Source organism: Sphingomonas sp. CARO-RG-8B-R24-01 (assembly GCF_022662295.1).
Taxonomy (GTDB): Bacteria; Pseudomonadota; Alphaproteobacteria; order Sphingomonadales; family Sphingomonadaceae; genus Sphingomonas.
The window spans coordinates 1-57,269 of the sequence record NZ_JAKNQI010000012.1 but is presented as its reverse complement, the minus strand read 5'-3'; the positions used below and the strand labels follow the sequence as shown (position 1 = coordinate 57,269).

The following is a 57,269-nucleotide window of genomic DNA, read 5'->3' as shown; positions in this document are numbered from 1 at the left end:
AGCCGCTCGATGTACCTTTTCGCGCGCTTCGCCACTGGGCCGACGAACTTAGCTGACGTCTCGTCGCGTGCCTCATCGAGCGTTTCGCGCAGCAGCTTCAGCGTTTCGGCCTCTTCGGTTACGCGTTGCAGCGCCGAACGAGCGGCCTCGGCTTCCTCGCGGGCGCCCGCCTCCCGGTCGGCAAGACCCTTGCCCCCCTCGCTCTCGATCGTCCCTTCAAACCGGGCAATCTCCATCTCAAGCTTTGTCCGCGCTTCCCCCGCCGCCCTGCTCCGCGCATCGACCGTCTCGATCTTCCGCGCGATCGCCGCGGCGTCGTGCGCTGTTGCGTCGCGGGTCGCATCTTCGAGCTTCACGGCCGCCTCAGCAGTCTGCTCGCGGGCACGGGTGAGTTCCTCCGCCAAGCTCGGAAATTCCGGCCGGCTCTCGATCGCTGTGATTTGACCCGTAGCGTTGGCGAGATCGCTCGCGGCACGCGCCTCGGCGGCGGCAAGCGGTGCATCCTCCTCCTCGGCACGCCGGAGAGCGGCGAGCGCGCTATCCTGGGCGCCTTCGGACCGCGCGAGCGCGGTGTCGGCCGCCTCCAGAGCATTCGTGAGGGCTGCGGTGTCGGGAAGTTCGCCCTCACCCGCCGCGGTTTCATCGGCAAGCTCGACGATGAAGAGCTTGAGCGCACTAGCGCCGGCAGCGAGCCCGATATTTTCGTCGGCCGGCGTCGTTGCTTCGATCCGCGCCGCTATCGTGCGCAGTTCGCTCGCAGCGTCCCGCGCGGCGTCGTTACGTGCGCGCGCTGCCGCAAGGTCAGCAAGATCGAGATCTGCCAGCGCAGATTGCTGCTTCTTCAAAGCTGAGGAAAGAGTCTCTTCGGCGCTGGCTGCCCCGGCGGCCGGTATCACGATCAGCTCAGCGCCACCGATACAGAAATGGGTTCTGCCGGTGAGGGTCCGCTCGCCGGGGCCCGCGGGTTCGCCGTCAATCAGGATGCCGGCTGTGTCGCCGGTCAGCGCGATGCGCGTCGCGCCGGCGCTCTGCGCTGCACGCGCCTCGGCAATCGCTCGCTCATTCGTCTCGAGCAATTCGATCGTCTTGGCGGGGATCGATGTCGCCGCGAGGATATTGGCCTCGCTCTGGAGCCGTTCAAGCTCGACCAACTCCACATGCCGCCTGCGCGCCGCTGCGACGCCGGTCTTACGACGTGCAGCGCGCACGCGATCCTCACCAACGCTGAGAGCGGAGCGCGCGTCCTGACGCGCCGTTCGGGCATTTTCGAGCGCTGAACGCGCATCGACAAGCCGCTGCTTGGCCGTAGCCAGTCCCTCACCAACGTCCGTCCGCTTGGCACGCGCCTGCTCCAGCGCGAGGCTGGCCTTGTCCCGAGCTTCCGTGGCCGAGCGGTGGCGCTCGGAGAGGTCTTCGAGCCCCTTCGCCTTCGCGCTGACGGCCTCATGCTCGGCACGACGGGTCGCGAGGATCTGTGCGGCCGCACGCGCGACCTCCAGGGACGCGACCAGATCCTTCCGGGTCTGGACATCCGTGTCGTCGGCGATCTCGCGCTGAACCACCTTCAGCCTGGCGCGCGCGGCTTCGAGTTCGGCGAACGTCTTCTCCAATCCCGCGAGTCTGTCAGCGGCGTCTCGCGCGGCGGTCTCGGCGTTTTCGACACGCTCGCGCACCTCATTTTGTCGCTCACGCTTCTGACCCGTTGGCGACCAGTATCGGGCAAACTGCTCGTCGATCCGGGTGCGGACACGTTTGTAAGCCGGACCGCCCATGATCGAGCCGACCTCGGCTTCCAGGGTCGACCTGACTGTATCGCGGACGATTTGCCCGGGTGCGGTGACCGCGAGAGCGTCCGTTTGCGCTACCCAGAGCAGACCCAGGGCACCATAGGTTCCGGCATCGCCCTTCTGACTTGTATCGCGGACCGAGCCGAGAAGCGCATGGAGCCGGGCTTCGGCTTCCTCACTCTGGGCCTTCCCCTGTGGCCCCGTGACTTCGATCGTGGCGCCCCGCAGGAACCGCTTTGTGACCGTCCACGGCGCCCCGTCGGCCTCGAACGACACCTGGATCTCCGGCCCGACCGCCTCGCCATAGGGCGCGAAGGATTGGGCGAGCTGGTTTTTGGTCCCGTGGCGCACGAAAAAGGCTGCCCGAAGCGCCTCGAGCAAGGTCGATTTCCCGGTTTCGTTGGGTTCGATGATGATGTTGAGGCCATCGGTCAGGCCTTCGATCGCCATCGGTTCGCGAAACTTGCGGAAGCCGTCCACGGCGATCCGGCGGAGCCGCAGGCTCATGCCTTTTCCTCCCGGCTATATTCGACGAACAGGCGCTCAAGCGCGCGTTTGGCGACCGATACTTCTGGGCCACCGGCTTCAATACGGGCGGAGAGTTTCGCGGCGGCAACGCCGAGCATGCCTTCAACCGCGAGCTGAGCGAGATCATCTTCGCTCGGCCGCCCGACGAGGTCGCTGGCGCGAACATCGAGATAGCGGACGCGGTGGCTGACGTCATTCTCAAGCCTGCCGAGCATTGCGACGCGATCGGTGAGGCTGGTGATGCCGGCAAGCGACAGTTCGAGAAGCGTCGCCGGTGGGTCGATCGATGCCAATAGCTGATCGCATTCCGCCTCGAACGCGGCCTGGTCGTTCACAGTCCAGCTGCGCCTGATCCATTGGAAACGACCGGTGCGGATTGGCGTGACGATTGGCCCGCGGCGCTCGTCGATCTCGACCAGCAGGATGTGCCCCGGCTCGTCCCGCTGAAAGCGATCGGTCTCAGGCGTGCCTGAATACCAGGTGCGCGCGTCGACCTTCAGCGTTCCATGCCAGTCGCCGAGCGCGAGATAATCGAGGTTGGATCTGCGGGCACGGTCGGGGGCGATCTGGTTCTTGGTCTCGCCCTGCGTCCCAAAATCACGGATCGACCCGTGAGCCACGCCGAGCCGCAGCCGTGCGCCGGGCGTTGCCATGCCGTCGAACAGGTCGGTCGGATCATCGAGATTGTGCCGGTGTGTGAGCGGCGCAGGCAACAGCCACACGCCTGGCTCGATCTCCTGCGGCTCCGGCTCGGTGAGGACGGTGATGGTGCCGCCCGCGCGCTGACGCACGCGATCCCACAGACCGCCATTCCGCGCGAAATCATGATTGCCGGGCAGCAACCACCAACGACAAGTGTGCCGCTCCATCCGCGATATCGCCTGTACGATCGTACGATCCTCGGGGCCTTCGGTGTCGAAGACGTCGCCGGCGACAAACACATGATTGGCACCGTGATGGGGGGCCGCCTTACCGATCGCATCGATGGCATCGAAGCGTGCCTCGGTCAGCGCTCCGCGAACCTCCGGTTCGAATCGCCCATAAGGCTTGCCAAGTTGCCAGTCGGCCGTGTGGATGAATTTCATTGTACTCTATCGATGGCAGTTTCGTCGGACGGCCTCAGAGGCTCAAGCCGACCGGCCAATCAAAGCCGACCTGCCAAAGCTCCGGCTGCCGCATCCGTGATTGTATAGACTGCCTCTCGCTGCGCACCACGTTTATGGTGATCGACGCGAGAGCTCTGATAGTGACGGCGAGCGAGACCGGCCCGCACCAAATCTGACACCGCGCGGCTGACGTTTGCTCGACCCGACCGCCGCGCTACCGGCGTCCTTTTTCCACGCCGATCCACAGACCTCGGTTGCGGAAGGTCCATAAGATCGGCAAAACTCTCGCTTGAACTGGTATGACCCAATCCACAAAGCAAAACCCGTCACGGCGACACCACTTTATTCCCCAGTTCCTGCTGAGGGAATGGGGTGACGGTGCAGGCGACCTGGTCTGTTATTGGCCTCGGGGCGATGGCAAGGTTCGCAGCAAGCCGCTCAGTCCCAAGAGCGTGGCTTACGAGGACTGGCTCTACGAGACGACTGGCTTCCCAGCCGAACACGCGCAACAAATGGAAGACATCTATTTCAAGCTGATCGACGATCGTGCGTCGAACGCCCACCGTCTTCTGGTAGACGGCCGAACCGGCGAGATGAGTCACGAGATGATGTGCGACTGGGCGCGGTTTATCATGTCGATCTGGTTTCGCACACCGGGCGACGTGAAAGGGCTAAAGACCGTTATCAACGCGCTTTCCGACCCTGCCGTTAGCGAGGCTGCTATCGGCCTGACCGTTCCTGATGACTTTCCCGAAGCAGCCTTGAATCAATTGCAGATGGAGGCGATACGCCGCGCCATCGACGATCCCGAGCGGGGACAGGCTTTCCTTTCTATGGAGTGGGCCACGATCACGTCGACGGAAACCCGTAGCTTCCTGATCTCGGATTGGCCGCTCGATACGGCCAAAGATCTGCCGTTCCTGGGACATCCGAAATCGTACATTACGATCCCAATCAGCCCCCGGCAGCTCTTCATCGCGGCGCCATCGCGGGCGTTTCTCCTCGCTCTTGGCGATCTCCAAGAAGGTGAGCTCGAGCGCAGGCAGAATTATGCCACGGTCGCTCAAGCGCGGAGCTTTGTCGGCGCCTCTAACGATGAGGAGGACGCCTTTATCAAGCAAAACTTCGGATGCGAAAAAAGGCCCTCGATCGCACGATCGATAGCGGAGGCTTGGAATGTCCAAATCTGACCTCCGCGTGCTCTATGCCTTTCGGCGCCGATCCGCTTGGGCAGCCGATTGAAAAAACGCATATTCTGCGGTTTCCTCGAAGCGAACATGAGGCACTATCAGCGAGGTGGACGCGTTGACGATATATGGCCGCATTTCCTTGTGGAACGGCCGTTGATCGATCTTCGCTAGAACCTGAAACCCTCCCAGGCCCATGCTGAACACATTCAGGTTTCCAGACCGGATGCGGAATGGATTGAAGATAAATTTGCGCGCGTCATGATCGGCAGAGGCATACCGTAGCAAAGCGATTTCGATTTCAGGGAAATCTGGAAGGTTGCTCAGCCCGAACAATATGTTGCCGATGATGGACTCGTATTTCCCCAGGGTGATTTCGATCCATTCCTCTCGCACGCTGATCGATGCCCGCCAGAGGATTGCCAACATCGCGCGCGCAAAGGTCGCGCCGTTGAATTCCGATTGCCGGTAAAAACTGCCTGTCGGAGCGGCGCTGCTCGCCGGCAACGACCCGCAGAAATTGATCGCATATTCGTCAAACACACCAAGCTTGCCGTCGCATTCGGAGCACAGAATGTTGAAATCGAATGGCCCTAGAGGTTGGTTCGCGGGTTTTGCGCCGCCCGCGCGAACCGCTTTGTTATGACCGTCCGCTTCGCTCAAGGGCCGCGCAAACCCCTGCGGGATGATGTGCGCTTTGCAGAGCTTGGTAGCGTCGCAATCGGGCGCTCTGCACTGAGCGAGAGGCATCCCTTCATCTCCTCGCCGGACGACCTTCATAGCGGCTCATAATACTGATCGCAGCCCGTCAGCTCTGAAAATTCGGCGGACGGAAAGGTGACGATCCTGCGGATGCACTCCCTGGGCAAGGCAACTCGGACGCGGTCATGCGGCAGACCATCGTAGGAGTGGCCAGCACGCCAAGCAGAGAACTGCCGCGCAATGTGCAACTCGAACCCGAGGCTATCTGGAAACAAAGCGTTGGGGATCGCCGCCTCCATAACGGATGGGATACCAACCGATCGCAGCACCGGTCCGAGCGTCGGGTCGCGGTCGATCGCCGCGTACAGGGATTCCCCACCCCAGAAGCGGAGAAAATCCTCAATCCCCGTGTCGTTATGCGGCCGCGTGAACAGAAACCAGATGCGGCCAGCTCGGGTTGGCGAGTCTGCCTGGTGCCGTCCCTTGAACCCATCGGCGATAGCCGAGGAGAAAGCGCCTTCCGCTTGTGCTGCATCGATCCGCTGGAGCACCGCGTCAACGCTGGGAAGAAACATGCCATTGACGAGGATGGCTTCTGCTTCGCGCGCCGTCAGGCGAGTGTTATGCCAAGCGAGAATATCATGAGGCTCGAGCAGGGCGTAGAGCCTGCGAATGATATCGTCATAGTCATAGGGCGTCGCAAAGCGCTGAACGCCGTGCCAGTCGTCGAGAATCGCGACCGTCTCGTCGAGGAAATTGATGACCTCCGCCGGCCATGTGGCGGGCGCATCGTAATCAAGAATCATGGCGCCTTCTCGATCATCGAGGCGAGGCGGAAAGGCAAACCCGTTTTCACGCTGGGAAGGCTTCGGAAACCCGGTTCGAGGTCGCCCAGAGCGCGGACATGCCGGAGAGTTGGTCGAGGATGAGCGGCTCGCGCAATCGCACGTCGACGCTTCGCAGATGAAGGCGGGCCGCGCTGTTCGAAACGCGATAGGGCAGGGTCAGCACGGTCTCGCCCAACCCGGCGTGGTGCGGATAGAGCAAGACCAACTCACGGCAGTCGTATAATTGGCCGTAGGCCATCATCTGGTAGACATCGGACTGGCTGACACCGTGCTTACGATCCTCGACCGAAGGTGACAGCCGTTTCCACTTGGTGTCGATTATCGCGACAACTTTCCCGCCGTCCTTCGGATGGCGACGGAGAACCAAGTCGGGCTTCGTCTGGAAGCGCCCGCGCCCCCCCTCCTCGATCAAACAGAACAACCGACCGCCCTGCGCCTCCACGCTCAGATCGAGCGGGCGGATCGCCTTTCTCATCAAAGCCGCAACATAGGCTTCGAACAGATCATTCATCGGAAAGAGGAGCGCGATCCCTTGGCCGGCGTCAGAGGCGCGGTGCGTCGCCTGCCAGTCGCGCTTTAGAAACAGCCGCGCGAGCCCGTAGAGCGTTTCCCAGCGGCGATTGGTCCGGTCGATGCGAACCGATCCCCAAGGAAGGGCGGACACGCCGACATCGCTGATATCCGCCAGAACGAAGCGCAACTCGTCGAGTTTCCGGGTTGTCGCCCCTGCCCTAGCATGGCGACGGAGCGCGATCACACATGCCTTCATGACCTGCAAAAGCGGAATATCGTTGGAGAGAGCGTCAAACCGGCAAGCAAGCCTATCCGGCCGCACTGCGTGCGCGGTAAATTGCCTCACCACGTTCAGGCGGCCACGCAGGGCCGGCAGGTCTTGCTCCTGTGCCAGATACATCCGCGGCAACCCGCGCCGCGCCTCTTTCAACAGCTTGTCAGCAAAAATCCGGATCAGGATATCAAGCAGGCTCTCTTGCTGCCGTGCCATACTCGCCGCCACGCCATCGCCGATGTTCAATCCCAAGGCCACATCAAGCATTCGAACCAGACGCTGGCGCACGGAGCTCCGGGTTTCGATGTCCTCCCCTTCCGTTGGGTCGATCTTCGGAAGGATTTCGAGGCTGCATCCCGGCGCGGCGATCACCCCGACCGTCTGTCGTGCGGTCAGGTGGCGGTAGTGATCGCCAAGGATCCCCGTGCCCTCATCACCGCCGAGGGGGTGAGCGCGAGCAGCAGCGATCAGCGCATTGGCCTGCGCGCGCGTGAAGCCGGCCTCGTCTGATCGATCGAGTACTGGGACACGTCCCCATTCGCTGACCGACAAATGGCTCATTCGGGCTCGGATTCTGCCGGCGCCTTGCCGATCAGGCCTGCGAAGGCATCATCCCCGAACCTGTCGCGCACGAACCAGCTATCGCGCTCCTCGCCTTCGATGCCCGGGGGAGGTGCGAGCTTTCGCGCGCCGATGAAGCCATCGCCAAGCACGCCCTGTATCCGGCTCCAATCCTCAAAGAAATATTCCTGAAGAAGCGGAATCACCTTGTCTCGCATCACGCTGGCGACAGCCGCTCGGCTGTCGCATCCCATGAAAAACGCGTGACCGATCCGATGTTCTCGATCGATCAGGTACTCGATACGGTCGTTGATCGTCACAAGCACAGCCTTCAGATCGATGCCATCGACGGTCCCGAGCAACTCCGGTCTTGGCGTGATCTCCTGGAAGACGAAGCGGCGGCGTAACGCTGTATCGAGCAGCGCGATCGAGCGGTCGGCCGTGTTCATCGTACCGATGATGTGAAGGTTGGCGGGGACGCCGAAGTCTCGCTTCTTCGAGTAAGGCAAGGTCAGGGTCAGGGCATTGTCCATACCGAGCCGCTTGTCAGGCTCGATCAAGGTGATCAGCTCGCCGAAAACCTTGGAGATATTGGCTCGGTTGATTTCATCGATGATGAGAACGAACTGGTCAGGCTCGACCTCTCCTTCACCAACCGCTTCCGCGCTCTCATCGCCAATCAGGCGCCCGAGTGCCGGCAGGTTCACCCGCTTCGTCGCGATCGGATAAAGCGTGCGCATCGTGAAGTTGCCGTCGACGATGGTGTCGAGGGCTAAAGGCTCATCGAGCGTGAGCAGCCAACGCACATCCCGCCGATGCGCGTAATGCCCCTCGGCTGAAGGTTCATATCGATAGTCGCCTGTTACCTCGGCGACGGCCCGGAAGGCCGTATTACCGTAGGGGACAATGACGATGTCGCCCACCTTCATTTCACTGCGGAAGGGCCACATCTGGGTCCAATTGCTGGGTGTGGGATCCTCGGGATTCCGTTCAAGCCACTCCGCCTTGATTGCTTCGAAGGTGGAAAATCGCTCGTCACTCCAGTCTATCGAACCTCCCCAACCGAGCGTGATGTAGTTGTTTGAAATCGCAGCATCGTAGACATCGTCCTCGCTGCCGATCGCGCCTTGGCCCATCTTCCAGAACCGGCGATCGTTGAAATCGAAGCCTGTTGCACTGACCGACGGCACGGTGCGCGTGCGCGCCTGATCGGCAAGCGCACAAATTTCACGGAAGACGCCAGGACGTGCCTCAAGCCGAAAACCGACCGTGGCTCCGTCGTTGTCTCCGGTCTCAGGGCGCAGCCCCTCCACAAAGCTCTCATAGTCGTAATTCTGGTGGAAGGTGACGAAGGCGATCCGTTTCTCTGCCTCCAGGTCGCGATATCGGCCCATGAGGGTCTTCCTGCCGTCCCCGGTGTCAGGATAATCCGCACTGCCGTCACAGAGCGCCACGGCCTCACGGGCCGTCTGATAGGTCTTGCCGGTGCCCGGCGGTCCAAAGAGGATAAGGTTGGTTGGCAGTTGCTTTGGCCCTGTCACGTCGCCAGCCTCCGATTTCAGTGAAAAGGTCAGTTTGCGGGTCGTGCTTTGCCGCGGCCCCTCCGCTGTTGGGCGCGGCACATTTGCAAGCTCCAAAAAGAGTCGGCCCTCAAGCGCCTGACAGATGTTCGGCCACGCCATCTGCAGGCCCATCTCGTTGTTCAGCGGTCCAACGGTGATCGTTACCGTCGGCTGCCCCTCGGCGCGCGCAGGGGTGATGTAATTGTCCAAGACGTACCGACGGATCTTGTCCGCCTGGCTCTCGTCTTCCTCGTCCTCGTCCGTCGTCTCGGACGTCGAATAGTTCGGATCACGACCTTCGCGAAAATAGCCATATTGCTTGAGGGCCGCGATCATGTTTCCTAGCTGGACTTGCGGCTCCTCCGCTTTTGGCACCACGGCCCGCATGCCTTCCAGATCTGCTTCCGGGTCGCTCTTAAGCGCGGTCAGCTTGTCGAGAAGCTGCTGCCATTTCCCGGCATCGAACAGTTCGTCGAGCGTGTCTTCGGCGAAGCCGAGACCGTGTATACCGCGTTCCGCCCGGAAGCTTCGACGGACTCGGTTGTCCGTTGCCTTTTTGGTCAGGGACTGTCCCTTCCAAAGGCGTTTGCCCAACCAAGTCCTGAACTCTTGTTCCTGCATCTCTTCCCCCACGCCGGGCCGGCGGCACCGAATTTGATATCTTTCTATGCAGCCCTAATGACCTTCGGGACGACCGTCAGACCAGGGAAGCGGGTTCGCCTTTGCGGCGAGATAACTCGCATCCAGGCGTGGCGTCAGGAGCAGGATGGCCGATATGCGTCGCGCCGCGTCAGGCAAGAACATCATCTCTTGGATGGATAGAGGGCGGCCCAGCACCCCTTGTTCTCGATAGGAGAGCCACTTTTTCAGAACTTGGTATCCTGAGAGCGAATAACTCCACACCAATTCTGGGATGTTTTTGAGAAATACGCGGTCAGATAAATAAATATCGTATGTTGCCAGTCCGAGAAGGGCAAAAAGCTCCTCGCTATCAATCTCCTGCGCCGCGGCCTCCTCCTCGAAAGCCACGCGCTCTTCGACGGAGTAACCACGACGGACAACCTTCCCTCTTCCGGGCATGACAATCTGGTTTCCGTTGGCGGTGATCTGGATGTTGCCCCAGCCGGCCCGTACCGACAGATCGTCGTCAGCAATCATTTCACCATCGGTGCGGGCCGGTTGGGCGACGACCCTTAGACCCGGATGTGCAGCGCCGCCGATCATTGGCGCGACGTTTGATTCGGTGTCGAGCAGTTTCGCCAGTATCTCGCCAGCTCCTGCAGAGACGGCGAGGACGGGAGGGTCTGCCGGTACAGGAACGCGCGGCCACCCCATCCGCAACGCGCTCCTGTTGTCCGTCCTGTTCGCCGGCGAATGCAACATGGCGAGCGCGTGATGAAATATTGTTGTTGGCGCGAGCTCTAGGTCTCGTAGATACTCAGCAACCGAACGCGAGAGGTTGATCCTCGGCTCACCTTTAGGCTCGTCCGGTGCGAGCAGCATCGGGAAGAAGGTAGAGAACCCACTCCCATAATTATCCGCAAGCGTGCTCGTCAGAGCGCCGCGATCGAAGCTCTCCTGAGTTTGCTTCTCACGCGCCTCGATCCAGAGATTTCCGCTGAACGCATTCGGAAAGAAGTCGGGGCTTTTTTCACCCAGCAGCTTTGTCTCCGGTTCCCAATATATCCAGCGCGTGTCGAATGGGCGGTAGCTGTACTTCACGATGTTATCAGCAAGGATGCCCGTTTTCAGAAGTTCAGCTCGCGTCTTGGCCGGTTCATATCGCTTAGTTGCTTGAGAAGCCTCGGGGTAGCGAGACGCGAAATTCTCGAAGCTCAATGCCGTATCGTAATATTCAGCAATACGTTTGCCGAGCGCATTACGGTCAATATCTACAAGAAATTGATCACGTTTCGTCTGAACACCAGACATATATGCCGGCAGCAATTCCGTGATCTGTGGCCAATCTAAATATCCGTTCTGGAGGTTGGTCTTGATGAACGGTAGGCCAAGCGGCAGCGAAGGCGTGACCTTTTCGTAGATGTCCTCAGCCGCCGCGCTCCCGGTCGCTGCGAGTTCGTCTACCTTACCCGTGCCCCAGAGCAACCGTGACTCGATGGTCGATGCGGCGACATGGTCCAGCCGGCGAACCATCGTCGTGATGGTTGTTCCGACCTGAATTCCCTCTCGATTTTGAACCGTCGAGAAGATCGAAGGGTCTGCAAGGCCATCCGGTGTCTTCTTCCCTGTCTTATATTTGTCGCCGTTCAAAACATCGACGCGGATAGCGTCAAACACGTCGAGAAAACGCTCGCGCATTCCGGTGAACGATAAGCCGTCGAGCCATGAGTAATTCGATATGAAGCAGACGACACCCGCGCCTGTCTTGTCGACGATGCGCCGCTCGGCCATCCGAAAGAAGCGAACGTACAGGTCGTTGAGGCCCTGTCCTTCGGGCGGTTGGACAGCCTTAGTCGTCTTATAAGCTGACGATAGCTCGCGCTCTTCCTCAACGGCGACACCCGCAAAGCCGTTATAGGGAGGATTGCCTAGGATCACTAAAATAGGCGCGTCCTGCTTCACTTCGTCAGCGCGTCGCCGTTCTTCTTCGAGTTCGGGGAAGGGCAACGGCTTCGATACCACCGGCTCCCAACCGGTCAGCGCGTTGGTGAGATAGACTCTCGCCCGCTCGTCTTCCGATTGCAGAACCGCGCCCAACGAGCGCAGAACAAGCCCCGCCTGAAGATGCGCGACGATGAAAGGCGCGGGCATGATCTCAAATCCGAAAACGCGTTCCAGCGCAGCTTTCTTGACCAATTGGCCCGTCATGCTGCCATAGCCCGCTGCAGCCAATGACTCGCTGATCCTGCGTAGGACCGACGCGATAAACGTCCCGGTCCCGCAGCACGGGTCAAGAATGTATACGTTCTCGGATGCCAGACCCTCAGGCAGCCCGAGGTCTGTTTTCAACGCAAGGTCCACCCGCGCGACCATATAATCGACGACAGGTGTCGGCGTGTACCATACGCCTAGTTCCTTGCGCAGGACCGGGTCAAAGGCCTCAAGAAACGGCTCGTAGAAATAGGGCACCGCCTCGGTGTCGTCGAACTTGTCGAAGAATGAGTCGACCTGAACTCGATTCAGCGTCCCCGCCGTCCAATCCAGCACCTCCGTCAGGTGCAACGGCTGGAGGTGGAGGGGGCTTGCGATTTGCTGGAAGAGAGTACGTACGAACGGAACATTAAGGTGCCAAACTGCACCATGCCAGTCGAACCGCTCCGTCGGCCTCGGTAGCTGGCGAGCCCAAAGCACCCAGGCGGAAAACACTCCATAGAAGAGTGTTTGCACGAGCGTGGATCGGAAGAAATGGTCGCCCTTCTCAGCTTCGAAAGCGACTCCCAAAGCCCCTTCAAGCGACTCGCGGACGGTGTGAAGCGCGGGTAGATCTCCGGCATCCGTAACCCTTTGAAGCGCGTCTCTTGCGTAGGATGCGAGGAACCAAGCGACGTCTTTTGGTTCATGGAGTGCTACAGATTGTGTGAGAGCGCGGCGGAGGAACTCAAAGAAAGTGCGCCCGTATTGCCGTGCCGATTTCGTTGGTTCCGAGACCAGGTCCCAGAATGCTTTCTCGGACGTAGCAAACCGGAAGGTTTCCAGCCGCACTGGCAATCCGCTCGGCCCTTCGCCGATGACGATGAAATCGCGTAAATTTGTGACGAGGACGCTTCGGTAAGCGCCAAAATATTTGGTGACCTGTTCCGTTTTGGCGGTCACCCAAGCGTCGTCACCGACGCTCTTCATTTCAATCACGCCGCGCTCGGGGGACTGGCCGCGCCGAGGTTCTCCCTTCTGCAGCTGTGACGCTGCGAAAAGACCGAAATCGGGGTGGCCCGCGCCAGTGTTGCCAAGGTCCGACAGGCATATGACCCGCGGGCTCAACTCGGCGCCGATGCCGTTGAGGACTTCAGCAAAAGCGGGATAATAAGACCGCTCTTTGGTTCCCGCTCCTAGGCTTCGAACATCCCTGAGCGATCGAAAATAGCGCTCAATCTTGGCCTCGACCTTATCCACGTGTACCCAATGCCCCCATCCTCTCACGGGGGCGTGATCGCCCCAAGCCTGCGTCTGCGCCCATACGGAGAGTCAATCTGAATATCGCGGCGATGCTGCCGCGTGGCAATGTCAAACCTGACCCGCTCGCCGCGGCCCTAAACGTCGACTTCAATCGCCAGCTCAAGCTGCAAATGCTGACAATATTCCGTCGAGCCGAGATATTTTATTGGATTCACGCGGCGGCCGCAAACATGTGTTGGATCAGAAAAGGATCGCCCGTGCCGCTGCGGTGATGCGATATATAGAAGACGCGCTTAATCTGGGGCACGAAGCTCGATCTGAGCAGCGCGGCGTCGCCGGCAATCGTCAGGTCACGGCCGCGGTACATAATCGCCGTCTGGACAGACTGGATCGCGAGAAAGATCTGGCTGTCATGCGCCTACGGCGCCGTTTCGAATTCAGCTGATCCGATAATACATGCAGGACTAAGGTTCTCGACATTTGTTAATTCGCAGTTGTCAATCTGATCCAATTAACAAGCCGCTAGTCAGCGGTGTGGATCAGGCGCATCATAAGAATTCTTCTAATGGCTGCAAATTAAGACGTCGAGCGCTGCATCATGCCAGCACGGCACGTGCCGCGGCGCGCTCACCGTGTTCGAACGCCTCGGCAAAGCTGTCGAGGTCGACGCTGGTCATGCCGAGCGCGCGTCCCTCGTCTTGCCAAGCCGCGACGGCATGTTCGACCTGAGCTAGCATATCCCTCGCGCGATACGGGCTGATGCGAAAGTACGGCAGCACCGACATCAGGGCATCGATGGTTGCCTCGGGTCCAACCTCTTCCGAGACCCAAGTCTTCAATTCGCGCAGTCGCTCGGGGAACGGGTTGATGTCGAAGGCTGGCGCCAGCCGCCACAGGCCACGATCGACGTGCAGGAAGCCATGGTTCATCAGATGATCGTCGACATTCGTAATCAGGATCGAGAAAGCGATCCTGCGCCATAGCTCCTCGATGTCGGCAGTGGGGGCGCTCCCATTCACACGGAGCGCATCGACGATCTCGGTATAGGCATGCTCCTGCGCATCGCCGGGCTCCGCACCGATCATCGTCGCCGCCGAGACGTACATGAGCCGCCCGCCTCCCGCGGGCCGATCGAACCGCCGGATCAGCGCGATCGCGTCACCATCGCTGTCGATCAGTCGGGCGTCGGCCGCGTCGATGCCGGCGCGGCGGGCAAGACGCATCGCCAGCACCTCCCCCCGCGTCACCGAGCGCTCGTCGGCGACGCTTGGAAACTTGCCGATCGACAGGCGCCCCTCGTCATCGACGACGGTGCATTTGGGGCGAAGTCCGCCTAGCGAGGTGCCGCGACCGCGCAAATAGGCGAGATCGGCTGCGGTTTCGGTGTTGGTCTCGACTGCCCGACTGGCGGCCAGGAGATGACCCAGCTCGATGAGGGGTGGAGTGGTGCGGCGACCATCCTCGGTCGCCCGCTGAGCGGTCCCTTGTTCGTCAACGAGACGCAGCGCGCCAACCCGGCTGACGTCGTCGACCGCCAACAGATAATCGAGGCCATTCAGTGCCCGAGCATCGACCTCATCACCGCGGCGGCGGGCATCTTGCCGCCGCTTGGCATGGTCGCGCTGGATGACGCGCTTGCCCCAGCCGTCCGGTTCGGTGTCGGCGATGGCGGCATGGAAGACAGAACCGGTGCCGATCTTGCGGTGAAACTGCGGGCCGGCGACTAGCGGCAACGCAGGCTCTAGGGCGAAGCGATCGGGGTCTGCCAGCCAGGCGGCATCGTATTCGAAGCCCGCGCTCTCGCGGCTCCCCTGCTGATTGTAGTGCAGCAATCCGACACCGCGGGCTTCGTCGCCGATCTGAATGCCAATCGTCCGCCTCACAGCGAAACCGGCGGTTTGGGCCTGCGGACGCGCTGCGGCATGCGCTCCACGTCGAGCAACAGACCCTGCTCGTCGTTCCTGGCGTCGAGGATGTCTCCGAGGCTTTCGCCGAACCCCAGAACGAAGAACGTCATGGCGTACGTGCCCAGCGCGACCGTCGGATCGCCTTTCTCCAGCTTGAGGTATGTGCTCTTGGCCACACCGATGCGTTCGGCCATCATGACCACTGTGAGGCTGCGCTTCTTGCGCGCCAGCGCGATATCAGCGCCCAGCTTCGTCAAGCTGCGCCTCACGCGCGGCGGAAGAGTATCAGCGACAGTCGATCGCATCTCGAGTCTCATATAAGCGCCCATCAGGCTAATACGGTACGTTATACACGACCTTACGTTGCCAGTCGAGATAGCCGGTTCGAGACGCGTTGCCCGGGTTCGACAGGCGCGGATGCAACTGACTGCTCGGGCGGCATCGACAGAACCGGCAATCTCACACAGAGCGTCGGCCGTGGCGGGTTGTTCTTCAGGTCGCCGGCATCGCGGGGCGTGGCACGTGCAAGTCGCATGGCGCGGCGCTATGTCTTTGGTCTACCGATCGGACCGAGCAACCTTCATGAGGCAGAATGAAAGCCCTAGACGCCCTGAAGGCTGCACCCCCTGAGGTGCGCGCCGCCGCGCTTGCTGTTCTCGATCAGGTGTCGGCGCCATTGACCGAGAGACAACTCGCGAGCGCCTTTCGCGCCCATGGCATCGGGCTACTCGATGCCAAACGCCTGGCACGAGCCTTGCGCAAGCTCGATATCATCGCGGTCGCCCCTCGCGGCCCTTGAAGCTCGCGCATTGTGGGCTTCGGACTGGCACGGACGCGCCCTGTCGGGCTATATTCGAAATCGCGCCCAGAACCACACGCGAGAAGGTAGACGATCATGACCGAAGCGACCTGGGGTGAAAGCGCGAAGACACCCGAGATCAACTGGCGGATGAGCGCCTCGCTCGAAAACGTCCCGCGCGGCGATAGCGACGTGGCCGAAGTCACCAACCTCGAACGGGCAGTTCGCGATTGGCAGAAACTGGACCCCGAGCATCAAGCCGCGGCCGTCTTGACGGTAGAGCATCCCGTCCAGATCGAGGGCGCCTCCAGCACGACCTTTACCGGTGAGGGTATCGCAGCACTGGCGGAGCACCTGCCGGCTTCCAGCACACCAGAGGAGTAAGGCGGCATGGCCAATCCCAGCGTCCGTTTCGAGATGGGGGACTATTACTGGGTTGCCGAACGCGAGAGCGTCGGGTTCACGGGTGCCACCAACTTAGGAGTCGTCGAGTTCCTCATCACCAGCGAGGCTTTGACGCAGCTCCTCGATCCCGATCGCGATACGCTCGATTCCGAAACTGCCCTCGAGGTCTTCATCGAGTTCGAGAGCGACATTCATCGCATAGCACAGCGCGAGTTCGTCAAGCGGCTCGGCGGGGAGCCCCCGATCCTGCTGACTGCGGCCGACGTAGAAAGCTGAAGCCGTGGCGGAAGGAAGCGCCATCCGGATCGATCCATGCCATCCGACGGGCACCATCCCCGAGGTGCCTCAGCTGAGGATGCGGGCGGCACGCTTTCTCACTGATCCAGCACTTCCTCATATCGGCCTGCGCGGCGCAGCTGACGGACAATGCCGTTGAACGCGGCGGTCACACCCTGCGCCCTGCCGATCTCATTCTCCTGGCGCGCCGCATCCCAATAAAGCTCGAGCGGCCAACGCTCCGGGCAATGCGGTAGAAGACACCGAAGCGCCAGGCGAACCTCTACGCCGTCCACGCGCGCGTCTGAGCAGCGGGCGACGCCGCTCCGCAGGATATGGACCGATAGCGCGATGACGACGCGCTGGTGGCGAGCGAGCTTTGCCATCGCTCAACGAAAGTCATGCGATTTGAAGCGAACCGCGTCCTCGGGGTCCATGCCCTCGGCGTGCGGCGGCCAGTAGCAGTTCCGCGGCTCCGGCTTCCAACCCGCGTCACCCCGGTCAGGCGATCCGGCATGCTTGGCCCCGTCGCCGCGGCCGGTACGATGGGGGAACGACCTCTCGCCCACGTGGTGCAGCAGATCACCATGGTCGATGATCCGGTCGCAGATGACGTGGATCACCTCGCCCTCTTTCTGCACCCTGCCCTTCATGCCGATCATCGACGCGGACATGATCGTTCGGCGTTGCCGCTCGAACCGATCCGGCCACAGGATGCCGTTGGCGATCCCGGTCTCGTCCTCGATCGTAATGAACAGCACGCCCTTGGCCGACCCCGGCTTCTGGCGGACCAGAATGATCCCGGCGACCTCGACGTACCGGCCATCCCGGATGTTCGCGAGTTCCGCGCATTTGGTCACTCCACGTCGCGCGAGCTCACCCCGAACGAACGTCAGCGGATGCGCCCGCAGCGACAGCTGAAGCGAGCGATAATCCTCGATTACCTCGCGCCCGTCCGTCAACGGACGGAGCGCGACGGACGGTTCGATCCCTTCGGCGCTGATCGTCTCCGCAGCGCGATCCGCGGCGGCGAACAGCGGCAGTGGCGCCTCGCCGAGGCCCCTCACCTTCCACAGGCCCTGCCGCCGATCCGCGCCGAAGGTGTGAAACGCATCGGCATCCGCCAGCTTTTCGATCGCGGCACGCTGGACGCCGGATCGACGCCACACGTCATCAATGGAATCGAACAACGTCGTGCTGCGTGCGCCTACAATCGCGGCCCCGTCGGCGTTCGACAGGCCGCGCACCTGGCGAAGCCCGAGCCGCACCGCGAGGTAGCGGCCGCCTGTCGGCTCCAACGTGCAGTCCCAGCGGCTCGCGTTGATGCACGGGGGCCGCACCTGGATATCGTGCGCCTGAGCATCGCGCACGATCTGCGCGGGCGCATAAAATCCCATCGGCTGCGCGTTCATCAGCGACGCGCAGAAGACGTCGGGATGATGATGCTTCATCCACGACGAGGCGTAAGAGATCTTGGCGAACGAGGCCGCGTGGCTTTCCGGAAAGCCATAGGAGCCGAAGCCTTCCAGTTGGCGGAAGGTGCGTTCTGCGAAGTCGCGCGGATAACCGCGCGCGACCATGCCCTCGACCAGCTTTTCCGAGAAGTGCGATACGCCGCCGGTGACCTTGAAGGTCGCCATGGCGCGGCGCAGCTGGTCCGCTTCGGCCGGCGTGAAGCCTGCGCCGACGATCGCGACCTTCATCGCCTGTTCCTGGAATAGCGGCACGCCAAGCGTCTTTTCCAGCACCGCGCGGAGCTCCGGCCGGGGATATTCGGGCTTCTCCAGCCCCTCGCGCCGCCGTAGATAGGGATGAACCATGTCGCCCTGGATCGGCCCGGGTCGGACGATCGCGACCTGGATCACGAGATCGTAGAACCGGCGCGGCTTCATCCGCGGCAGCATCGACATCTGCGCGCGGCTCTCGATCTGGAAGGTTCCGAGCGTATCGGCCTTCTGGATCATCGCGTACACCGCGGGATCGTCGTCCTGGAGGTCGGCCAGACCGATGCGGATGCCCTTATCCTGCTCGAGCATGTTGAAGGCACGGTTCATGCAGCCGAGCATGCCGAGGCCGAGCACATCGACCTTCATGAACTTCAGCGCATCGATGTCGTCCTTGTCCCATTCGATGATCTGGCGATCCTCCATCGCGGCAGGCTCGATCGGCACGAGATCGTCGAGCCGATCATGCGTCAGGACAAACCCGCCTGGGTGCTGGCTCATGTGGCGGGGCACGCCGATCAACTTGCGGGCCAGTTCCAGGGTCAAGCGCAGCCGTCGATCGCCGATATCGAGGTTGAGTTCCTCGACCTGCTTCTCACCCACGCCTTCGGCGGACCAGCCCCACACCAGCCCCGCCAGCGAGGACGTCAGGTCTTCGGGCAACCCCAACGCCTTGCCGACATCGCGCACCGCACCGCGCGCGCGGTAGCGCTGGACCACCGCGGTCAACGCGGATCGATCACGCCCGTAGGTTTCATAGATCCACTGGATGATCTCTTCGCGGCGCTCATGCTCGAAGTCGACGTCAATGTCGGGTGGCTCGCGCCGTTCGCCCGACACGAAGCGCTCGAACAGAAGCTCGTGCTTGATCGGATCGATCGAGGTGACGCCGAGCACGAAGCACACGCACGAATTGGCCGCCGAGCCTCGGCCCTGGCACAGGATCCCGCGGCGGCGTGCTTCGCGTACGATCGCGTAGACCGTCAGGAAGTAGGGCGCGTAACCCAGTTCGCCGATCAACCGCATCTCGTGGCCGATCTGGTCGGTATAAGCGGCCGGGACGTTGCCATCGAACATCCGCTCGACCGCTTCGGTGGCCAGCTTCTGCAGCGCGTCCTGCGCGCTCAGGCCGTCGATCAGCCGCTCGTGAGGATATTGATAGGCCAGCTCACCAAGATCGAAGGTGCAAGCCCGGGCGATATCGACGCTGGCGCGCAGCGCATCGGGATAATCACGAAAGCGCCGGACCATTTCCTCCGGCGATTTGAGCGCGCGATCGGCGTTGATCTCACGGCGGTAGCCGAGCTCATCAACGGTGCACTTCTCGCGCACGGCCGTAACCACGTCCTGCAGCAGGCGGGCTTCGGGCGCATGGTAGAGGACGTCACCGGTTGCGACCGCGCGGACGCCGGCGCCGCCAGCCTGCCTAGCCAGCGCATCGATACGGACGGCGTCGTCCGGTCGCCGGCGCTGGAACAGCGCCATGTACCCGCGCCGCCCATAGACCGTCTTCAGGTCGGCAAGTGCCGCAAGGTTCGCCTGATCCGCCTCGTCCGGCAGCAGGATCGCGATGACCCCCTCCGACCATGGCTCGAGGTCGTGCCAGTGGAGCAGGCAGCCCCCCTTCCCCGCCCGCTTTTTGCCGACCGTCAGCAGCCGCGTGATCCGTGACCAGGCGGGGCGATCGGTGGGATAGAGGATCAGGCGGCGCCCGCAGGAGAGATCGACACGCGTACCCGCGATCGAGCGGACGCCGGTCGCCTTTTGCGCCTCCCAGGCGCGCACGACGCCCGCCACCGTACCGATGTCGCTGGTCCCAATCGCGGAATACCCGAGCAGTGCCGCCGCCGCGAACAGCTCGTCGGGGCTCGACGCGCCGCGCAGCAGCGAGAAATGGGTGAGCACCTGAAGCTCGACATAGGGCGCGCTCATGCGAACACCCCGTGGATCCACCAGCTGAGATCGCCGGTATCATCATGGGTGCCGTCGCCGCGCCGGAATACCCAGAAACGGCCGCCTGCCTCATCCTCGACGCGGTAATAGTCCCGTACCGCCCAAGTCTCGGCGTCGCGGCGCCACCATTCGCCGTGGATCCGCTCGGGTCCATCGCCGGCCACGACCTTGTGCGCCTGGCCTCGCCACTCGAAGCGCCGCGGCGGTTGATCGGGGAGCAGCGCGATGACGCCCCATAGCGGCTCCGGTCTGGCGAACAGCCGCACCGGCCGCCGCCATGTCGGCCACCCTGCCGGCATTTCGACCGGGTCGGCGCGCGCGACCGCTCGCTCGGGTACATGGCTCGGGATCGGCGCGATCCGATAGACAGCATTCGGGCCGATGCGGCCGGCGACGACATCGACGAGGCGCGCGGGGTCGCGCACCAGAACCTCGCCAGCTAGCACTGCGCCCAGGTCCATTGCATCGAGCGGCTCGGTATGCGGCGCTACCAGCAGGAACTGCTCAAGCCCCAGTCCGGGATCGATGCGCTCGATCCTGAGCTTCATGAGGCGCAGAAGATGGGAGACGTCGCGTGTCGGCCGCGATGTACCGACCGCCACGACCTGTTCGGTCCCATCGACGCAAACTCCCGACAGGCGGAGCGATCGCGCACCGAGCCCGCTCGTCTGCAGCACCTCGGCCAAATCGCCGAGCAAATCCTCCATCACCTGTGCGATCGCCTCGGCCGTGCCGATCGGCTCGAGCAGGCGGCGCTCGACGGCTGGAACGGTGACATCTTCGCGCGGCGTGATCGGCTCCGCCACGCCGCCGAGCGCCTGATCGAGCCGGGTGATGGCGGGCAGGCCCAGCCGCCGCGCAAGCGGGCCGCGCGCTACCGGCAAAAGGTCTGCGATAGTCTCGAAACCGAACCGCTTAGCCGCACTGAGCGCCGTGCCGGTCAGTCGCAAGGCGGCGATCGGAAGCGGCGAAATCGCTTGGACCGTACCACCGGCCGGCACGATCGTCAGATCTTCTCGGCCGTACCGGGCGAGCGCGTGTGCGGCACCAGGCGTGTCGGCGACCGCGATGCGCGCCGTGAATCCGGCGCGCTGGCAGAAGGCGCGCAGGCGTCGGCAAAAGCGCTCTTCTCCCCCGTAAAGGTGATCGCATCCGGCGAGGTCGAGCCATACGCCGTCGGTCGTCGCGGCGGCAATGGGCGACCAACGCCGAACGGCAAGCAGCGCCAAGCGATCGAGCAGGACCGCGTCCGCCTCTGGCTGGGCGGGCCGGAAGTCGAGATCGGACACCAGAGCGCGGGCATGGGTAGCGGCCATTCCGACATGGATACCGAGCGAGGCCGCCGCAGCGCATGCCGCCACGATTTCCTCACGCCGCCCGACCTTGCCGACAAGCGCCAGCGGAGCATGAGCGGTTGCGGGCCGTGTCACGATCATGGCCGGTCGGGTGACCGACTGGCTCTTGTACGGATGGCTCGCGGCTTCCGATCGCCGCCCGAGTTCGCGCATGGGCGGCTTCGCATGCGCCGGAAGCGCGGCGACCTGCCCGGCAACCTCGATCTTGGTCGGCGATTGCGCTCGCGCCCAGCGCGCGCCCGGCCGCCATCCGCCACCCCTGGGGACAGAGCATTCACCCGGATCGTCGTCGATCGGGAGCTGGAGCGCTAACCGCTCAGGCCGCGGCGTGGCGTGCCGGTCCAGCCGTCTCAGCCGCTCGATGGCCAAGTGCGGCAGGAACAGCGAGACAACCCGTCTCATCGCACCCCTCCACGATCAATGAGAAGGACCCGCCGGTGCGTTGGCGCGCCAGCTCGACCGACCAACGGGCGCCTCCCACCCCGGCAACCGTGAGCCGCTGCGACGGAGCGCTGGCGACCCGCCAGCGCGTCCAGGCAGCGGAGGGCTCGCCGAGCGGGTCTTGCGATCGGCCCCGCCAGCGGCGCAGGAGCAGCACGGGAATGTCGGCTTCAGCAGCGACGAGCTGCAGGCGGCGCGTGGCGACCATCGAAACCTTTGCCGCCTCGGCCACCACCGCTGCCGGCGTACCATCCCGGATCGCGTCCTCGACAACCGCCAGAAGTGCTGCGTCGTCCTTGGGCTGGGCGTAGATCACGTTCGCCGAGCACAACCCGGCTTGCGCCAAGCCAGGCGCGTAAAGATCGTTCCGGCAGCTTGCCCAAAGCACCGGGGCACGCATATTTTGCGCTTCTCGCGCGGCGATACCGGCAAGGAACAACGTGGCAGCCGCATCGTCGACCAGCGAACAGGTCCGTGCGGCGACCTCGTGCAGCGCTCCAGCCCGGAGCCCTCCCCCATTCAGCCGGTTGTCGAGGTCACTCACGCCGAATGGCAGGACCCGGTAATCGGCGAGCGGCATCGCGATGCTTCGCAGATGGGCGATGCTCTGGGGAAGCGAATCGAGGACGGCTGACATGGTGGTTAGACTCTACGTGTTCGCTTTATGTTCCGTTACCGCCGGCGCTTGGTCAACGGATTTATGTCTGCCGGATCGAGTCTTTGGACTTGACCGCAGCCGAGGGCCGGACGGTACGGAGTCGTAACGAATACGAGGTCTACAGCGCGATCTCGAGTAAGTTGCCAGTATCGCCGCGCACGATCACGGGCATCGGCACGAAAACTGACGGTTCGCACCGCGTGGAACGATTACACAACAGACCAAAAACAAACCAAGAAGATTTCGCTTTCGTTCTGCCATCGGCTGACTCATAGAATCGAGATGCCGATCCGCCCTGAAAACCGCTGGCTTTACCCGATCGACTGGCGCCAGTTGTCGGACGTGATCCGGTTCGATCGGGCCGGCGCGCGCTGCGAGCACTGCTCGAGGCCGCATATGCGTCGGGTCGCACATCTTGGCGATGGTCGCTGGTGGGATGCCGATGCCGTGTGTTGGCGCTCCGGCCGTGGCAAGCGGATCGCGCTCAAGGGCGGCTTCATTCTGGCGTCGGTACGAACGACTTATGTCGTGCTGGCTTGTGCGCATCTCGATCACGATCCAGGCAACAGCATGCCCGGCAATCTCGCGGCGCTCTGCCAGCGTTGCCATATGATCCACGATGCGGCCGAGCATCGATGGCAGCGCTGGTGGAACGTCTTTCGCCTGCGCGCAATCCGCGACCTGTATGAAGATCCGCGCGTCACGCGAGAGCGCAGCGCGCATTAGAAACCCGGCCGAAGGCTTTGCGTTGGCTCGGGCGCCAGCCCGGCGATCGCCCCCTGCCCGCACCCGGGCTGATACACCTCGACCATGTCATGATTAGCCAGTTTGCGGACCATCGAGCGGGCGCCCGCGACTTCGCATCGTCGAGCAGCATCATTGTATCGGCGCTCGGCACGGCTAAGGTCCGGCCAGATCCACAAGGGAGAGTAAGTAGCATGAACATCGGTGAACTGGCGAAGGGCGTCGCTGGGACGACAGGCACGAGCGAGGCAGAGGCCAAGGCCGCAATCGCCGCCGTGTTCGACCAGATCGCAAGCGCGGCCGCAAAAGGCGAAGAAGTCTCGATCGCTGGCTTCGGCAAGTTCTCGGTCAAGGATCGTCCCGAGCGCCAGGGCCGTAATCCGTCGACCGGCGAGGCCATGACCATCGCTGCATCGAAGAAGGTCTCGTTCACACCCGCCAAGGGTCTGAAGGACAAGCTCTAAGGCCAGAGTGCCGGCGGGCGGAGCTTGCCGGCACCGAAAGGGTGCTCGGATGTGCAATCGATACAGGTTGACCGCGAAGCATGCGGAGATCGCCGCGACATTCGGCATCCGCCCGCCTTACGAGCCCGACGAGACGTATCCGGTCCCCGACATCTTTCCGACGGGCAAGAAGACGCCGTTCTACGGCCAAGTGGTCATCCAGGACGGCGCCGACCGGAAGATCGAGCGGATGGAGTGGGGTGTACCGACCCAGGTACCGAGCAAGCGCGATCCAGCGGTCAAGCTCACCAAGTACGTGACCAACGTGCGCAATCTTAGCTCGAGCTTCTGGCGGTCGATGCTGACAACGCCGGCGCGCCGTTGCCTGGTGCCGGTGACGGCGTTCTCCGAGTTCGGGATCGCGCCCGGCGAGGACGGAAAGAAGCCGCTGCACTGGTTCGACGTGCCTAGCCGCCCGATTTTTGCCTTTGCGGGAATCTGGCGACCGACCGAGCGCGGAAATGCCTATGGGTTCTTGACCACCGAGCCGAATGCGATCGTCGCGCCGATCCATCCAAAGGCGATGCCGGTGGTCCTTCACGACGACGACTATGATCGCTGGCTATCGGCACCATGGGACGATCTGAAGGGGCTCGTCGCACCCTATCCTTCCCAGTTGATGCGGCTCTGCTGATACGCCCATGATCCGCGTAATTCAGCTGCCGCAGTTGCGGTTTCATGCGCTCCGCTGGTGCGCGCGCCAGGCGTCGTTCCAGTCATCATGATCCTCGGGCACGCGGCTGATGAGCTCGCGCCCGTTCGCTGTCAGGTGATCGCGTGCCTTTTCAAAGACGCGCTCGGCGGCTCGGCCGCGATCGCCATAGACGATTACACGGCGGACCTTCTCCGGGATGGCGACGAAGGCGAGGCGTTCGACGCCGCCCAGCGCCCATGTCGGCGTCCCGAACCATTGCGTCGCCGATCGGGCGTCCTCGATCCCTTCGGCAAGGCCCAGCTCGTCGGTCGCAGGCGCAAGCCGGATCGCTGCTGTGCCGAGCAGTCCTAGCGCAACCTTCGGCTTTGGGATGGGCTTGCGCAGCACGTCGACAGGATCGAGGAAGGTCCGCTGGACGGCAACCAGTCCGAGGTCGTTTTCGACCGCGGCGATCATCGCGGGCATTACGCGTCTGTCGGCACCGGAGCCGAATATGGTCGCCGGGTTGAAGCGCAAAGCTTTGGGATAGGGCGCGGAGAGGCCGCGGGCGACGAGATAGGCTTCGGCGAGCGTGCCCGCGACCGGCACGCTGGCATTCCAGAGACGCAGGGCGAGCGCGCCCATGTCGCGCTTTGGTTTTCCCTCCGGCATTGCCACCGCAGAACGGTCGTGAAGCTTTCGGCGCTGAAGCGCCTTCAGCACCTCGAGCGCTGTACAGCCGGCAAAACAGTGGAAGAGGATCGCCGAATCGCCGAGGCGGACGGACAGGCTGGGGGAGCCATCGTCATGGGCCGGGCAGCGGCATTCGCCGCGAGTGCCGCGCCACACCCCGCCGAGCTGTTCGACGATGTTCTTGGCTCGGATTTCGGCATCGAGCGGTAGTCTCGTCATCGGCCACGTCCTGTGAAGTTGGTCGGTTTCGGTCACTTTAGCCTCCGGAAAATATCACCGAAGGCACAGGCGGCATCCTCCACTCTGGATGGTCGGCATGAGAAGGTGGGCGGCGCGCGGCGCGACGATCTCTTTCGTCCGGGGTGGCAACGAAGCGAGGATCGTCACCCGACCGGGTGGGAACGGCCGCGCTGGCTCGACCGCAACGCGGCGGAGGTGGAGCCGTGCCGCCAACCCGCTTCCGACCCCCAATCAGCTATGCTCGGCTTCGGCCTTGGTCAGGATCGAGAAGGTGTCGGCGATCAGCTCGGTGCGGTAGGAAACCTCGTTGCCTTCGCCGTGGTTGCTTTCGCGGACCCGGCCGGTGACATGCACCAGATCGCCCTTCCCGGCTGCTTCGACTTGGGGTCCTACATTGGAGAAGCACACGACGCTGTTCCACAGCGTGTCGGTCTTCCAGTCGTCGCCATCGCGCCGGTTATAATTGGCGGCGACGCTCACATAGGTGACCTTCTCGCGCGCCGTGATTTTGCCGATGCGACCGATGATCCGGAACTCGGCTATATTCTGTGGCATGATTTCCTCCTTCGTTGATGTTGGGATCGGATCCGGGGGGCCTGTGCGAGCCTAGTCGCGCTCCTCTTGGCGGTGCGCAAAGTGGTAGCGCGCCAAATTCTCGGGCGTCGCGTATGTGTCGTAGGCCTTCGTCCAGTCGCGCCGGATGGCCTGCTGCGCCGTCCGAAGTGGCACGCGGCGCTCGCAAACCAATCGCCACAAGACATAGGCCAAGGCATTCTTGTCGGCCGCGTTCGCCTGGCCGCGCCGGGGCTGGAGCCACAGATCACGCAGGTCGAGCGCCGCGCCGCCAAGCGAGATCGGGATCAGATGGTCGAGTTCGTAATCGGCGAAGGACTCGCCTGGATGCTGCGCGTCCATCAAGCGCCGTTTGACGGGCGCGGTAACTGCGAAGGCGGGGCGGACCGATCGGGCATAGCCGGGTCGGCAGATCGTCGTGCCAATGTTCGCCGGAGTGATAGCGGGATCGACGGCCCCTGGCGTGTCGCGGGGCGGCAGGATGCTGGTTCGGTCCACCCGCAAGAAGGGATTGCGGAGCGCCGTCGATAGGCCGGCAACGGCATCGCAGAAGTCATGCGTCGCGGCGACGCTGCAGGCCGAAACCTCACCTCGCCTCCCAGCCCGCTTGTCGTCGAACGGCCGATACCAGAAGCCGATGGCGATCAAGAGCGCCAATCCGCCCGATATAGCTTGCAGCTTCAAGAGCGCATGGCCCGTTTATCCACCGTCGTTCCAGTAACCTCGAAACCACTCGACAACTGACTCAGCTAAGATCTTGCCTAGCTGATAATTGCCTAAAGCCGCTTGAAACACATCTCATACGGTTATGCTGCAATACCGTGCCTTTCGTCGCAATAGATTACGCCGTATCACTCCAAAGTCGCGACTGAATCGCTCCAGATGTGTTGTTGTTTGCCTTCTGCTTCAGGTTTAACCTTTTGATGTCGATGTCCTTTAGTCGCTGACATCTGCTTTGGTTCAATTCAGCAATGGTGCATTGATGTGCTTCCGGCGAGTATCGTAGCGAAGGCAATTCAACTCTGCGCTGCCGGGCTAGCCGGGGCCGGGACGCCATCTCCCGCGTCGCTCGCAGTCTCCGTTCGTTCGGGTGCGGTCCTCGCTCGGCAGCCGGTCAACGCAGCTGACGCCGAGGCGACGGTGCGTGATCTAATCGCGTTGGGCGCGGACTTCGAGGCGGGGCCGCTGGCGATCCGCGGCCGTGATTTCGCGACTTACGGTATCACGCCGGCAACGGTTTTTGATGCCTGCGCGCTCTCTCATATCGACGACGACCAGTCTTCTATCGGCTTCGTGGGCGCGCCCTCGGCGTCGAACGTCGCAGCCCTCGTTCGTCGCGCCTTTGGCTCGCGGATCACCGATACGATCCGCCCAATGAACGCCAGCTTCGGCGCGCGGTATAGCTGGCACAAGTTCGGCCAGGCGGTTGATTTCGTTCCCGCAGGCGGCGTCCACGCGATCGACCGCGAGCAGATCCGGGCCCTCATGGCACAGAGCGGTATCCGTATCATCGAGCTGCTCGGGCCGGGGGATCGCGGTCACGCGAACCACTGGCATGTGGCGTTCGCGCGACCCGGACAGATCATCGACCGGACCCGACCGATCGAAGGCGACGAGGACTGGATCATCACCGTCGCACAAGGCGACGCGCCGTCCGCGCCGACGCCCGCCGGAGTTGAGGCGGCCCCCGCACCGACCGCGCCGGCCTCGGCCCTCGCCCTCGCCGCCAATGCACCGGCGCAGTGGGACGTGTTCGCAACCGAAGAGTGGCGCGCAGTTCATGGAGGTGGCTCATGATCCGATACCTGACGACCAAGCTGGGCGGCACTACTGGCGCCATCGCGCTTTGCGTGGCCGGCGTCGTGGCGGTCGCGGCCCCACAACCCGCCTACGCGTCGGACTGGGGGTGTCAGGTGGTCCTCTGCCTCGCGACACCCGGTTCGCCGACGAAATATGTCGAGTGCGTCCCGCCGATCACGAAACTCTGGAACGCCCTCGCTATCGGCGGCTCGTTCCCGACCTGCACGGGGGTCGGCGTCAAAATGAAAAAGGCCAAGCACGGCTACGACCTGACCGTGACGCAGGCCGATGGCGGAACGTCGCGGTACGCGCTCGACACCCGCTACCAGACGGTGACGCAGCAATGATCCACGCCGTAGCCGCGATCACGATGCTTGCGCAGCAATGCGCGCCTGAGATCGCGACCGAGGCGGTTGTTCCCCTCGTCGTGACCGAAAGCGCCGGCGACGATCTGGCGATCAATATCAACAAGGGGCCGCGTGTCCGCGCCGCGTCGATCGCCGACGGTGCCGCACTGGTGCGCCGGTACATGGCGGCCGGCTATACGGTCGATGTTGGGCTGGCGCAGGTGAACTCCGCCAATTTAGCGCGGTTGGGCGTTACCGTCGAACAGGCCTTCGACCCCTGTACGAACCTGCGGCTGGCATCCTCGATCCTTCGGGCGGGATATGGCCTCGCGATCCAGCATTATACGGGGCTGGACGCGATCTCCGCGACCTATTCGCTCTACAACACCGGCACGCTGACGCGCGGTTTCCACAATGGCTATGTCGGTCGCGTCTGGTCGGCCGCGAGCGGCATGGGGACGATCCAGACACCCCCGCCCATCCCGAGCTCGGCGTCGGCGCCGACCGCCACGCCCGCCTCGGCAAAGCAAGGGATCGCCGAAGCTAGCTGGGTGGTGGGGCAGATCGATCCCAGCGCGGTTCAGGTCTTCAAATGAGCGCGGATAACAGCGTTGCGCGGGGCGGCCTCGACGCGCAGACGCAAGCCGAACAGGCTGCGTTCCAGATCCCGCCCGAGCTGGCGACACGTTATCAGGTCCGGATCATCGAGCCGTCCGACGGCAGCGAGCGCCGCGTCGGCATGTTCCTGCCGACAGATCGTGAGAACCCGTCGATCGAGATTGCCGGCGATCGCATCATTGCTCGAAACGAGGATCCCGAGACCGTCTCGGCCCTGGTCACGATCGCCAAGCACAATGGCTGGGCGGGGATCGACGTCGAAGGTTCGCCTGAGTTTCGTCAGGCCGTGTGGACGGCGGCGTCGCGCGAAGGACTGATGGTGCGCGGCTATGAGCCGAGCTTCGACGAACAGGCGCGAATGGAAGAGCTGCATCGCGCCGATGCTGCACAACGCGACCGTAAGGTGGCGGAGAAGCCGGCGCCGACTGTCGAACCCGTCGCTCCGACGGCGGCTGTCGGGGCGACGGAGGCGACAGTCCTCGCGCCGTCGGCCGACGCGGAGAAGAACGGCGCGCCTCAGCCGTTGCCAAGCGGAAGCAGCACCGAATTGTCCGACGCAGACAAGCGCCTCCTGTTGACGGTGAGCGTCCACACGCAGGATCGCAAGGCGCTCTACGCGGCCGTCAGCGAGGACATGGACCCCTTGCGGAGGGAGGTTCAGGCCGAACGTATCGATCTGAACAGGGATGCGCTGAACGGGGCGCTGGAGCGGGCCTTGGAAAGCCCGACGCTGGTCAGCGCCTTCTCAAGGTCCGGTTATGAACCCGACGGTCTGCGCCAGATGGCGCGCGACGGCGCGTGGGACAGCGAGGTCGCCGATGCGGTCTACATCGTCCGCTCCGGGCTCAACCGGCACGAAGTCGCCCTCGAAGCCGGTGCGAACGTGCCGCTCGGCGGCGCGCTCGCCGCCACGCCCGAAGACCGCCTGGCCGGCGAAGCGACGGCTGCGCCCGAGCGACAGCCCGAACAGGAACCCCATATCGTTCGGGAGGAGCGCCTTCATCAGGCCGCGCCTGAGCGACGTCACGAAAATGACGAGCTGGCCGAACTGTTCCTGCATGGCGGGGCGGAACGGATCGCCGCCGAACCGCGCCTCGCCAACGCGCTGCAGGCGCAGGCGGCGATGGATCAGCACCTTGGTGCGGCGTTCGATGGCGACGCGGAACGGATGACGTCCGCGAGCTTGGAGAGCCGCCACATGATCTCGGACGTGCTGCGGCGCGGCCTGGATGTTTCGGTCCGCGAGCCGACGCCTGTTCGGCTGGTCGAGCCGATCCGCCCCACCCACGATCTCGAGAGGTAACCTCAAGCCATGGAGACCCGTATGAAGTTCACTCAATCCATGGGCCGGATGATGTCCGACGCCCGCGCCCGGCAGATCATCGGCTTTGCCGGTGCGCTCGCCCTCATTTCGATCGCGCAGCCCGTCCTTGCACAGAGCAGCGGCACGTCGATCGAGACCGGGCTCGGCACGATCAGGACCTGGATGACCACCGTCGCGTCCGTTGTCGGCGTCATAGCCGTCATGGCGGTCGGCTATGCCAAGCTGACCGGTCGGATGGATTGGGGAAAAGCGGTAACGGTGCTGATCGGCATCGGCATCATCTTCTCGGCAGCGACAATCGTCGGCTGGATGGGCGGATCGGCGTAACATGGAAGACAAGCTCGCCGAGGATAAGGTGTTCCTCGCGCTGACCAGACCGTCGGTGTTCATGGGATTGCCGCTCGAGGCGATCCTGCCGATCATCATGGTCTGCATGGTGATCTGGGGGATTTTCCACAATCCGTTCTACCCCCTGGCCTTGTTCGGCGCGCTCTACTTCCCGGCGCGCATGATCTGTCACTACGATTTCAATGCGTTCCGGCTGTGGGGCCTGTGGTTCCAGACCGGCTTTCTATCCAAGAACCGCAAGTTCTGGGGGGGCGGGAGCTACTCTCCCGTTCGCCTCGCCAAAGGCGTGAAGCGGAAGCATTTCGGCAATGACTGATTCCAGGCTCAAGCATAAGAAGATCGCTGTCCGCGAGACGGATGACATCAAGTTCATTCCCTACACGCGGCACGTCGATGACACGCTGGTTGCTCTCGAAGACGGCTCGCTCATGCGCATGTACCGCGTCGATGGGCGGCCGTTCGAGACCAGCGACATCGGCGACCTCAACACCTGGCATAACAAGCTCAACATCGCGTGGCGTTCGATCGGGGACGATCGCGTTGCGCTGTGGACCCATCTCGTGCGGACAGCCACAGACCCCGTTCTCGGCGGCGACTTCCACTCCGACTTCGCGCGAACCTTGCAGGAGAAATACGCCGACACGCTGAAGGAGAAGGTCCTCTACCACAACGAGTTCTACGTCACGATCATCGTCCGGCCGTCGAGCATGGCCGGCGAGCAAGTGACGCGGCTTTTCTCCAGGCGAAAAGCGAACGCCGAGATCGACGATCGCGCGCTCACGATCATGGCGGACAAGTGCCGCGACTTCGAAACGCTGCTTGCTGATGTCGTTCCGGAGCCGCTCTCGATGTATGAGCACAACGGTATTCTATTTTCACGACCGATGGAGGTGCTTCACTTCATCCTGACCGGCGACCGCATCCGCGTGCCGCTGCTCGACGGCAGGCTGGGCCAAGCCCTGTATGCCTCACGCGTGGTGTTCGGTCGCGAGGCGGCCGAGATCCGGCTTTCGCACAAGTCGCATTTCCTCGGAATGTTCGGCGTGCGCGAGTATGTCGCCAGCACGCGGACCGGTCAGTTCAACAGCCTGCTCACGCTCGACTTCCCGTTCGTGCTGACCCAGAGTTTCGCGCCGTTGGTGAAGTCGGTCGCGAGCGAGCGGTTCACCAAAAAATACAAGCAAATGGTCTCCTCGGACGATGCCGGCGTCAGCCAGGCGGAGGAACTGCTCGACGGCGTCGACGATCTCATGGCGAACCGCTTCGCCATGGGCGAGCATCACCTCTCGATCGCGGTAATCGACGAGAACCCGAAGCGGCTGCTGGAACGCTTGTCGATCGCACGATCCGCAGCGGCCGATACAGGCATGGTGATGGCGCGCGAGGACGTCGCGCTGGAGGCTGCCTTCTGGGCGCAGCTTCCCGGCAATTTTCGGATGCGCGCGCGCCCCGCGGTCATTAACACGCGCAATTTCGCAGGCTTGAGCCCGTTCTACACCTTCCCGGCAGGCCGCAAGTCTGGAAACCACTGGGGCGAGGCGGTAACGCTGCTCAAGACCCGCGCGGGCTCGTCTTTCTGGTTCAATTTCCACCGCGCCGACATCGGCCACACCCTGATAATCGGGCCGACCGGTGGCGGCAAGACAGTCCTACAGAACTTCCTGCAAGCGCAGCTCGAAAAGACCGGCGCGAAACAGGTGTTCTTCGACAAGGACCGCGGCGCCGAAATCTTCGTGCGCGCTTGTGGCGGCACCTATTTGGCGCTGCGCGACGGCGAGCCCACCGGCTTCGCGCCGTTGAAGGGTCTTACCCCATCTCCACACGACATTGCGTTTCTGCGGCAGTTCATTCGTGTGCTGGTACGCCGGGAAAACCGGCCGCTGAGCGTCGCGGAAGAACGACTGATCGACGAGGGTATCGAGGCGGTAATGCGCCTCCCGGCGCCGTCGCGCTCGTTCAGCGCGTTGCGCGAGATGCTGGGTTACGCCGATGCCGAGGGTATCGGCGCCCGGCTGGAGCGCTGGTGTCTGGGCGGCCCGCTCGGCTGGGCCTTTGACGGTCCGCAGGACGAAGTGTCGATGTCGGCGCGGTTCATCGGCTTCGACATGACGGACTTCCTGGAGAACCCTGAGATCCGCACTCCCACGATGTTGTACCTCTTCCACCGCGTCGACGAGCTGCTGGACGGGCAGCGTGTCGTGGTCGACGTCGACGAGTTCTGGAAGGCGCTTCAGGACGAAGCCTTTCGGGCGTTTGCGCAGGACGGTCTCAAGACCTTCCGTAAGCGCAACGCATTCATGGTGTTCGGCACGCAGTCGCCGGCTGATGCGCTGCGCTCACCGATTGCGCACTCGATCATCGAGCAGACCGCGACCAAGATTTTGCTTCCAAACTCGGACGCCAAGCGATCGGATTATTGCGACGGGCTCGGCCTGACGGATGCGGAGTATCGGCTGATCCGTGAAGACCTGACGCCGGAGAGCCGGACCTTTCTGGTCAAGCAAGGGCATACCTCGATCGTCGCAAAGCTCGATCTCGGCGGGATGCCCGATGAGCTGAAAGTGCTTTCTGGCCGCGAGGAAACCCTCGTCGCCATGGAGGAGGCCATTGCCCTGGCGGGCAACGATCCTGCGGCGTGGCTGCCGCATTTCTATGCCAACCAAAGGAGAAGCTGACATGTCGCTCAAGCGCATCATCATGGTTGCAGCCGCGCCGGTCGCGATCGTCGCGTTTACGTCGCCGGCCGCTGCACAGGGCATCCCTGTGTTCGACACCTCTACCTATGTGCAAGCGCTCGCCCAGGTCCAGAACACGATCAAAATGATCCAGCAGGGCGAGCAGCAGATCCAGACGGCGACGACAACGCTCAGCTCGCTTCAGAAGCTGACCAACGTCAACGCGCTCGCCCCGCAATTGCTCAACGCGCAGGTGCGCAACATCCTGCCCAACACGACGATCGACGCCTCGACGTTGCTCAGTGGCGACCTGTCGAAGATTGGTTCGCTCGGTTCGCTCGCATCGAGCATCCAGTCTCGTTACGCGCTGCCGGCAACGTCGTCCTCCGACGCAGACCTAGCCTACAACCAGGCGCTCAAGGATGCGACCAGCTCATCGGCCGCCACGGCCGCGCTGGGCGAGAATACGCTCAGCATCGCCCAGACCCGGATGCAAGGCCTCGACCAGCTCCGCGAGCAACTGTCGTATGCCAAAGATCCCAAGGACGTGATGGACCTGCAAGCCCGGATCTCGGTCGAACAGGCACAGCTTCAAAACGATATGCTCAAGATGCAAGCGATCCAGATGGCGCAGGCCGGTCAGGCGAACATGCAGATCAGCGCAGCGCAAGTGGCGGCCGGTCGCGATGAAGCAGCATTCTTCAGTGCCAACACGATCAGGAAGTGATCATGCGCAAGATCCTATCGCTCTGCTCGTTACTCGTCGTCTGCGGATGCCAGCAGAACGTCGTGGTGCCTACCGCCAAGGAGCTGGTCGCCAGCCCGCAACTCCTCGCGCAGTGGCAGGCGAAGTGCGATGCGGGGGAGTACAGCCATCTCCCTGCGGATCAGAAGGCCAAGATGTGCGCGACGACCGGCGACGCGACCATCTCGGTCGCCCAGACCAAGGCCGGCAACGAAGAGGCGGACTTCTTCAAACAGAACACGATCCGCAAGAAGTAGATTTAATCGCTGCGCTTTGCTCGCCGAAGATCGGAACCTCACCCAATGGCTGCCGGCCCACCCAACATCATGACGCTGTTCACGACGATGTATTCGTATGTGGAGACCGCCATAGCGACCTCGGTTGCGAGCTTCGGGGCGGGGCTCGTCAGTTTCGTTGCAGCGCCTTTGGCCCTGGCGGCGATCATCTACTTCCTGCTGCTCGGCTTTGCCGTGCTACGAGGGGCTATCCAGGCCCCCTTGCGCGAGCTGGTATTCCAAGCCGGCAAGGTCGGGTTCGCCCTCGCGGCTGCCAGTGCGGTTGGCTATTCGGCGTTTGTGGTGAACGTGGTCACCAACTTGCCAAGCGAAATCATCGCGGCTGGATCGGGCACGCCTGTCACCAACCCGGGCACCACCTTCGATACCTATGTCGCCGATACCGGCAAGCTCTCGGAAAAGTTGGTCAATGCGAACCTGAAAGTCCAGTCGCAAGAGCAGAAGGGTATCACTGACTTTCGCACGCCAGTGATCCAGCTCAGCGCCACGCTGATCACCTATCTGTGCATCGCCGTCCTCTACATCTTCGCGTTTATGTCGGCGTCGATCGGCTTTTGCATCGTCATTTTTGCCAAGCTGTCGGTTGCGATCTGCGTCGCGCTCGCGCCGCTCGCGCTGGCGAGTCTGCTTTTCAACTCCTCCCGCTGGCTATTCGACGGGTGGCTGAAGCAGACCGTCAATTTCATCCTGCTGATGGTCGTCATGGCGATCATGACCAAGTTCATCACCGGTCTCCAGGAAGCCGCCATGGACGGCATCATGGGATCGATCCCCGAAGACGGCTCTTCCTTCGTCATGGCGCAGAACGGCTACATCGTTCTGAAAGCTGCCGTGATGCTCGTCGCGACGATCGCCTGCGCGGCGATCTACATCGTCGGCACGATCTTCTTCTTTCAGTCGCCAGCCATCGCCGCGGGTATCTCGGGGGGTGCGTCCTCTGGCGGCCATGGCTTTCTGCAGACCGGGGCGAACATGTTGACCAACCGGCTCATGTTCCGGCGCGCGACGCAGGCGAACCGTCTCCCGCCAGGAGGAGGCGGCACGGGCGGCTCGGCTTCCCGGTCAACATAAGTCGGCTGGCTGGTCCGGAACCAAGCATCACGAAACCGCCAAGCGCGGGACCTTACGAACGGAGACCGTATGAAAAGGCTGACCATCGTGGCGATAGGCGCGGTTGCGCTTGGCGGCTGCACCGGGACTCGTATCAAACCCGTCTCGGTGTGCGACGGCAAGCACCGGCGTCCCGCCAATCTCTACGGGTCGATCCTGCCGAGCTTACCTGTGCCACTGCCGGCGTCGCAGCAGGGCGCAGGGCAGTCGATGGTGGCTCCGCCATCACGCGAGCCAGCCCCGGTGCCACGCCCCGCTCCGGCCCCGACGCTGGGCGCCGGAGGCGCGCCTGCCCCTATCGGACCCGGAGCCATGAATATCCCGCGATCGGCGCCACGCACGTCCGCGCAGGACGTCGCGCCGACCTACTCCTCCTGCTGAAGGGATCGACGCCATGGGCACGGTGAAGGCCGAAGATAAAGAGAAATACTACCAGACATCGAGGACGTGGGAATATGACCGTATGCGTGCGGCGATCCAGTCCAAGCGGCTCGCCTGGGGCGTTGCCGCGGCTGCGTGCACGCTCGCTGTGGCGTCGGTTGCGGCAGTCGCGATGCTGAGCCCGCTGAAGACCGTCGAGCCCTATGTCATCAGGGTCGACAAGAGCTCGGGCGAGACGCAGGTCGTGACCGCGCTCAAGGGGCCGCAGCCGCGCACCTATGAGGATGCGGTCAACCGCTACTTCATCTCGCAATATGTGCGGTTGCGCGAAGGCTGGCTAAACGATGCTGCGCGCGAGAACGCCTATACGGTCATGCTCACCAGCGATTCCGCCGAGAGCGCTCGTTACCTGAACAGCGTTCAGGCCAACAACAAGAACGCGCCTTCCAACATTTACGGCGACAAGGGCTTCGTCTCGATCTCGATCCGGACGATCAGTTTCCTCAGTCCTACCGTGGCGCAGGTCCGCTTCGCGAAGATCATCACCTTCGGGCAGAATACGCCGATCGCGCAGAATTGGAACGCGATACTGACCTTCAGATACACGGCAGCGCCGGAGCATGAGAAGGATCGGAATATCAATCCACTCGGCTTCCAGGTCGTGAATTATCGTTCTGACCCGGAGGCATGACATGAGCGATCAGCCAAATACGTCGGACAATGGCGATAGTGTCACTGTCCCCTACCTGCCAGCGCTGCGACAGAAGTTGAGTCTTCGCCTGTTACCGCCGACGACGGCGTTGGTGCTGACGGAGGATGGCGCCAGGAACCGCTTCTGGCGCGGGGTCGGGGCGGTGTGGCACCGCCTCGTCGCGTTCTCGCTTCTGGGTGCCGCGGCAGTCACGCTCGCGCCACAGCCTGCGTTCGCGTCGGAGACCCCCGTGCCCGGGGCCAAGGACGCCCGCGTTCGCAACGTCAACTACGATCCGGATCAGGTGGTGACAATCGTCGGCAGTTTCCGACACGCGATCGAGATCCAGTTCGGGCCCGGCGAAACGGTCACGCAGGCCGCCTTGGGCGATACGGTTTCCTGGCAGATCGCACCCGTAGGCAATATCGTCTTTCTCAAACCCCGCGAGAGGGCTGGCGGCACCAACCTGATCGTCGTCACCAACGCGGGCGGCGTGCCGCGCACCTATCATTTCAATCTCGCGCTGGGAACGGGCGCCACGATGTACGGCGTGCGGTTCCGCTATCCGCGCGAGGAACGGGCGATGGCGGCGTTACAGGTGCAGCTTGCCCAGGGCCAGGCTGCCAAGGCGATCGAGACGACCATCACCACCGCCGCGCTCGACCATGCCGTGATCGAGGGCACCCGGAATATGAATTACACCGTGCAGGGTGACAGCGCGCTGCAACCCACCGAAATCTCGGACAACGGCGAGTTCACCGTGCTGCGCTATCCCGGCCACGCCGACATTCCCTCGATCTTCGCGGTCGATGTCGACGGGACCGAGACGATCGTCCCCTACGATGTCCGCGAGGATTTCGTCGTGATCCATGCGGTCTACCGGCAGCTGCGCCTCCGGCGCGGGGCGACGGTGCTGTGCATCTACAACGAGGCGCCGCTGCGCAACGATCGCGGCGATCGAACGGGCACCGTCTCCAATGTCGTCGAACGCAAAGTGAAGGGGCAGTAACATGGTCGGGACCGTGATTGACCGCGGGGGCGATGTCGCTGCCGACACCGTTGCGCCAGGCGAGGTCGATAGCCCGGTCGCGCGTAGCGGCGGATGGGGCAACCTAGCGTTTATCGGTGCAGGCATCGGCCTGCTCGGCGCCATAGGCGGCATCGTAATAGGCTATGGCGCGTTCCACCAATCGGCCAGCGCCGCGGCTGCCGCGCAGCCCGCGAAAGCCAGTGACCGTGCCGTGGACGACGTGATGGGATCGCCGAATGCGCAGCGCGCGGCGCTCGCGGGTCAGCTCGGCCAGCCCGGCGCGGCGCAAACCGACATCTTCGGGCGGCCGATCGCCGCAGCCCCGGGGCCGCAGGTCGCCGATGCCAACGGAAATCCGGTGCCGGCAACGAGCCGGACAACCTCCCCAACGGCGAACGGACAGCAATCTCCCGAGCAGCGACGTGCCGAGCAGGCACGCGCCATGGCCGATGCGGCGCGGCGGTCGCCGATCATGGCCTTTGGCAACACCGGGCTGGCCTCGGCCGCCCTTCCCGCCTCCGCGCCCGGTGCGGACGCACAACAGGGGACAGACCTCGATGACCGGACGCGCGGCGGCGGACAATCCACCGTCGCGCGACGGGGCCTCGGTGCCAGTGGCTTCGGAGCGCGGGGTGAAGACAGTCCAGCCGAGGCGGGCAAGGGCTCGACCGACTTCAGCGATCAGCTCGGCCATGCCGCGATCCAGACGGTCCGGGCAACGATGGTCGCGGACCGCAACCTTTTGCTGAGTGCCGGCACGGTCATCCCCTGCACGCTCCAAACGGCGATCAACTCGACGCAGGCCGGCTTCGTGTCCTGCGTCATCAATCACGACGTCTATTCCGAGAACGGCCGCATCGTCCTGCTCGACAAGGGGACCAAGGTGCTGGGACAGTATTCCGGTGGCATCACGCAGGGGCAAGCGCGCCTGTTCGTACTGTGGACGCGCGCCCTGACGCCGCGTGGCGTCGCCATTGACCTCGGGTCGCCGGCAGCGGATAGCCTTGGCCGGGCCGGGTTGCCAGGCGGCGTCGATACCCAGTTCTGGGCACGTTTCGGCGTCGGGCTCGTCATTTCCGTGCTGGAGGATGCCTCGCAAATTGCTGGTCGAGCGGTTGCCAATGAGGGGAGCAACACCACGCAAGTTCCCGGGCAAACCGGGCAGACCGTCCTTCAGCAGACCATGAACATCAAACCGATCCTAAAGAAGAACCAGGGCGACACCGCGGCGATCTTCGTCGCCAAGGACTTCGATTTCCGCTCGGTTTATGACGTGGGATTGAGGCGTTAAGGCCGTGGCATCCAGTCCGACCTCGCTGATCTACGAGCATAATGCCGAACCGATCCGACGGCACCTTCTGCGCGACGATGTGACCGAACTGGTCATCAATGAGCCGGGGATGATTGGGCTCGAAACACGGAACGGCTGGGAGTGGCACGAGGAGCCCGCATTGGACAATGCGGCGCTCATGACGCTGGCGAAGCTGATCGCGGGGCTGACCAAGCAGGACATCAACTCCGAATATCCGATATGCTCCTCGGTCCTGCCGGGCGGCGAGCGCGCACAGGTCGTCGTTCCCCCGGCGGTCGAGCAAGGCTTCATCTCGATCACGATCCGCAAAGCGTCGGGCGTGACGATGAACATCGACGATTTCGCGCGTGCCGGCCTGTTCAGCGAGGTCCGCGCGCACGGCCTGTACGAGGAGGTCGACCCCGATCTGCTGCGACTGCGCGAGGCGGGCGACTGGCGCGCCTTCTTCAAGCTGGCGGTCGAAGCCCGCAAGAACATCCTCATTTCCGGCGCGACGGGCTCCGGTAAAACGAGCTTCTCGAAGGGTCTCATCAAGCTAATCCCGGACTATGAGCGGATCCTGACGATCGAGGACACGCGCGAGCTCGTTGTACCCCAGCGCAACCACGTCCACATGATGTACGCCAAGGATGGGAAGAGCCTCCAGAAGGCGGGCGCCAAGGAGTTGCTGGAATCAGCGCTGCGGATGCGGCCCGATCGCATCCTTCTGCAGGAACTGCGGGACGGCACCGCCTTCTTCTATCTTCGCAACGTCAATAGCGGGCATCCCGGTTCGATCACCACGGTCCACGCCAATACGGCCGAGGGCGCGCTCGAGCAGCTGACGCTGCTGGTGAAGGAATCGGAAGGCGGCAACGATCTCGACCGCCACGACATCCGGGCGCTGCTGCGCTCGCTGGTCGATATCGTCGTGCAGATGCACCGCCTGCCTCCCGGCGAGGGCCAGCCGGCGCGCTATCGCATGACCGAAGTATGGTTCGATCCGGCGAGCAAGCCGACCGACTGAAGGGGGTGCCGGCATGAACGGAAAATGGGTGCGAAGCGACGAAGGGTCGCAGCCGGGCGCGATCGCGTTCCTCGGCATCATCGGCCTGGCGCTAAGCGCCACGATCGGCGCCCTCGCCGTCCTGTGGCGTGCCCACCTCCTCAACGCCCATACCCCATGGCGCAAGGTGCCGGCCGCGCTTTGGGCGCTGAAGGGCTATCCGATCGTCTATCAGCCGTTCCTGATTGGCTTCGGGATCGGCGTTGTCCTGACGGTCGTCATCATCGTCTCGACGCTGTTCACGCGGCAAAAGCTCCACGGCGAGGCGCGCTTCGCGCGGGTCGGCGAGGTCCGCAACGGCAAGATGCTCGCCTCGGCCGGCATCGTGCTGGGCAAGTTCGGCGGCAAGGTGATGCGCTTCGGCGGGCCCGAGCATGTGATGCTCGAAGCCCCGACGCGCGCCGGCAAGGGGGTGGGCGTCATCATCCCGAACCTGCTCGACTGGCTCGATTCTCTAGTGGTGCTCGACATCAAGCAGGAAAATTACGACAACACGGCGGGGTATCGACTGAAGGTGCTCGGGCAGCAGGTGCTGCTCTTCAACCCGCTCGATCCCACCGGCCGCACCGTGAGGTGGAACCCGCTGAGCTACATCAACCGGCATGACCCGGTGGAGGTCATCAATGAGCTCCAGAAGATCGCGGCGATGCTCTATCCCGATCCGCTCACGGGCGAGAAGTTCTGGGCCGAAGGCGCGCGAACCGCGTTCCTCGGCATCACCGCCTATATCGCCGCGACTGTCGACGATGGGGAGGACGCCCTCCCCTTCACGCTCGGCGAGGTGTACCGCCAGTTCGCGGCCAGTGATGCCCAGCGGCGTTTCCCAAAGATCATCGCCGATCGTAAGAGGGCGGGAAAGCCCCTGTCGGAAGGGTGCGTCTCGGCGATCAAGGATTATACCGGCTCGTCGGCGAACACGTTCTCCGGATTGCGCCAGTCGGTTACGTCCAAGATCAACGGCTGGCTGAACCCATATGTCGATGCGGCGACCTCAGAAAGCGATTTCGATCTCAGTGATTTTCGGGACAAGCGGATCTCGCTCTATCTCGGCGTGTCGCCGGATGACCTGGAGCGGGTTGCGCCGATCTACGGCCTGCTCTTCCAGCAACTCATCGACCGCAACGTCCGCGAGCTGCCGAAGGGCGACAAGCATCAGATCAAGGTGCTGCTCGCCCTGGACGAGTTCGCGAGCCTCGGCAAATGCACCGTGCTCGCGAACGCCTTCAGCTATGTCGCCGGCTACGGGTTGCGGATGCTGCCGGCTTTCCAGTCGCTCGAACAGATCCAGGGCGTCTATGGGGACAAGGTGGCGGCCGACATCGAGCGAAACTGCGCGGTGCGGCTTGTTCTTCGTCCGGCCGGTTTGGCCGAGGCGAAGAAGATTTCGGACCAGCTCGGCAGTTACACGTTCAAGGCGCGCACGCGCTCGATGGGAACGTGGGGTGGAGGCGGCGGCTCCACCTCGGACTCCGATCAGCGCCGGCCGCTGATGCTCCCTCAGGAAGTCGAGTTGCTGCCGGAGGACGATCTGATCGTTTTCCGGCGAGGCATGTACGCGACCTATGGAAAGAAGGTCCGTTACTATGCCGAGAAAAAGCTCTCGGCGCGGACTAAGATACCGGCCCCGGAGATGCCCCAGATCCGCGTGGACCCAGCCATCGCTGCCAACAGTCTTCGCGTGATCGAGGCCACTCAGGCCCCCGATGACATCATTCCCGCCTCGTCGGCGCCAAGCGCGGTGCCGACGTCGGGATCCGTCGCAACCGACGGAGCAACTGCAAAGGGTCGGCGTGGATTGAACCAGGCCGCGATCAGCGCTGCCTTGGCCGTTCCGACAAACGAGCGTGTCGCCAAGCTCTTCGAAGGCGTCCTCATGGTGCGAGGCAGACCTGCGTAACCAATGCGAAGGCCTTCTCATCGATTTTTAAAGTGGGAACGAGCGAGGTTGCCTCGAAGGGCGTTAAATGGGACGAAGCAGTCGTTCGGGCAATCCGCCGGGAATGTCGGGTTTCGGATCGAATCGGCCATTCGCGGGGCTTCCAATATTTGCTCGGCATCGAGCCAGCCTGCGCGGTAGCGACTCCGCGGGGCTTCGATCTCACGCCAAAATAGCAGCCGCGACTCCCCTGACGAAAAACCCCGCCTCCAACGTTGTCGCGCACTTTCTCAATCCGACAGGGTATCTCGCACAACAGTGCGAACCTAGAGCACGTGCGCCACCGCCCACGCCGCAATTCTCCAGAATTTGCGGTGCTCTGCGTCGCCTATCATGTGTTTTCCGACAGTCTCAAAACGCTGCGGCAGCCTATACCAGCGTCATGACCAAGATACCGGATACGCACAAGAGATCGCAGGTTTCACCGGAATCCTCATTTTTGCACCTGAACGACAGCGCCCGGCATCATCGGGTCGCCCGGAGCAATGACGAGGTAACGGCGCATGTCGCCTTTCGCGTCGCTGACGATCTGGCGGAGCGGTCCGAGCGTGTTTACTATCGCGCCGCCCGCCGGATTGGTCATGAACTTCGCCAGAGGCTGGATCACGCCGCTGCCATCAGCGTGGGAGGATAGTCCAAGGACATAGGGCATCTTTGGGCTGAGGCCCGCAACCGCCGCCTGCAAAATCTGGACCTGGCCTTGATCGAACAGCGTGACCTGGCTGCGCCCAGTCCCGGATAGAGTCAGCTGGATCTTCATGCCGGCCTGCGCGAGCGGCACCAGGTTTGCACGGCCATCGCCTACCGGCACCGCGCCGGAAACATATGCCACGCCTTGCGGCCCCTGACCGATCGGAATTGTCTCGATGACGGTGTTGCTGGCGGTATCGATCGCCGCGACCGAATCGGCGTTCTCCAGCCCGACATACATCCGCGTGCCGTCGCCCGACGGCCAAAGGCCATGAGGAAGCGCGCCGACCGGAATGCTCGCGACCTGCACGAAGTCGGTAGTGCGGAATACCTTGACGACGTTCTCGGTGCCGACCGTTACATAGGCGAACTGGCCGTTCTTATTGCGGGCGATATTGACGTGGTTGGTGATCGCGCCGGTATCGAACGTCTTCAGCACTGCGAAGGGCGGCTTGGCGTCAAACACCATGACCTTGCCGACGTCCTTCAGCGTCAGCCAGACCTGCGTGCCATCGGGCGTCGCGGCGATGTCAGGGCAGAACGGGCTCGCCTGCTTGACGCGACCGACGATCTTCTTCGAGGCGGTGTCGATCACCACGGTCTCGGGTGTGAAGCTCGAACAGACGTAACCGTATTTTCCGTTCGGCGAGAAGATCGTCATGCCGGGGCCGTTGGGGACGGGGATGCGCGTGGTCGGCGCGAAGGTCTTGCCGTCGAGCACCTGGATATAATCCTCGCCGCGCACCGCGACCCAGACTTCGCGACCGTCGGGGCGGAAGAACGCTTCGTGCGGCGATCGGCCCACATAGGTCGTGTGCTTCACGGCATTGGTCGCAGTGTCGATGAACGTCACCGAGTTCGAGCCGATCGAGATTACCGCCAGCGTCTTGCGATCAGGCGAGAAGCCCATGCCGTGCACGAGCAGCTGTCCTTTGTAGAGCGGGCTGAGGTTCGAGGGGGTCTGGTCGCCGAGCTTTATCACGCCGAGCAGCGTGTTGGTCGACGGATCGATCACCGACACGGTGTTGGAGAACTGGTCCGAAGTGTAGAACCGATCGTGCGCGCTAACAGGGATGTCGGGGGTCGCGTTCGGTACCTGCTGCGCAAATGCCGGGGCCGAAAAAGACAGGGCAGCACAGGCGGTTAAGGTAAAACGCTTCATGGACGGTCTCCGTGATGGGGGTGACCGGTCGCGGTCGGTTCAGTGTGAAGCGGCAACGCGCCGCCTTCGGATAAGATGCCCTGCATCACCGCGATTTCTTGACGCTGTTCGACGATGATTCCCTGGGCGAGCCGGCGCAGGCGTTCATCCTTGCCGAACCGCAGTTCGACTTCGGCCATGTCGATCGCGCCCTGATGATGCGGGATCATCATCTTTGCGAAGTCGCGATCGGGATCGCTCGAATAACCGGTCATCATCGCGCCGTGCATCCGCGCCATCGCCGCATCCATTGCGGACGCGAAACCGTCCGTTTGCGCTAAAGCACCCGTCGATACGGACACGGCTATCGCCGTTAGCAAGGCCGTGCGAGATTTCATCGTCATGCCTTTAGTGTTCCCATTTATGACACGCGAGCGATGAATGCCGAGCGTGACAGCGTAAGTAATTGCGGCGCAGCCGCCGGTCCAACGCATAAGCATGGTCGTTCCGATCATCTAACAAGAACGGTAGGCGATCTATGATCGCGTTTTCGTATTGAAACCATCGCGACTATGCGTTGGACGCGAGGGACATATCGGTCGATCTAGCGGCATCGGACTGGCACGATCACCCGCCGGATCCGCGATAAGGATCAAACGATGAAAGCCACGATCGTTCTGGTTGCCGCGATGTTGGCCTCCGTAGCGCCAGTCCCGGCGATCGCTCAGGCCTATTGGGCTGCACCTGCGGCGGACGACTTTCCCTGCGATATCAAGGCGGTTCAGGCACCGTGGTCGAAGGCTGATATCGACCTTAGTCATCATGACCGGATCTATGTGTCTGACCCGACATCGACGAAGATCGTTGTCATCGATCCTGCAGCGGGCAACGAACTGGGACGCATCGACCTCGCCAAAAGCGCGATAGCTGAGCCCAGCTTTTCCAGCTCCAAAGTCCAGCACCTGGCTGCAACGCGTGACGGGCGGACCCTGGCGGTATCGGCATTAGCGCAGCACAGTGTGACGCTCGTAGATCTGGCCACGAACACGGAACGAGGCCGGACCGTGTTCCAGACGTCGCCTACCGCCGTCGCGTTTACGCCCAATGGGCACGAACTCTGGGTTTCGCTCGGCGATGAACATGCCATCGCGGTCGTGGATCCTAAGACCGCGCGGGAGATCACCCGCGTACCAGCAAGTGGCGGAGCGGGCGCGACCATCCTGTCGCCAAACGGACGTTATGCCTTTGTATCGCTTACTGAAAGGCCGTCCATCCTGGTTGTCGACGTCGAGCATCGGCGCGTCGTCGGACACGTTGCCAGCAACGGTGCAGGTGCGGGAGCAATCGCGGTCTCGCCAGATGGCAAACAAATCTGGGCAACACGCCGCGAGAGCGGCACGACCACGGTCTTTGCTGCCAAACCGCCGTTTGCGGTACGCGAAGTGATAAACACTGGTCCAGCAACGGGCGCGGTCAACTTCGCCCAGCGCGCGGACGATTCCTTTGCCTATGTCAGCGTTGGCGGCGATCAACCTGCAATCAAGGTCTATAGAACCGACAGCCTGGAGGCTGTGACAACCATCCCGCTACAAGCGGCTCCGAGTGCGGTTTGGCCGTCGGGCGATGGTACGAGGATCTATGCCAGCCTGGCCGGAACCAACAAGGTCGCTGGGATCGACACGCTGACGTACACCACCGCGTCGACGATCCCGATCAGTACGGATGCGCAAAGCCTGATCTACGTTCCTGGTGCCGTGCGATCAGGAAAAGGTCTCGCCAATCTAGTGCCATCCGGGCGCGATGCGGCGCTTGCCCTGGCGGCGCGTTGATCGGTCTTACACCGTCTGTAATCTTCCAACGAAAGCCCTTTCCAAAATGACCAAGCCCCCCGTCAGGATCGCGATCAGCGGTGCCGCAGGACAAATTTGCTATTCGCTGCTCTTCCGGGTCGCGCAGGGTGACGTGTTCGGACCGGACCAGCCCGTTATCCTTCAACTGCTCGACGTGCCGCAGGCGATGGACGCAGTACGCGGCGTGGTCATGGAACTGGAGGATTGCGCGTTCCCGCTGCTGGCAGATGTGATCATTACTGATGATCCGATGGTGGCTTTCAAGGACATCGATGCGGCCATGCTGGTCGGGTCTCGTCCCCGCTCGAAGGGCATGGAGCGCCGTGATTTGCTCGCTGCCAACGCAGCGATCTTCAAGACGCAGGGCGCAGCGCTGGACGCAGTGGCCAAACGCGACGCCAAGATCCTGGTCGTCGGCAATCCCGCCAACACAAATGCCTGGATCCTTGCGCAAAGCGCACCGGGTTTTCCTGCCGAAAACATCACGTCGATGATCCGCCTCGATCACAACCGCGCGCAAGGACAGCTTGCGGCCAAGGCGGGTGTCGGTGTCGATGCGATTACGAAGCTCGTCGTCTGGGGAAACCATTCGCCAACGATGTTTGCCGACTGGGGGAATGCCGAACTCGATGGCCAAAAGCTTGCCGACCGTATCGGAGACGAGCCTTGGTACCGCGAAACGTTGATCCCCACCGTTGCGCAGCGCGGAACCGCGATCATCGAAGCACGGGGTGCGTCCTCGGCCGCGTCGGCCGCAAATGCAGCGATCGACCATCTGCGCGACTGGGTGCACGGCGCAGGCGATAATTGGGTGTCGATGGGCGTGGTGTCAGATGGCTCCTACGGTATCCCGCAAGGACTGGTGTGCGGCGTGCCGGTGCACTGCATGAGCGGTGGGTATGCGCTTATCGAAGGCCTTACCTTCGATCCGTTCCAGCGATCGATGCTCGATCGCACGATTGCCGAACTGGTCGATGAACGTGAGGCGGTTATCGACATTCTGAAATGACCAATCGGTATATCTGATTGGAATGACCGTAATCTTTGGTTGGTTCGATTGATCTCCTTTCCCTATCATTGGGGCAAGGAGATCGGGCATGACCCTCGAACAACTCAGGATTTTCGTCGGTGTCGCAGAGCGCGAGCACATGACGCGCGCTGCCGAAGCGCTCAATGTGACGCAGTCGGCCGCAAGCGCTGCCATCGCCGCGCTAGAAGCTCGGCACGGCGTGCCGCTGTTCCACCGGGTCGGCCGCGGGATCGAACTGTCCGAAGCGGGCCGCATGTTTCTGATCGACGCGCGCGCCGTCCTTGGCCGTGCGGCGAGCGCGGAACTTGCACTGGCCGAATATGCCGGGCTGGAGCGCGGCACACTGCGGCTGGTCGCAAGCCAGACGATCGCGGGCTATTGGCTGCCCCGCCAGCTAGCGGCGTTCCATGCGCGCTACCCCGCGATCACGATCGAACTGGCGATCGACAACACGGAAGGGGCCGCGGCGCGCGTGCTCGACGGCGCAGTCGAGCTCGGCTTCGTCGAAGGTGTGATCGACGAGCCCGCGCTCGCGCATTGGACGGTCGCGAACGACCGCATGGTGCTGGTTAGCAACCGCGCTGCCGACACGATCGACGAGGACTGGATCCGCGCCGCGCGCTGGATTATCCGCGAGCAGGGATCGGGCACGCGCTCGTCGTTCGAGGAGGTGTTGCGCCAGCGCGGCGTCGATCCGTCGGACCTCACCACCGCGCTGACCCTGCCGTCGAACGAGGCGGTCCGCAGCGCGGTCGAGGCTGGCGCAGGCGTCGCGGTCCTGTCGCAGCATGTCGTCGCACCTGCAATCGCGGCCGGAACGTTGCACGATCTGCCGCTCGGTCTGCCGCGGCGTCCGTTCTACGCGCTGAGGCACAAAGAGCGCTATCGTACCCGGGCGGCCGATGCGCTGACCGATCTCATCAAGGAGACTGGCAAGTGACCGCCGATTTGAAACCCGTTCTCGATGGCCTGAAGCCGCTCAGCCGGCTCGACTCTCCACGCGAGATGATCCGGCAGTTCACCCCCAACTGGTTCGCCGCGACGATGGGCACCGGCATCCTCGCGCTGGCCTTGCCGCAGGTTCCGGGGGTCGGCGCATCGCTGCACCCGGTCGGCGAGGCACTGTGGTATTTCAACATCGCGCTCTTCACGCTGTTCGCCGGGCTCTACACCGCGCGCTGGACCATGTTCGGGCACGAGGCGCGGCGGATCTTCGGGCACAACACCGTATCGATGTTCATCGGTACGATCCCGATGGGCCTCGCGACGATCATCAACGGGTTCCTGGCGTTCGGCCTGCCGCGGTTCGGCGCCGGCGTGATCCCGATCGCCGAGACATTGTGGTGGATCGACGTCGCGATGTCGCTCGCCTGCGGTGTAGCGATCCCCTACCTCATGTTTACCCGGCACGAACATTCGCTCGACGGCATGACCGCGGTGTGGCTCCTGCCAGTGGTCGCGGCCGAGGTCGCAGGCGCGAGCGGAGGCCTGCTCGCACCGCATCTGGCGGACGCCCATCATCAGTTCGTTGTGCTGGCGACCTCCTATGTCCTGTGGGCCTATTCGGTGCCGGTCGCGTTCGGCATTCTTGCGATCCTGATCCTGCGGATGGCTCTCCACAAGCTGCCGCACGAGAGCATGGCCGCCTCGAGCTGGCTCGCGCTCGGTCCGATCGGCACCGGTGCGCTCGGGATGCTGGTGCTCGGTAGCGACGCGCCCGCGATCCTCGCCGCCAACGGCCTCGGCCAGATCGGCGCAGTGGCGCAAGGAATCGGCACGATCGCCGGGCTGTTGCTCTGGGGCTTCGGCCTGTGGTGGCTGGCGCTCGCGACGCTGATCACGATCCGCTACTGGCGCGCGGGCATTCCGTTCAACCTTGGGTGGTGGGGCTATACCTTCCCGCTCGGCGTCTACACGGTCGCGACCTTCAAGCTCAGCACGACGCTCCAGCTCGGCTTTTTCGGGATCGTCGGCACCGTCCTCACGATCGCACTCGCCGCGATGTGGCTGCTGGTCGGCGCCAAGACGGTCGCAGGCGGCTGGCGCGGAAACCTGTTCGTGTCGCCCTGCATCGCCCAAGCCAATTAAAGGGCCGAACTGATCGTCCTGCCGGATCGAACCGGCGCATCCGATCGACCCGTACCGGGCAGACCGGCGGACAGGTCGCGCATACAGATCATGACAGAAACGGGAGAATGTTGGTGGACAGCCTGGATATGAAACTGGCGCAGGAGACGAACCGCCGTCGCTTTCTCGCAGAGGCTGCGATCGGCAGCGGCGCGCTGATCGCCGCACCCGCGCTGGCGCAGAGCATGGTCGACCTGCATCTGCCGGGTGGCCCATCGGAACGGCCGATGACCAGTGCGTTCCCCGGCAAGGGCAGCATGATCCTCCAGCGGATCCACCCGCCGCTGCTGGAAACGCCGATGAGCGTGTTCAATGGCGACGTCTTTACGCCGAACGACCAGTTCTTCGTCCGCTGGCACTGGGCCGACATTCCGACCGCGATCGATGTCGAGGCATTCCGGATCAAGGTGCACGGCGCGGTCACGCGGCCGCTGTCGATCTCGCTCGCGCAACTGCTGAAGCTGCCGCGCGTCGAGCTGGCGGCGATCAACCAATGCTCGGGCAATTCGCGTGCGCTGTTCCAGCCGCCCGTCGCGGGCGCGCAGTGGCGCCACGGGGCGATGGGCAACGCCAAATGGCTAGGCGTGCGGCTGCGCGATGTGCTCGACATCGCCGGCGTGAAGCCGGGCGCGGTCGCGGTACGGTTCGGTGCGCTCGACCAGCCGGTGGTTGCGGGCGCACCGGATTTCGCCAAGTCGCTGTCGATCGACCACGCACGCGACGGCGAAGTGATGCTCGCCTTCGGGATGAACGGCGAACAGATGCCGCTCCTCAACGGCTTCCCGGTCCGGCTAATCGTACCCGGCTGGTATTCGACCTATTGGGTCAAGATGCTGAACGACATCGAGGTGCTTGCCGCGCCCGACGACGGTTACTGGATGGCTAAGGCGTACAAGATCCCTGACACTCCAGGCGCGAACGTGCGGCCTGGCCAGAAGGATTTCCCGGCCGTCCCGATCAACAAGATGATCCCGCGCAGTTGGGTCACGAGCCTCGACGAAGGGCAGGCGATCGCGTTCGACCGGTCGATCCCGCTGGGCGGCATTGCGATGGGCGGCGATTGCGGCGTCGCCAAGGTCGATGTGTCGACCGACAACGGCAAGACCTGGTACAAGACGACGCTCGGCCCCGATCACGGCAAATACAGTTTCCGCCGCTGGGACGCGCAGGTGCCGCTCACGCATGCGGGTCCGACCAGACTGATGTCGCGCTGCTGGAACACCGCCGGCATCGCGCAGCCGATGACGCCGATCTGGAACCCGGGCGGGTTCATGCGCGGCAACATCGAAACCACCAACATCGTCGTCGGCTGAGGAGCGCTCCCCCATGAAAACGCCTTCCATCGGCACGCTGTCGTTCGGGTTCGTCGGCGCGACCGTCGTTCTTCTGCTCGCGATCGGTGCCCCGAACAGCCGCGTCGCCCCGCCGCCTGCCGCCCCGACCGCACCACCGCCGCCAAGCGTCTCGGCGCGCGGCTTCTCGCTGGTGTCCACTACGGTCGATCTCCCGACCGACGAAGGCCAATATCCCGCCGGCCCGCATGCCGACGTCATCAACGCCAACTGCACCTCGTGTCATTCGGCGAGCATGGCGCTGAACCAGCCGCCACTCTCTTCCGATCAGTGGACCGCGGAGGTCACCAAGATGCGCGAGGTCTACAAGGCTCCCGTTGCACAGGCTGACGTGCCGGCGATCGTTGCTTATCTGACCGCCATGAGCGCAAAGCAGCCGGGCGCCGCGAAGGGCAAGGCGCAAGACCCCGATCCGAAGGCTGCGCCCGACGTATCGGGGGGATCAGGCTAGGCCCATCAACTCACGGCACGCGGTTCTGCGCGCGAAGTGCTGTGCAGCGTGTACGTGTCTCGCGCAGTGTTACATTGGGGGCAAGGCCGTTCGCGGGCACCTTGGGTATCGCAACGCGCTGCGACAGGTAGATGCCGTTGTGGCCCGAGCAGAGATAGGCCACGAAACAGGCGACGGCGATCGGCACCGCATAGCCGGCGCCGAACAGTTCGATTCCCATGAAGGTGCAGGCAAGCGGGGTATTGGCGGCCCCGGCAAAGACCGCGACAAAGCCGATCGCGGCGAACAGGCCCGTCGGCACGCCCAAGAAAGGCGCCAGCGCGTTACCGAGCGCTGCGCCGATGAAGAACAACGGCGTGACTTCACCGCCTTTGAAACCCGCGCCGAGCGTAACGACGGTAAACAGGAGCTTGATCGCCCAACTCCACGGATGCGTGTCCGGTCCGAAGAAGCTGGCGATGGTAAGGCTGTCGGGCCTCGCTGCCAGGACACCCAGGCCCAGATAGTCGCGCGTGCCGAACAAGAAGACGAGCGCGATAACGAAGACCCCGCCGATCACTGGACGTAGCGGACCATAGGGAACAATCCGCTTGAGCCATCCCCCGACCAGGTGGTTGGCTTCGGCGAAGGCCAGACCAACCAGTCCGAATATGATCCCCGCAACACCTGCCTCCGTCACGAGCAGCGCATCGACCGGTATCGACGCGCCGATCGGGTAGACACCGTGATGGATACCCCAGGCGAGGCACGTCCAATCTCCGACCAGCGCCGCAACGAGGCAAGGCACTAGCGCGGAGTAATCGACGCGGCCGATCGCCAGCACTTCGAGCGCGAAGACCGCGCCTGCGATCGGCGTGCCGAAGACCGCGCCGAACCCGGCTGCGATACCCGTCATCAACAGGATGCGCGTGCCGCCCGCATCGAGGCGGAGCGCGCGGCCGAAACCGCTGGCAAGGCTTCCGCCCAATTGGACGGCGGTGCCCTCACGTCCGGCCGAGCCACCGAAAAGATGCGTCACCACTGTGCCGAAGAAGATGAGCGGCGCCATCCGCAGAGGCACCCCGCCACCAGGCTCGTGGATCTGCTCCACGATCAGGTTGTTGCCGCCCTCCACCGAGCGCCCGGTGAGATGGTACAGTAATCCGACAACGAACCCGCCCACCGGCAGCAGATAGAGCAGCCAAGGCGACGCAAACCGCAGTCGCGTAACGGTATCGAGACTCAGCAGGAACGCCGCACATAGCGTCCCGACGAGTGCCGCCATGGGCAGCAAGATCAGCGCCCAGCGCAGGACAGAGATCGCATGGTCGTGACGATCGCGCATGAATGCCGCGACGTTCAGCGTGCCGACGAGATTGCGAAAGGTAGCGCGCACAATTCCTCCTTGCTGCCTGAAGGCGCCAAGTAGGAATCATCAGCTCTTATCAGAGCGGTTCGGCCAAATTGCCCGGCAGAAATCCATTGCCAAAGTCGATCTATGAGACGTTTGCCCCAACCGTCAATGGGCATGTTGGTCGGGCAAATGCTCGGACCGGGCAGTCGGCAGCGTCTATCTGAGCCCGTTATTATGTACCGACCCCGGGTACGCTGCATGCGGGACCGATCGGCTTTGGCCCACGTCGTTTTTGGGCTTCGTCACAAGGGGGGTGATACCGCACGAAAGCCGCGGATGCGCTGCGGGGTCTGATCGGCTCGCAGCAAACCTAGGGATGGCTGCTACGAGCGTGCCGTCCAGATGCCGACGAGCGCGGCCAGTGACACGAGCATGAGAAACCCGTTCATCACTAGGAGCAACGTCGCTGGCAGGCGCTTGATGTCCGGTCGTGGCGGCGGGGCGCCTGCGCCCATCTCTCGCCACACCGCAGCGGCGAAGCAAAAGGCGCTGAACAAGATCAGCATGGTCCCGGTCGCCGTCGCCAGCCACGGGAACACGACGTCCTTGAGCAGCGCGCGCGCGCCGATACCGGAAGCGAGCGCCGCCAGTCCGGTACGTACCCAGGCAGCATAGGTGCGTTCGCCGGCGAGGATTGTGCGGTCCGCGGCAAGCTCTGTGCGACGGTCGGCGCTGTCCACCTGCTGGACTGCGCTGTCCTTCAGCTTGCTCGCGCTCTCCGCCAGCTTCGCATGGGCCCGATCGGCGTCGTGCGGCGCGTCCATCAGCCAGCGGTAACGGCGATGCGATGCCAGGCAGTCGAGAGATAGCCGGCGAAGTTCCAGATCGCCTCGGGCCGTTCGGGCTGCATCTGCCCGGCACCGTCAACGGCGCGCACGATCAGGACGTGGAGTCCGGGAGACAGATCGACCGTGACGTGCCACTGCGTCCAGCTCCAAGGCGCATCGGGTTTTGCAGTCAGTTCCGCCTGCAGCCAGTCGGTGCCGCCATTGACGGAGACCTCGACGCGCGAGACCGCTCGGCCGAAGGCGACCGCATAACCCGCGATTTCGCACGCGCCGGCGCTGACATGCGCGCCGTCCACCGGCGCGCAGATCGCAGCATTGAGCGGCATCTCCTCGATAGTCAGACCCCGATCCCAGTCCGCGTCCTCCTTCGCTACCGATGCCGGAAAGAGCTTGTAGTCCTTGGCCTGGATCGGCGCATCGGACGGGCGATCGCGCACCTCGATGCGCGTCAGCCACTTGGCGCTACGAACGCCCGCATAACCCGGCACGACGAGCCGCAGCGGTGCGCCATGTTCGGGGGCCAGCGCCTCGCCATTCATGGCCCAGACGATCAGCACGTCGGGCTCTAGCGCCTTGGCGATCGAGATCGAGGCACCGAACGGTGCTGTCTCACCATCGACATCCACGTTGTCGGCCCCCGTAGTGCCGACGAACGACGCGCCGTCCTGGATGCCGGCTGCGGCGAGCACGTCGCACAGTGCGACGCCGGTCCACGCCGCATTGCCGATCGCGCCCACGTCCCAGGGATCGCCCGAAGTCTTTTCCACGTCTTGAAGATGTGCCCGACGATTGCCGGCGCACTGCATGGTCGCGGTCACTGTCCGGGTCGCAAATGCCGTTTGAAGTTCGGCAACCGTGTAGGAGCGCGGGCGGTCGACTAAGCCGTCCAGCGCTATACGATGATCGTCGGCCAGTTCCGGCGTAGGTCCGTGGCTGCGGATGTAGAAGTTCGCCTGCGGCGTCAGGAAGGACGTGATCAGTTTATCCGGGGGCGTTTCCGCATTGAGCGGCTCCGGACAGCGGAGGATCAGATTCTGTTCGGCGCGATCGGATGCGGTCATGCAAGCGGCCTACCATGATGAAATCAATAGCGAAATCGATCGTTTTGCTAGGCGATGTCACCCAGACTCTTTCGATAGCTTATCCCTTTCTAGACGGCGGTGGAGCGATCACTATGCCGTCGCGCGAAGGCGCCGAGCGCCAGACAGCCTTTCCCGTAGATCGTCGCGATGTGGCTGGACTTGCTACGACGGCTTTGTCCCAAAAGTCGTCGCTAGGTACTAGGGATGACGGAAAACCCTGTCGCCATCGCAGATGCGCGACAAACGGGTGTTTTGCGACATGGCAGGTCACTCGCCTCTCACTCAATAGGGGGAAGGCTGGGACGGGTCACGAGGCCGCGCATTGTGTTCGCGTAGCGCGAGTGGCAGGTTTCGGGAGAAGCAGCCGTTCACCCCTTTGCTGAAGAACGGCGTGAGTTGGTCGGAAGCCGCCGATCCACTCTACCGGACGCCGTCTAACGGTCCTTGCCGGGCTCGACCGCAGTCGCACGTTCGTTGCTGTAAACCGGGCCACTGTCGCCGATGCTCGGCCGATCGCCTGCCTCGATGCGGGTTGCTAGATCGCTGTGAAGCGAGACGAGCGCGGGTGAAAAATCCACACCAGCCGCAGACCCCAGCCTGCGCTCGGCATCGTCGAAGAGATCTATTGCGCCTGCCAGTTCGGGTTCGCTGTACAGCGCTGCGCTCTCCCCTGCTCGCCATAGCTCGGCGAGTTCGTGGGACCGGATCATGCAAGCCGAAGCTGTCCGATCGACCGCAACGGCAGTGCTTGGTGGTCCCGGCGGCGCGGCACCCCTGCCCTTGATCTCGGCTCGCGTGAGTGCCGCCAGGCGGTAGCGCAGCACCCGGGTCTCCGGGGTATCCGTTGGTGAGGGCTGATATTGCCGGTTCAGGAGAACAATAAGCTCGGCTGTGCTGGCGGCCGACGCGGCGTTGCGCCAGTCCGTCAAAGACCGCTCGTCCGAGAACAGATCCGCGGGTTGAGTCAGGATAAAGCGCTCGAGGAGCGGATCGCTGGCTACTGCGACAGGCAGGGATGCTCGGTTACCGTTAGCGGCGGCATGGGCGAAGCCGATCGCCGTCGCAATCGTACCGAGCTGCGTCTTCATGATCTCACGATCGTCGATCGATCGCCCAAGGATCATCTCGAGGATCGGCGTCAAATCCGTCACCGCGGCCTGGCCTGCATCGATCGTGTCGAGCCTGTTGACGATCTCTTTGTGTGTCGCCTCGGTGCGCTGGCTGCTGGCGGTCAGCGCATCGAGCTGCTCCTGTACGAGCGTCAACGCGTCCAGAACGCTTGCAAGAGCAACGCTTACCTGGTCCGTGCTCATCGTTCTGGCCCACCCTTATCCGGCGAACGCACTCGGTCCCTAGTGGCGCGATCTCGATCCAATATCTCGCGAAGGACCTCCTCCGGCTTGCTTGGCCTCGGTGCTGTGGCCTGCCGTTCGGCCTCGGCCATAAGCGAGCGAAGGCGCTCGGATACCACTGAGGGTCGGTGTTCATGCGACGTGTCTTCGGTCCGCTCGGGGCTCTCCCGGAGTGCTTGCTTGGCCTCCAGTTTTCCACGCATGACGCGAGAACGCTCCAGTGCTGCTGCGATCGGATCAGGCCCGGGATTCGCGACAGCGGGGCGCGTCCGAGCATCGACGATCGCGCCGCGCGCGCGGGACGGTGAAGCGGCACGCATTGCCCGAGCGGAGTTGGGCTCGGGCGGCGGCAATGCCGCGACGAACCGCCCGAGGCTCTGTGCCACCACCTGATCGGCGAGGGACGGCGAAGCCGACAGCTCTGCGACGGATCGCATATAAGTCGCGCGAACGATGGCCTGCCGACTTGCAAGAACGGCATCGACCGGGTCGGAGATACCCTGGTCGCGGAGGCGCATGGCGCGCTCCGCCCGGCTCCTATCGAGCCGCGGAACCTGCCCCTTGTCGCGCATCTTTTGTACCGCAATGTGCTCATGCGCGGGGTCGATACCGCGCGCCCTGGTCGGCGTGGCGTTGGCCTCGATGTCGCGTTCGCGAAGCTTCTCGGCGAAGCGTTGCCGCCATCGAAACAGATCATCTCGGTCCGGATGAAAGCGGCGCCCGTCAAAGTCGCGACGCGCGATCGTGAGGTGAACGTGCGGATGGTCGCGATCGACGTGAAGGCCGGCAACCCACGACCGGTTCGCAAACTCTTCGCGTGCGAAGTCCAGGGCCGCCGCTTTCAAACGGTCCGGATCGGTCCCCGTCGGCATTGAGAGGATCATGGATATCGACGTCGCACCTTTTCGTCTGGCGTCCCCGTCCATCTCGAAGTTATGCCAATCCTTCGCGAGGATCTGCATGTCGCGTCCATCCCGCAGAACGATCCCCTCGCTGGTTTCAAGCCCGAGTTCCTCACCCGGACCGTGCCCCAGCCGGCTGATGTAGGCAAAGTTGGCAAGGACGTGTCCGCCGCCATGCTGACGCCCCGTGATCCGCACCATGACCTCGGGGACGCGACGCGATGTGCGATCCGCAGTCATTACTGCACGGCCGTTTATCCGGGCCTGCGATCCGCCGCCGAAAGCATGTTTCGCCTGCGCACTGGGACGCGACGTGGCCAAAGATGATGCGGCCTTCGGGAACATCGATGCGACGGCAAGGCCGAGCATCGTGCCCCCGGTACTCGGGCCCTTTGCGCTGCCGCCTCCAGTCCCGAGGCGGTACTTCTTCGGCGGCGCGAAGACGCCCGCCATGGAGTCCATGGTTCCGGAAGAGAAGCGGAAGCTCACGCTGCGGAACCTCGGTAGGTTTCGGTCCAGTACCCGACCTCTGCCCCGATCGAAGCAGATAGGGCCAGCCGGGTCGTAAACAGCAGCGCGTTCATCTCTTCACATTTTTCGATAAAGGGACCGGCGATGCGGGCGATGTCGAGCGAGCTTTCGGGCTGGTTGGCGGCGTTCATCGCATGGACCGCCTGGTTGATGTTTCGGCCGATCAGAAGCACCTGCTTGCGCAATTTGACGATCTCAGCCTGGGTGGCCGGAGCCAGCCTCAGCACGCCCGCCTTGTCCCAAAGCTGCCAGCGAAGCGTGCGTTTGATCCATTCGTTTCGCGTCATCTTCATCGGCGCCGCTACGGTGTCGATGCCTTCGACCTCGCTCCGGTCGAGCCGGACAGTGACGCGAACGAGGTCGTCAGGATGCCCCCTGCCCTGAATTGGCAGCACCGGGATGTCATCGTTCTCCGGGGCCAGCACGGCGTTGGCCAGCACGCTTGCCATCCAGCTGCTGCGGTTCTGCCCGTTCGCTGCGGCAACGCGGTCGATCTCGGCGACCAACTCGTCCTTCAACCGCAGACCTACATTCATCCCAAAAGCCCCGTGCAGCGGCGCCCCACAAGCCAATGTTAAACATTGGTGCCGTGAGGCATATCCTGCCATCCCTAGTAATTGCCTATCCTCATGAAACAACAACCTCTTTGGAGCTAAATCACTCCAAACGCGGAGGTGAAAAGTGATTGACTGTGCGCTTGCGACAAGTAGCTTTCGGTCTTGTGGTGCCGGTGCAAGGCGTTTGCACGATTTGGCACGGCTAACTGCTATTTCTTGGATTGCCCGCAACCTCCTAAGTTATTCTCTATTGGAACCGGATTCGAAGAATGGCCCGAACAAGAAACGCCGTCGATCTCGCAACAATCGAGGCCCGGC

53 protein-coding genes and 1 riboswitch (1 of these 54 running past the window's edge) are annotated in these 57,269 nt (G+C 63.2%); of the genes, 29 read left to right on the top strand and 24 right to left on the bottom strand.

Annotation, left to right across the window (positions count from 1 at the left end):
• Together L8G49_RS19505 and L8G49_RS19500 are read right to left on the bottom strand one after the other, a co-directional pair.
• Positions 1–2,294, bottom strand: partial view of an AAA family ATPase gene (locus L8G49_RS19505; RefSeq protein WP_242187479.1) — the 5' portion only. 337 nt of this gene lie to the left of the window's left edge; 2,294 of the gene's 2,631 nt are visible here — the first part of the coding sequence; the start codon lies at positions 2,292–2,294; the stop codon falls past the left edge of the window.
• Positions 2,291–3,400, bottom strand: a complete 1,110-nt coding sequence (locus L8G49_RS19500) for a metallophosphoesterase (RefSeq protein WP_242187470.1) — start codon at positions 3,398–3,400, stop codon at positions 2,291–2,293. The genes L8G49_RS19505 and L8G49_RS19500 overlap by 4 nt, the downstream gene beginning before the upstream one ends.
• Before the next feature lie 320 nt (positions 3,401–3,720).
• Between L8G49_RS19500 and L8G49_RS19495 the strand changes: the two genes are divergently transcribed.
• Positions 3,721–4,611 carry a DUF4238 domain-containing protein gene (locus L8G49_RS19495; protein ID WP_242187467.1) on the top strand — a complete coding sequence of 297 codons (891 nt, stop codon included), beginning with the start codon at positions 3,721–3,723 and terminating at the stop codon, positions 4,609–4,611.
• A gap of 12 nt (positions 4,612–4,623) precedes the next feature.
• Here L8G49_RS19495 and L8G49_RS19490 read toward each other — a convergent pair whose 3' ends face one another.
• The 5 genes from L8G49_RS19490 to L8G49_RS19470 are packed head-to-tail and all read right to left on the bottom strand — an operon-like array spanning position 4,624 to position 13,139.
• Entirely contained in the window at positions 4,624–5,358 is a 735-nt protein-coding gene (locus tag L8G49_RS19490; RefSeq protein WP_242187466.1) for a hypothetical protein, read from the bottom strand.
• A gap of 26 nt (positions 5,359–5,384) precedes the next feature.
• Positions 5,385–6,116 carry a hypothetical protein gene (locus L8G49_RS19485; RefSeq protein WP_242187465.1) on the bottom strand — a complete coding sequence of 244 codons (732 nt, stop codon included), beginning with the start codon at positions 6,114–6,116 and terminating at the stop codon, positions 5,385–5,387.
• Positions 6,117–6,162: 46 nt separating this feature from the next.
• A complete protein-coding gene (locus L8G49_RS19480; protein ID WP_242187463.1) occupies positions 6,163–7,506 on the bottom strand; it encodes an McrC family protein in 1,344 nt (447 codons plus the stop codon).
• Entirely contained in the window at positions 7,503–9,689 is a 2,187-nt protein-coding gene (locus L8G49_RS19475) for an AAA family ATPase (RefSeq protein WP_242187460.1), read from the bottom strand. The genes L8G49_RS19480 and L8G49_RS19475 overlap by 4 nt, the downstream gene beginning before the upstream one ends.
• A 54-nt stretch (positions 9,690–9,743) precedes the next feature.
• The gene (locus L8G49_RS19470) at positions 9,744–13,139 is read right to left on the bottom strand and encodes a type ISP restriction/modification enzyme (RefSeq protein WP_242187459.1); all 3,396 of its coding nucleotides are present in this window, start codon (positions 13,137–13,139) and stop codon (positions 9,744–9,746) included.
• 208 nt (positions 13,140–13,347) lie between these two features.
• On the opposite strand from L8G49_RS19470, the gene L8G49_RS19465 reads away from it, so the two are divergent.
• On the top strand, positions 13,348–13,587 hold the full coding sequence (locus tag L8G49_RS19465) for a hypothetical protein (RefSeq protein ID WP_242187458.1): 240 nt from the start codon (positions 13,348–13,350) through the stop codon (positions 13,585–13,587).
• Positions 13,588–13,738: 151 nt separating this feature from the next.
• On the opposite strand, the gene L8G49_RS19460 is transcribed toward L8G49_RS19465, so the two are convergent.
• Together L8G49_RS19460 and L8G49_RS19455 are read right to left on the bottom strand one after the other, a co-directional pair.
• Entirely contained in the window at positions 13,739–15,025 is a 1,287-nt protein-coding gene (locus L8G49_RS19460; protein ID WP_242187456.1) for a type II toxin-antitoxin system HipA family toxin, read from the bottom strand.
• On the bottom strand, positions 15,022–15,306 hold the full coding sequence (locus L8G49_RS19455; protein ID WP_198527092.1) for a helix-turn-helix transcriptional regulator: 285 nt from the start codon (positions 15,304–15,306) through the stop codon (positions 15,022–15,024). Before L8G49_RS19455 ends, L8G49_RS19460 begins: the two co-directional genes overlap by 4 nt.
• Positions 15,307–15,641: 335 nt before the next feature.
• Here L8G49_RS19455 and L8G49_RS19450 point away from each other — a divergent pair, with 335 nt between their 5' ends.
• The 3 genes from L8G49_RS19450 (at position 15,642) to L8G49_RS19440 (ending at position 16,529) form a co-directional block, all read left to right on the top strand.
• Entirely contained in the window at positions 15,642–15,848 is a 207-nt protein-coding gene (locus L8G49_RS19450) for a hypothetical protein (protein WP_037533394.1), read from the top strand.
• A gap of 96 nt (positions 15,849–15,944) precedes the next feature.
• Complete coding sequence (locus L8G49_RS19445) at positions 15,945–16,232, top strand: hypothetical protein (protein ID WP_242187454.1); 288 nt, start codon at positions 15,945–15,947, stop codon at positions 16,230–16,232.
• 6 nt (positions 16,233–16,238) lie between these two features.
• A complete protein-coding gene (locus tag L8G49_RS19440; RefSeq protein ID WP_242153008.1) occupies positions 16,239–16,529 on the top strand; it encodes a DUF1488 family protein in 291 nt (96 codons plus the stop codon).
• 98 nt (positions 16,530–16,627) lie between these two features.
• Here L8G49_RS19440 and L8G49_RS19435 read toward each other — a convergent pair whose 3' ends face one another.
• Genes L8G49_RS19435 through L8G49_RS19420 form a run of 4 tightly spaced genes read right to left on the bottom strand, consistent with a single transcriptional unit; the run spans position 16,628 to position 22,639 of the window.
• The gene (locus tag L8G49_RS19435) at positions 16,628–16,915 is read right to left on the bottom strand and encodes a hypothetical protein (protein ID WP_056626057.1); all 288 of its coding nucleotides are present in this window, start codon (positions 16,913–16,915) and stop codon (positions 16,628–16,630) included.
• Between the two features lie 3 nt (positions 16,916–16,918).
• Positions 16,919–20,185, bottom strand: coding sequence for an error-prone DNA polymerase (locus L8G49_RS19430; protein WP_242187453.1), 3,267 nt, complete (start codon positions 20,183–20,185; stop codon positions 16,919–16,921).
• Positions 20,182–21,963, bottom strand: a complete 1,782-nt coding sequence (locus tag L8G49_RS19425; RefSeq protein ID WP_277923390.1) for a DNA polymerase Y family protein — start codon at positions 21,961–21,963, stop codon at positions 20,182–20,184. Before L8G49_RS19425 ends, L8G49_RS19430 begins: the two co-directional genes overlap by 4 nt.
• Positions 21,878–22,639, bottom strand: coding sequence for a protein ImuA (locus L8G49_RS19420; RefSeq protein WP_242187452.1), 762 nt, complete (start codon positions 22,637–22,639; stop codon positions 21,878–21,880). The genes L8G49_RS19425 and L8G49_RS19420 overlap by 86 nt, the downstream gene beginning before the upstream one ends.
• Before the next feature lie 303 nt (positions 22,640–22,942).
• On the opposite strand from L8G49_RS19420, the gene L8G49_RS19415 reads away from it, so the two are divergent.
• The 3 genes from L8G49_RS19415 to L8G49_RS19405 all read left to right on the top strand — a co-directional run bounded on the left by L8G49_RS19415 (position 22,943) and on the right by L8G49_RS19405 (position 24,541).
• Entirely contained in the window at positions 22,943–23,386 is a 444-nt protein-coding gene (locus L8G49_RS19415) for a hypothetical protein (protein WP_037533379.1), read from the top strand.
• 212 nt (positions 23,387–23,598) lie between these two features.
• Positions 23,599–23,868, top strand: a complete 270-nt coding sequence (locus L8G49_RS19410; RefSeq protein WP_037533376.1) for an HU family DNA-binding protein — start codon at positions 23,599–23,601, stop codon at positions 23,866–23,868.
• A 49-nt stretch (positions 23,869–23,917) separates the two neighbouring features.
• Entirely contained in the window at positions 23,918–24,541 is a 624-nt protein-coding gene (locus L8G49_RS19405; RefSeq protein WP_277923389.1) for an SOS response-associated peptidase family protein, read from the top strand.
• A 42-nt stretch (positions 24,542–24,583) separates the two neighbouring features.
• On the opposite strand, the gene L8G49_RS19400 is transcribed toward L8G49_RS19405, so the two are convergent.
• The 3 genes from L8G49_RS19400 to L8G49_RS19390 form a co-directional block, all read right to left on the bottom strand.
• Positions 24,584–25,453 carry a toprim domain-containing protein gene (locus L8G49_RS19400; protein ID WP_242187449.1) on the bottom strand — a complete coding sequence of 290 codons (870 nt, stop codon included), beginning with the start codon at positions 25,451–25,453 and terminating at the stop codon, positions 24,584–24,586.
• Between the two features lie 252 nt (positions 25,454–25,705).
• Entirely contained in the window at positions 25,706–26,029 is a 324-nt protein-coding gene (locus L8G49_RS19395; RefSeq protein ID WP_037533373.1) for a single-stranded DNA-binding protein, read from the bottom strand.
• A gap of 51 nt (positions 26,030–26,080) precedes the next feature.
• The gene (locus L8G49_RS19390) at positions 26,081–26,704 is read right to left on the bottom strand and encodes a hypothetical protein (RefSeq protein ID WP_242187440.1); all 624 of its coding nucleotides are present in this window, start codon (positions 26,702–26,704) and stop codon (positions 26,081–26,083) included.
• A 483-nt stretch (positions 26,705–27,187) separates the two neighbouring features.
• On the opposite strand from L8G49_RS19390, the gene L8G49_RS19385 reads away from it, so the two are divergent.
• The 15 genes from L8G49_RS19385 (at position 27,188) to L8G49_RS19315 (ending at position 41,666) form a co-directional block, all read left to right on the top strand.
• Positions 27,188–27,844 carry a muramidase gene (locus tag L8G49_RS19385; protein WP_242187439.1) on the top strand — a complete coding sequence of 219 codons (657 nt, stop codon included), beginning with the start codon at positions 27,188–27,190 and terminating at the stop codon, positions 27,842–27,844.
• Entirely contained in the window at positions 27,841–28,194 is a 354-nt protein-coding gene (locus L8G49_RS19380) for a hypothetical protein (RefSeq protein WP_037533367.1), read from the top strand. Before L8G49_RS19385 ends, L8G49_RS19380 begins: the two co-directional genes overlap by 4 nt.
• The gene (locus tag L8G49_RS19375; protein WP_242187438.1) at positions 28,191–28,790 is read left to right on the top strand and encodes a lytic transglycosylase domain-containing protein; all 600 of its coding nucleotides are present in this window, start codon (positions 28,191–28,193) and stop codon (positions 28,788–28,790) included. Before L8G49_RS19380 ends, L8G49_RS19375 begins: the two co-directional genes overlap by 4 nt.
• Positions 28,787–30,115, top strand: a complete 1,329-nt coding sequence (locus tag L8G49_RS19370) for an LPD7 domain-containing protein (RefSeq protein ID WP_242187436.1) — start codon at positions 28,787–28,789, stop codon at positions 30,113–30,115. Before L8G49_RS19375 ends, L8G49_RS19370 begins: the two co-directional genes overlap by 4 nt.
• Positions 30,116–30,136: 21 nt before the next feature.
• Positions 30,137–30,463, top strand: a complete 327-nt coding sequence (locus L8G49_RS19365; protein WP_242187434.1) for a TrbC/VirB2 family protein — start codon at positions 30,137–30,139, stop codon at positions 30,461–30,463.
• A gap of 1 nt (position 30,464) precedes the next feature.
• Entirely contained in the window at positions 30,465–30,800 is a 336-nt protein-coding gene (locus L8G49_RS19360) for a VirB3 family type IV secretion system protein (protein WP_131534462.1), read from the top strand.
• A complete protein-coding gene (locus tag L8G49_RS19355) occupies positions 30,793–33,159 on the top strand; it encodes a VirB4 family type IV secretion/conjugal transfer ATPase (RefSeq protein WP_242187433.1) in 2,367 nt (788 codons plus the stop codon). Before L8G49_RS19360 ends, L8G49_RS19355 begins: the two co-directional genes overlap by 8 nt.
• 1 nt (position 33,160) lies before the next feature.
• Positions 33,161–33,886 (top strand): type IV secretion system protein, encoded by a 726-nt coding sequence (locus tag L8G49_RS19350; RefSeq protein WP_056626090.1) that lies wholly within the window; start codon positions 33,161–33,163, stop codon positions 33,884–33,886.
• Positions 33,887–33,888: 2 nt separating this feature from the next.
• Positions 33,889–34,161, top strand: a complete 273-nt coding sequence (locus L8G49_RS19345; RefSeq protein ID WP_242187431.1) for a hypothetical protein — start codon at positions 33,889–33,891, stop codon at positions 34,159–34,161.
• A 69-nt stretch (positions 34,162–34,230) separates the two neighbouring features.
• Complete coding sequence (locus L8G49_RS19340; RefSeq protein ID WP_242187430.1) at positions 34,231–35,271, top strand: type IV secretion system protein; 1,041 nt, start codon at positions 34,231–34,233, stop codon at positions 35,269–35,271.
• 433 nt (positions 35,272–35,704) lie between these two features.
• Positions 35,705–36,382 (top strand): type IV secretion system protein, encoded by a 678-nt coding sequence (locus tag L8G49_RS19335; protein ID WP_242187429.1) that lies wholly within the window; start codon positions 35,705–35,707, stop codon positions 36,380–36,382.
• Between the two features lies 1 nt (position 36,383).
• Positions 36,384–37,391: a TrbG/VirB9 family P-type conjugative transfer protein gene (locus tag L8G49_RS19330; RefSeq protein WP_242187426.1), complete on the top strand. Its 1,008-nt coding sequence runs from the start codon at positions 36,384–36,386 to the stop codon at positions 37,389–37,391.
• A 1-nt stretch (position 37,392) separates the two neighbouring features.
• A complete protein-coding gene (gene virB10 / locus L8G49_RS19325) occupies positions 37,393–38,703 on the top strand; it encodes a type IV secretion system protein VirB10 (RefSeq protein WP_242187424.1) in 1,311 nt (436 codons plus the stop codon).
• Positions 38,704–38,707: 4 nt separating this feature from the next.
• Positions 38,708–39,730: a P-type DNA transfer ATPase VirB11 gene (gene virB11, locus L8G49_RS19320; RefSeq protein ID WP_242187423.1), complete on the top strand. Its 1,023-nt coding sequence runs from the start codon at positions 38,708–38,710 to the stop codon at positions 39,728–39,730.
• A 13-nt stretch (positions 39,731–39,743) separates the two neighbouring features.
• The gene (locus L8G49_RS19315) at positions 39,744–41,666 is read left to right on the top strand and encodes a type IV secretory system conjugative DNA transfer family protein (protein WP_242187422.1); all 1,923 of its coding nucleotides are present in this window, start codon (positions 39,744–39,746) and stop codon (positions 41,664–41,666) included.
• Positions 41,667–42,138: 472 nt separating this feature from the next.
• Here the strand turns inward: L8G49_RS19315 and L8G49_RS19310 are convergent, their stop codons facing one another.
• On the bottom strand, positions 42,139–43,557 hold the full coding sequence (locus L8G49_RS19310) for a YncE family protein (RefSeq protein ID WP_056476194.1): 1,419 nt from the start codon (positions 43,555–43,557) through the stop codon (positions 42,139–42,141).
• Positions 43,554–44,051, bottom strand: coding sequence for a DUF305 domain-containing protein (locus tag L8G49_RS19305; protein ID WP_235527837.1), 498 nt, complete (start codon positions 44,049–44,051; stop codon positions 43,554–43,556). The genes L8G49_RS19310 and L8G49_RS19305 overlap by 4 nt, the downstream gene beginning before the upstream one ends.
• 144 nt (positions 44,052–44,195) lie before the next feature.
• On the opposite strand from L8G49_RS19305, the gene L8G49_RS19300 reads away from it, so the two are divergent.
• The 6 genes from L8G49_RS19300 to L8G49_RS19275 all read left to right on the top strand — a co-directional run bounded on the left by L8G49_RS19300 (position 44,196) and on the right by L8G49_RS19275 (position 50,346).
• The gene (locus L8G49_RS19300; protein ID WP_056476196.1) at positions 44,196–45,365 is read left to right on the top strand and encodes a hypothetical protein; all 1,170 of its coding nucleotides are present in this window, start codon (positions 44,196–44,198) and stop codon (positions 45,363–45,365) included.
• Positions 45,366–45,411: 46 nt separating this feature from the next.
• Positions 45,412–46,395, top strand: coding sequence for a malate dehydrogenase (locus L8G49_RS19295; protein ID WP_056421038.1), 984 nt, complete (start codon positions 45,412–45,414; stop codon positions 46,393–46,395).
• An 88-nt stretch (positions 46,396–46,483) separates the two neighbouring features.
• A complete protein-coding gene (locus L8G49_RS19290; protein WP_055843145.1) occupies positions 46,484–47,356 on the top strand; it encodes a LysR family transcriptional regulator in 873 nt (290 codons plus the stop codon).
• A complete protein-coding gene (locus L8G49_RS19285; RefSeq protein WP_055843147.1) occupies positions 47,353–48,504 on the top strand; it encodes a TDT family transporter in 1,152 nt (383 codons plus the stop codon). The genes L8G49_RS19290 and L8G49_RS19285 overlap by 4 nt, the downstream gene beginning before the upstream one ends.
• Positions 48,505–48,611: 107 nt before the next feature.
• Positions 48,612–49,856, top strand: coding sequence for a molybdopterin-dependent oxidoreductase (locus L8G49_RS19280; protein WP_197977952.1), 1,245 nt, complete (start codon positions 48,612–48,614; stop codon positions 49,854–49,856).
• Between the two features lie 13 nt (positions 49,857–49,869).
• Positions 49,870–50,346, top strand: a complete 477-nt coding sequence (locus L8G49_RS19275) for a hypothetical protein (protein ID WP_056019371.1) — start codon at positions 49,870–49,872, stop codon at positions 50,344–50,346.
• A 10-nt stretch (positions 50,347–50,356) separates the two neighbouring features.
• Here L8G49_RS19275 and L8G49_RS19270 read toward each other — a convergent pair whose 3' ends face one another.
• From L8G49_RS19270 to L8G49_RS19245, 6 genes are all read right to left on the bottom strand, one after another.
• Positions 50,357–51,721: a voltage-gated chloride channel family protein gene (locus tag L8G49_RS19270; RefSeq protein ID WP_242187421.1), complete on the bottom strand. Its 1,365-nt coding sequence runs from the start codon at positions 51,719–51,721 to the stop codon at positions 50,357–50,359.
• Between the two features lie 23 nt (positions 51,722–51,744).
• A riboswitch (Fluoride riboswitch) is annotated at positions 51,745–51,821 on the bottom strand.
• Positions 51,822–52,062: 241 nt separating this feature from the next.
• Complete coding sequence (locus L8G49_RS19265) at positions 52,063–52,503, bottom strand: DUF202 domain-containing protein (protein ID WP_051916165.1); 441 nt, start codon at positions 52,501–52,503, stop codon at positions 52,063–52,065.
• Complete coding sequence (locus tag L8G49_RS19260) at positions 52,503–53,588, bottom strand: sulfite oxidase (RefSeq protein WP_055843150.1); 1,086 nt, start codon at positions 53,586–53,588, stop codon at positions 52,503–52,505. The genes L8G49_RS19265 and L8G49_RS19260 overlap by 1 nt, the downstream gene beginning before the upstream one ends.
• A 455-nt stretch (positions 53,589–54,043) precedes the next feature.
• The gene (locus L8G49_RS19255; protein WP_242187419.1) at positions 54,044–54,922 is read right to left on the bottom strand and encodes a hypothetical protein; all 879 of its coding nucleotides are present in this window, start codon (positions 54,920–54,922) and stop codon (positions 54,044–54,046) included.
• The gene (locus tag L8G49_RS19250) at positions 54,919–56,352 is read right to left on the bottom strand and encodes a relaxase/mobilization nuclease domain-containing protein (RefSeq protein ID WP_242187417.1); all 1,434 of its coding nucleotides are present in this window, start codon (positions 56,350–56,352) and stop codon (positions 54,919–54,921) included. Before L8G49_RS19250 ends, L8G49_RS19255 begins: the two co-directional genes overlap by 4 nt.
• Complete coding sequence (locus L8G49_RS19245; protein WP_347272085.1) at positions 56,349–56,912, bottom strand: hypothetical protein; 564 nt, start codon at positions 56,910–56,912, stop codon at positions 56,349–56,351. The genes L8G49_RS19250 and L8G49_RS19245 overlap by 4 nt, the downstream gene beginning before the upstream one ends.
• Positions 56,913–57,269 lie beyond the last annotated feature (357 nt).

Excerpts from the sequence above, each read along its gene's own strand:
- L8G49_RS19500 (WP_242187470.1), bottom strand. The coding sequence starts at position 3,400 with ATGAAATTCATCCACACGGCCGACTGGCAACTTGGCAAGCCTTATGGG.
- L8G49_RS19495 (WP_242187467.1), top strand. The coding sequence starts at position 3,721 with ATGACCCAATCCACAAAGCAAAACCCGTCACGGCGACACCACTTTATT.
- L8G49_RS19490 (WP_242187466.1), bottom strand. The coding sequence starts at position 5,358 with ATGCCTCTCGCTCAGTGCAGAGCGCCCGATTGCGACGCTACCAAGCTC.
- L8G49_RS19485 (WP_242187465.1), bottom strand. The coding sequence starts at position 6,116 with ATGATTCTTGATTACGATGCGCCCGCCACATGGCCGGCGGAGGTCATC.
- L8G49_RS19480 (WP_242187463.1), bottom strand. The coding sequence starts at position 7,506 with ATGAGCCATTTGTCGGTCAGCGAATGGGGACGTGTCCCAGTACTCGAT.
- L8G49_RS19475 (WP_242187460.1), bottom strand. The coding sequence starts at position 9,689 with ATGCAGGAACAAGAGTTCAGGACTTGGTTGGGCAAACGCCTTTGGAAG.
- L8G49_RS19450 (WP_037533394.1), top strand. The coding sequence starts at position 15,642 with ATGAAAGCCCTAGACGCCCTGAAGGCTGCACCCCCTGAGGTGCGCGCC.
- L8G49_RS19445 (WP_242187454.1), top strand. The coding sequence starts at position 15,945 with ATGACCGAAGCGACCTGGGGTGAAAGCGCGAAGACACCCGAGATCAAC.
- L8G49_RS19440 (WP_242153008.1), top strand. The coding sequence starts at position 16,239 with ATGGCCAATCCCAGCGTCCGTTTCGAGATGGGGGACTATTACTGGGTT.
- L8G49_RS19435 (WP_056626057.1), bottom strand. The coding sequence starts at position 16,915 with ATGGCAAAGCTCGCTCGCCACCAGCGCGTCGTCATCGCGCTATCGGTC.
- L8G49_RS19430 (WP_242187453.1), bottom strand. The coding sequence starts at position 20,185 with ATGAGCGCGCCCTATGTCGAGCTTCAGGTGCTCACCCATTTCTCGCTG.
- L8G49_RS19425 (WP_277923390.1), bottom strand. The coding sequence starts at position 21,963 with ATGAGACGGGTTGTCTCGCTGTTCCTGCCGCACTTGGCCATCGAGCGG.
- L8G49_RS19420 (WP_242187452.1), bottom strand. The coding sequence starts at position 22,639 with ATGTCAGCCGTCCTCGATTCGCTTCCCCAGAGCATCGCCCATCTGCGA.
- L8G49_RS19415 (WP_037533379.1), top strand. The coding sequence starts at position 22,943 with ATGCCGATCCGCCCTGAAAACCGCTGGCTTTACCCGATCGACTGGCGC.
- L8G49_RS19410 (WP_037533376.1), top strand. The coding sequence starts at position 23,599 with ATGAACATCGGTGAACTGGCGAAGGGCGTCGCTGGGACGACAGGCACG.
- L8G49_RS19405 (WP_277923389.1), top strand. The coding sequence starts at position 23,918 with ATGTGCAATCGATACAGGTTGACCGCGAAGCATGCGGAGATCGCCGCG.
- L8G49_RS19400 (WP_242187449.1), bottom strand. The coding sequence starts at position 25,453 with ATGACGAGACTACCGCTCGATGCCGAAATCCGAGCCAAGAACATCGTC.
- L8G49_RS19395 (WP_037533373.1), bottom strand. The coding sequence starts at position 26,029 with ATGCCACAGAATATAGCCGAGTTCCGGATCATCGGTCGCATCGGCAAA.
- L8G49_RS19380 (WP_037533367.1), top strand. The coding sequence starts at position 27,841 with ATGATCCGATACCTGACGACCAAGCTGGGCGGCACTACTGGCGCCATC.
- L8G49_RS19375 (WP_242187438.1), top strand. The coding sequence starts at position 28,191 with ATGATCCACGCCGTAGCCGCGATCACGATGCTTGCGCAGCAATGCGCG.
- L8G49_RS19370 (WP_242187436.1), top strand. The coding sequence starts at position 28,787 with ATGAGCGCGGATAACAGCGTTGCGCGGGGCGGCCTCGACGCGCAGACG.
- L8G49_RS19365 (WP_242187434.1), top strand. The coding sequence starts at position 30,137 with ATGAAGTTCACTCAATCCATGGGCCGGATGATGTCCGACGCCCGCGCC.
- L8G49_RS19360 (WP_131534462.1), top strand. The coding sequence starts at position 30,465 with ATGGAAGACAAGCTCGCCGAGGATAAGGTGTTCCTCGCGCTGACCAGA.
- L8G49_RS19355 (WP_242187433.1), top strand. The coding sequence starts at position 30,793 with ATGACTGATTCCAGGCTCAAGCATAAGAAGATCGCTGTCCGCGAGACG.
- L8G49_RS19350 (WP_056626090.1), top strand. The coding sequence starts at position 33,161 with ATGTCGCTCAAGCGCATCATCATGGTTGCAGCCGCGCCGGTCGCGATC.
- L8G49_RS19345 (WP_242187431.1), top strand. The coding sequence starts at position 33,889 with ATGCGCAAGATCCTATCGCTCTGCTCGTTACTCGTCGTCTGCGGATGC.
- L8G49_RS19340 (WP_242187430.1), top strand. The coding sequence starts at position 34,231 with ATGACGCTGTTCACGACGATGTATTCGTATGTGGAGACCGCCATAGCG.
- L8G49_RS19335 (WP_242187429.1), top strand. The coding sequence starts at position 35,705 with ATGGGCACGGTGAAGGCCGAAGATAAAGAGAAATACTACCAGACATCG.
- L8G49_RS19330 (WP_242187426.1), top strand. The coding sequence starts at position 36,384 with ATGAGCGATCAGCCAAATACGTCGGACAATGGCGATAGTGTCACTGTC.
- virB10 (WP_242187424.1), top strand. The coding sequence starts at position 37,393 with ATGGTCGGGACCGTGATTGACCGCGGGGGCGATGTCGCTGCCGACACC.
- L8G49_RS19315 (WP_242187422.1), top strand. The coding sequence starts at position 39,744 with ATGAACGGAAAATGGGTGCGAAGCGACGAAGGGTCGCAGCCGGGCGCG.
- L8G49_RS19310 (WP_056476194.1), bottom strand. The coding sequence starts at position 43,557 with ATGAAGCGTTTTACCTTAACCGCCTGTGCTGCCCTGTCTTTTTCGGCC.
- L8G49_RS19305 (WP_235527837.1), bottom strand. The coding sequence starts at position 44,051 with ATGATCGGAACGACCATGCTTATGCGTTGGACCGGCGGCTGCGCCGCA.
- L8G49_RS19300 (WP_056476196.1), top strand. The coding sequence starts at position 44,196 with ATGAAAGCCACGATCGTTCTGGTTGCCGCGATGTTGGCCTCCGTAGCG.
- L8G49_RS19295 (WP_056421038.1), top strand. The coding sequence starts at position 45,412 with ATGACCAAGCCCCCCGTCAGGATCGCGATCAGCGGTGCCGCAGGACAA.
- L8G49_RS19290 (WP_055843145.1), top strand. The coding sequence starts at position 46,484 with ATGACCCTCGAACAACTCAGGATTTTCGTCGGTGTCGCAGAGCGCGAG.
- L8G49_RS19280 (WP_197977952.1), top strand. The coding sequence starts at position 48,612 with ATGTTGGTGGACAGCCTGGATATGAAACTGGCGCAGGAGACGAACCGC.
- L8G49_RS19275 (WP_056019371.1), top strand. The coding sequence starts at position 49,870 with ATGAAAACGCCTTCCATCGGCACGCTGTCGTTCGGGTTCGTCGGCGCG.
- L8G49_RS19265 (WP_051916165.1), bottom strand. The coding sequence starts at position 52,503 with ATGGACGCGCCGCACGACGCCGATCGGGCCCATGCGAAGCTGGCGGAG.
- L8G49_RS19260 (WP_055843150.1), bottom strand. The coding sequence starts at position 53,588 with ATGACCGCATCCGATCGCGCCGAACAGAATCTGATCCTCCGCTGTCCG.
- L8G49_RS19255 (WP_242187419.1), bottom strand. The coding sequence starts at position 54,922 with ATGAGCACGGACCAGGTAAGCGTTGCTCTTGCAAGCGTTCTGGACGCG.